The organism is Halorhodospira sp. M38 (assembly GCF_022227985.1).
GTDB lineage: Bacteria > Pseudomonadota > Gammaproteobacteria > Nitrococcales > Halorhodospiraceae > Halorhodospira > Halorhodospira halophila_A.
Window position 1 is genome coordinate 1 of sequence record NZ_JAJNQP010000017.1, and the last position, 52,924, is coordinate 52,924.

Sequence of the window (52,924 nt, forward strand, 5' to 3'; positions counted from 1 at the left end):
GGAATAGCGCTCACGTTCACGTACCGTTCAACGTTCTCTTTGGTAAAGGTATGCGACATGACCCCACAACCCACCGTCCTTAGAGGACACTCCCCCAATGACCTCATCCAACAGATTGCCGCGCTTCAGGAGGAAATGGGGCTCTCCGCAGATCGGCCGCCCCCAAACCGATGCAAACCGATGTTGGTCGGCGCCACCTCGATTTACTTCACGACGCCTCTGGAATCATTAACCACGTTCCTGCCCCAGAGGATCGTTTCGGCGTTAACCCTCAGAACCACGGATCAGTTCCAAGATCAATTGGCTTGCAGCGCTCGATGGATTCATGTCAAGAGTAACATCACCGCTTATTTCCCGGAACACGATTTGATCGCAAAGACACGCGGCCCCGGCTCGCCTGCCGACCTCGATGCACTTAAGCGTGAATATGATGTGTTGCAGGAGCTCCACGCGTACGATCCGGCCGTCGCTCCCACGCCCGTCGCCTTTAAGAAAACGCCCTACCCCACGGTCTGGATGCGCGCGATTAACGGCCGACGGTTTCGGTCGAACGAAAAAGATGAGGCCGCAACGACTCTTACCGAGAAACTCTTGGGCTTTTACGAGGACGCCGGTATTTCGTGGCAATCACTCAATACACTCCCGGAGTGGACCCCACCCTCCCGGCATGATCTGGAAACCTACGGCTGGAACGACGAAGAAGCGACGACCATTCTCTCAGCGCTTCACGAGATTGGATCATGGCGCGTTCCGGTCAGCACTATTCACGGTGACGCCATTGTTTCTAATACACTTCGCGAGCCGAGTGGTAACATGCGCATCATTGACTGGGAACACGCCCGCACCGGCCCGATCTTCTTTGACATCGCTTCGCTTGCATCGCGGTTTCAAGGCGCATACCACGTCTACGCGAAATGGAAACGCGATGTGGGTGACAACGCCCGGTCACCGGAAATGGACCAGCTGGCGCGCCGCGTCCTTAAGGGGCTCGACCTGCGCGATCATCAGCACCGCATCTACCATGTACGTTACCGGGCTTCGCCCGATCACCATGTTCGTATCCACCGGGACAAAACACTTAAGGCGGCACACCGACTATTGGAGAATGCTCCGAAATGAGCGACGGCCAACCGCCGAACTGGTCTTTCCCATCTTTCACTCTCGAAAGGGATACCACCAATGAAAAGCCCTTTTTTTGAGAGCTTTACTTACCGGCTCAAAAAACGCCGCGCCAAGCGCACAAAAAGAAATCTCGGCTTCTTGCTGGCACCAACCCCTACGTTTCCCCTGGATGTAGATTTCTCAGCCGCCGATCTCTCGGCAGACCGATTCAGGATTATTTCCTATGCGACCCGCGATGGATTTTACGACTGGCAACTCGACCGGTTGAAGCAGTCTTGCATCGATCAGGGTCTCTCCTGCGCAACCGAGACCATCCCGAACTGCAGCGCTCTGAATGCCCAGCTGTTCAAGCCCACGTTTATCAAGTTCAAGCTTTTGACACTACAAGCGACGGTTGTTTGGGTCGATGCGGACGCGATCGTCACCGCCCCGTTCTCGCTTCCTGCCGAGGCGTGGGACCTGGCCACGGTTTCGAACCAGAAAAACCCCGACAAGAACCCGATTTTGTCTCTCTGTATCGCATTCCGCCCGACGATCGGCGCCCTTCGTTTCCTCGAGGCCTGGGAGCATCTGTGCTCCGCTCAGTGGCTTGGACACGTCGGCGATCATGAACGCCTCACCAGTGTTCGACGACTGCACATCTCCCCGGCCAAGGCCTTTACGGAGATCGACATCAGCGACCGCATCTCCGGATGCATTCGCCGTGATATCGGCAAAAACAAAGAGGGCCTACTTTAAACCGATGCATCTGCGTACCACTGGACGACTGCGCCTGTACAACCTGTTCGCCGCTTGCATGTGCGGCCCAAGCACACGCCATTGGGTCAATGGGGTCGGAACGATCGGGGTTATCCTCGCTTCATCCGCATTCCTCCTCGAGCGCGACATCATGCGCCTGGGGGAGATGCTGATGCTGGTTGCTTTCCTGGCCGCACTCCCGACAGCCTGGCGCTTCCTTCGCACGAATCCGGCTTTCTGGCTTTTCGCAGCCTGGGTCGGCGCAATGATCTTGTCCAACAGCCTGGCCATTGCCCATACGGATATCCCGACCGACCACAATATCTGGAATGCGGCCCGACACTGGTCCCGGCTTGGCTGGATCCCGCTGATGGCTTGGCTTATCGCCGGCCGCTTGGGTGTCGTCCGTGCGGTGCTTTTGGGGTATACAGCGGCCTGGTTCGTGTTTACGCTGCCGGAGGTTTCACCCGATCTTCTTCGGGCGGGCCTGCAAGGGTCGCGACTCGATTTCGGTACCGGCAATCCGCACCGGGCTGCGCTTCCGTTCATGATCACCACCGTGATCCTTGCTTTTCTCGCCCGCGATTGCGTCGGCTCTCTTCAGCAGGGCGTCACTCTCTTTACGGCACGACTGGGGCTTTGGGCACTGGCGCTTGGCTTCAGCACTTTCGGCCTCTTCTCGGCGCAGGGCGTTGGGCCTCTCGGCGGCGCCGTTGCCGCGTGTCTGATCGGTCTGGTGGTGCTCTGGCAACACTTGACCCACGGCCAGGGCTGGTCGAGGAAACTTCGGGCATTCTCCATTGGAGCCGGTAGCCTCACGATCCTGATCGTATCTCTGGTGATTGTCTTCAAACCCGCGATGGAAAGTCGCGTTTCGTCCTGGTCCGGAGGGCTGACTGAGCTCTCCGAAGGAGCCATACAAACCCCCACCGGCAGCGTCGGGGCACGGTACTATCTCTGGACCTTTGCCGCTGAACACTGGGCCGACCGACCGGTACTCGGCTACGGGACGGAAACGGCGCGGTCCATGATCTCAGCGAGTGATCTTCCGACCCGTAGTTTCAGCCACCTGCACAATTCCTGGCTGGAGCTTCTGTTCTCTACCGGCATCGCTGGGACCACGATCATGGTTGCCTTGTTTGCGCACATCTCCTACAAGATCTTCCAATCGACCCGGACAAGAAGGGTGCCTAAGCGATATGGCACGCTTTACTTCGCGCTGTTGGCCGCTTTCATACTCGCCAACATCGGTGAGTCTTACATCGTCTTCAACCACTTCTGGCCCCACATGGCGCTCATCACAGCCGGCTTCTACTCCATCGCCCTGTTTGGCGAACCAAGACGTGATCAAAATGCACATCACTCATCTCATTCGGCGCACGATGCCGCCGCGGAATCTTGCTGACGCAGGTGGGATGCCGCAACTGGTTGAATGGCTCATCGCGGCACAAAAACGCGCCGGACATCACACTCACGTCATCGCGCCCACTGCGGCGAACAAGGCTGCCAACGGTTATACCGTCTCGTCCCCGACCAGTTGGGAGCGCAAGGCCGTGGAGAACGCACTGCCGCCGGAGACGGACGTGCTTCACATTCATGGAGAAGACCACCAGCTGTTCACCAGGGAGTCGCCACCGTCGGTGCCGGCCGTCACGACCGTGCACGGGAACTTGCGAAACGGTGGGGGAGAGCTTTTCAACCCGGTGTTTGTCTCTGCCAACCATTGTCATCGCCACCAAGGACACACCTTTGTCCATAACGGACTACCCGTGGATGAGTTCCCGGTGGCGAAGGCCCATCGAAGAGACTTGCTCTTCCTTGGAAAACTGCGACGCTCCAACAAGGGTGCGAAGACGGCGGTACGCGTTGCGCGGCGCGCTGGCAAGAGACTGATTCTCGCCGGCCAGCCCACATGGAAGGTCCCGGCGAGCCGTCTCCCGTGGTGGCCGGGTGTCCGCGCTGTCGGGGCTGTCTCCGGTTGGGCCAAGCTGGATCTGTTGCAATCCACCCGCGCACTGTTGGTGCCGGCACGGTGGGATGAGCCGTTTGGCCTGGTGCTCATCGAAGCAATGGCGTGCGGCACCCCAGTGATCGGTACAGACCGAGGCGCTCTGCCGGAGATTATTGAACATGGCCGAACTGGATTCATCTGTCGGACGGAAGAGGAGATGGTCGAAGCAATTGACGCCCTGGATCAGCTATCCCCGCAGGCATGCCGAGAGCACGTAGAACGGCACTTTGACATCCGGCGGGTCTGCGCTGATTACGAGACACTATACCGGCGAGCCATCGCCGGGGAGCGCTGGTAGGATAGCGGCGTCGCAAGCTCGCCGGAGCCGTAGTGTCATGCCTTACCCCCGATTGCCCCTGACTCGGTGGCGACTCTGGGCACCGCGGGGTGCCGTTCTTGTCAACGTCAACCCGCAGCAGATCGTCTACCGCAAACGCTGGCAGGAGTGGCCCGCCTACCTGAAACGCTGGCCGTTCTGGATCATTGGCGGCGACTGGGATGCCGGCGGGCGAGAGCTACCGCCATTTCGGGTGGAGCAGATGCGCGAGCTGCTGGCTGCCGAGGGCGCCTTCCGAGACACTCCGTACTACGCCGCAGCGTGCGCCGAGTTGGAGCAGAATGGGTTTATCGCGGAGCCGTACCTGACTAGCCGCGCCTCACTCGATGCCTATCTCGACCGACAGGTGAAGATCCTGCTGGACATCAGAGAGCATGGCTATGCACCGCAACGCGAGCTGGGCGGCAAACGCTCGCACGACCTCACGGTGCGGATCGACCGGCAGGGTCGACTCGTCAAGTGCCGTGAGGGCACGCACCGGCACGCCATGCTGCTTGCACTGGGCGTACAGGAGGCCCCCGTCACGGTGGATGTTGTACACACCGAGTGGGCACGGGCCTGCTACAGGCGCTTCGGGGGACCGCTCGCCACAGCGCTTCGCCAAGGCCTGGAAGCAGATTATGGCCCCGTTCTTGAGTGGCCCTGGTCGAGGTGACGTTGCTGGTTTTTTTCTCACATCATGACCGCGCGCGGACCGGCGCCCACTTCCGTTTTGATCGCCTGCTTCGCGGTGCGTCGCAACAGCATTTGGACGCCGTTTGGCTGACTCCTGAACGCGCAGATACCCCTGAGCGGGGCCAAATCGCTCATTGGCCGCTGGACTTCCCCGCGTGGCTGCCCGGTCGGGCGCTGCAGGCGCTGTGGGCGATTTGGCGACAGCGATCCGCCCTACGCGGTCTTCGGGACCGACCCGCCCGATTACTGATCTTCAGCGAGACGCTCTACCTCGCGGCGTTACTGGCGGCACGACTGAGTGGCGCCCAGCTGATCGTCGCATCGCGCTCGAACCTCATCCGCCGGCACCAGATCCGTCAATCACTGCGAACCAACCCTCTATCCCGCGTCTACCACGCTCTGGGACACACTGTGGCCAGACGCATATGGGCATACACCCTGCGCCGAGCCAACCGAATCATCGTCCAGAGCCCAGCCGCGCTTGAGCAGCTCCAAGAGGCCTACGGCTTACCCTCGGACCGTTTCAGGGTAGTGGAGAACGATGTGCCGCAGCTCTCGAAGCCGCCGCGATCAACACTACCCGAGCAACCTGCGCGGCTGCTCTATATTGGGAGCAGTTCACCGCTTAAAGGGCTGGATATCCTGCTTGACGCGTTGCCGAACTTGCCGGAGCGAGCACCCTCTGTGGAAGCGGTAACTGTCGTCGGCGTCCGAGAGCGCACTGTACACCGGTTGCAACGCAAAGCCGTAAACAACGGTCCGACGCTCACCGTTGTGCCGCGCAGCTCCGAAATCTACGACTTGATGCGCGCCCATGACCTGGTCGTCGCCCCCTCTCGCGAGGACCAATTCCCCAACGTCCTACTGGAGGCCCTGGCCTGCGGCACCCCGGCCATCGGCAGCCGCCGGGACGGGATCCCGCACATCCTTGGGGACGAACGCCTGCTCTTCGAGCCAACCCCGCACGCCCTGCTCGAGTGCCTGGCGTCCGTCTCTACGCCCGAAGGCTACGGCCACGCCGCAGCAAAGTGCCGCGACGCGCGGGAGCGCCTGCAGTTCCCGTGGGAGCAGTACTTTCTGGATGCGGTCGCCCAACATGACCCGGTTGCCCCTCCGCACCGATGACCCGGTCGAGCTCCATACAAAAAGGCACGGCTGAAGGCCGGGCCATGGCCGACGCCGTAGCAGCGGCCTGGGAACGCTCCGACGCCCCCGGGCTGACCTTGATCAAGGACTCCAAGGCGCGGGTCTACCGTTTTGTTGGGGAGGGGGCCACGTGCTACCTCAAGGTTTATATACCGCATACCCTCAGGGATCATGCCGCCCTATGGCTCCGCCCGCCGGCGCGACTCTTTCGCTCAGCGGAGCTGCTGCGGGCAAGGGGCGTCCCCGGCCCCATCCCGCTGGCTGCGATGACGCTAACGGTGGCCGGGCGAAAGCGCGGCGCGTTCTTGATGAGCGCCGTTGAAGGTATCCCACTGAAGGACCTGGCAGCTCAGAACTGTGTCCGCACGGCAGTTTCGCCGGGGACCGCTCTTGGGGTCATTAACGCCACCGCAACCCTTTGGGGCCAACTAATCCGCAACGGGTTCGTCCACATGGACCCCGTCAAAGGCAATTTCCTGGTCGACCTGTCGGGCCCCACCCCGACCGTCGCCGTAATCGACGTGGATAACATCCGACGCCCGCCCTGGCTTCCGCGGACAATCCGCCGACGCAGGCTGCTGAAGATGGCCCGGCGCCACCTCGGGGCTGCCTTGCGGCTGCTCGACCGCACGTGTCTCCCCAGCGCCGTTGCCCGGCAATTCGTGCGCGCCTACGCCCGCGCTGCCGGTCAGCCGCTGCACCTCGCCTGGCAGGATTGGCGGTGGGTCGGCCGCCGGCTGGCTCACGACAGCAGTCGAGCTGCACGGCAATTGGAGCGAGTCCCGTTAACAGGCGACTCCTCACCGTCCAGTTAGAACTCTTTCCGTTTGAATCCGGCCGCTCCGGTCACCTCTACAAGCCACCGGGTCAAGCTAATCGCCTGGTCCTCGTCACCCCCGCCTAAGCGAACGGCTTGAACCGGCACCGCCTGTTGCCGGCACACTTCGATAACCTTCCGCCAAGCACAATCCTGCCTTCGCACCTGCTCAACCCCCTCCGCCTCTTCACCGCTCAATGCCCGCCGATCGTGACGTGCGCCACGCGACCGCCGCCACCTGAGAACGACCTCCGGATCATCGATGGTAAGTACTACCACTGCATCCGGTAATGGCACCACGTCCCAGGGCGCCGCGTCCTCGCACAGCACAAGCTTGTGCCAGAACCCATCCTCTTCCAGTATCAGCGGTGCCCCGGGGTGCTCGCGGAGCCCTTGGTAGACCTGCAAGCGATGTACGACCTTTTGCAGGTCGTGAACCCTCTGGCCGCACCCGGTGAACAGCGCGGGATCGGCGGATGCGAAGGCGGCAAGCAGACGCGACTCCAGCCCAGGGAAGCGCGACAAGACCTGCCGTGGCCGCTTGGCCGCAGCGCGCAGCGCGTCGCGCTCGACGTGATCCAGCGACCAAGCGCCGTACCAAGGCGGCAGCCGGCCACCCTCCGGCCTGCGCAGCGCACGGGCGTATGCTGGCGATGCCATCGGGTACCGCCAGCCGCGCAGATGCTTTATTAGGGCCCGACACAATGTGCTCTTGCCGGTTCCTGGCGCGCCGGTGACCAGAACGAAGGGACGACCACCCTCAGTCGGATCGCCGTCACCGGTCCCGGCACCACTCACACCGCCTCCAACTCCTGCTGGTAACCGAACGCGCGAAAATCCTCAGCGTACAGTGACGCCACCAGCCGGCGACTCTCTTCCGTGTAGAACTCGGCTACGCGCTCCCGCGCCCGGGTCGGCTGCGGGCCGGCCTGGACAATCCCCTGCCACGGCAGACCGAGCTGCGCGAGCAGTCGCTCCAGATCTTCGCCCAAGGTTTCCATTCGCCCGATAAAGTCCAGTTCCCCCGGCGGGAAGGGGCAGAGGCCGCTCTGCGGATACCAGTGCGCATCTTTGCGCAGGCCGCCGTTCGCCAAATAGCGGCAGAAATGCTCGAACCCGGTCCGGGTTCCCATCAACGCTTCCGTCTGCCCAAACTTGCGCCCGCGATCTTTACCCGGGCGCCCCTTGTTCAAGTACGCGGAAAGAACCCGCGTGTACGGATTCCTTACGAAAATAAACTTGAAATAGCGCTCGCGCACCGCCCTCACCTGCTCCGCACTCAGGGCGCTGGGCCGGACGAAACGCTGCTTGTCGGAGTTCTTGCCGCCGGTTTGCCCCGTCACAGTATCGCCCGCCTCGGCCATGGCTGCCCAGAGGGTGGCGGCGATGGTCGAATTGGCCGCTTTGGGAATGCGCACCCAGACGTACTCCCGGGGCGGATAAACGGCCACCCGCCGATTGAGCGAGGGAACAAACGCCAGTGGGCACCGCGGCGGGTAGACCCGGTAGAACGGCCGCCAGCACTTCGCGATCCCCGAGGGAACGGCGGCGGCCTCTTGGAGCAGGGGGTGTACCATGCCGTTTCTCCTCTACCCGGCAGGGGCGTCTTCGATGTACCCGTGGGCGACCAGGCTCTCGGTGAGCTCAGGCACGGCCGCCGCCAGATCCCGGTTGCTAGCCCGATACGTCTCCCGGATTCGTTCGGCCCAGTCGGCGGTCAGCGTCACCTCCGTCCGTTCCGTATCCAACCCCAGGCGACGGCGCAACTTCGCCGGGCGGATCACCGCCCCCCGCCGGGGCCGCAAGGTCCAGGTATTCGGTCGTTTCCCGCCGCGCTGTCGCCCCCTTCGCCCTGTGTCCACTCGAGACACCAGGGCCTCCCCGTCCTCACCAAGAAACGCCCCCACCTCTCGGAGCACCTGCTCGGCGTCGCCTCGCAGCCGCTCAAAAGGCAGCACCTTAAGATCTGCCTCGGGCAGGGCCTGCTGCAGGGCACGCACGGTGCGGCCATAGTCGAGGAAGGCACCCCGCGTGGCGTATTCCTCCCCGAGAATCCGTTCGAGCTGGGCCTCGAAATCACTCTGCCCAGCCCGCGGGATGCGGTCGCTGCGTTCGGCATAGAACGAGGGCAGATAACTATCCTGACGGCGGATGAAGAAGAGCACTGCGACCCGCTCGACCCCCAGGGCGAGGGCCCGTTCCCGCAGCAAGGCGAGGCTTTCCGGCAAAGCATCTGGGTGGCGTATGGGCTTGCCGCGTTCCGCGAAAAACCGCCAGGGCGCACTCATACGCTCATGGGAGACCACACCCGGGCGACCGTCCTTGGCCGGCGCGACCAGCGCGCGGATGACATCATCGGCACGGTGCCGCCACTGCTCCGTAGGCAGGCCAAGCGCCTGATACGCGGGGCAGGCCCGCACCAGATCCCGACGCAGCCCCCGCACCGGGTCCTTGCCTCGACCGATATACTGCACCTGCTCAAGGTACGGGAAGACGTGATGCTGAAACCAAGTGCTGGCGGTCTTGTTGAAGCCGATATGCAGGATCAGCTCACGGGGCAACATGCTACTCATTCAGGCCCTTCCACTGAAGTTGGCGGTTAACCACCCCGCGGCGGGTGACGCTCGCCATTGTAAAGCAAGGGCCGCAGCCGGTGACGGTGGAACCGCAGCAACCGATGCCGCAATTGTCGTGCGGGCACATACCCCCCCCAAAGGAGCAGGCGCTCAACAAGGGACAAATCCTCGCCGCGCTCCGCGCAGTAGGCCGACCAGAAACTGGCCAGACTCGCTCGATCCAACCTGAGTTTCAGCGCCAACCGAGCCGCCTGGAACCGCGTCGGCTGCCCATCCGCCAGGGCCTCTAGATCCGGCAGGCAGAAGCCATCCACCCCGCCGGCGTTTGTCACCGTGCTATCGACCCGATGGAAGTTGCCCAGACGACAGTCCTGGAGGTAAACCCCGGTACGGTGCAGCCTGGCCTGGAAGCGGCCGAGCCGCTGCGCCAAATCGGGTGGCAGTGCAACCGGCTCACCCTCTGGCTCCAGGCCCTCCCCCGCCACAAACCGCGTGATCAAACAGGCGTGGACCACCTGGTCGCCTTCCAGCCAGTCCACCGCCCCAATCAGACCGGGCACCGCGCCGGGTAACGCCCGCTCCAGCCGCCGCCCGGTCAGCCACGCCGCCACCGCCGAGCGCCGCTTGGTCTTGCCCGGGTTGGTGTACTTGAGCACCAGCGGCCCGAAGGCCTCGGTGTCCAGGCGGTAGACGTCGTGGCGGCGGCGTGCGGCGAGCAGCTCACCGCGCTCGGGCAACGCGGCCTCCCACTGCGGCAGCCACGCCGCCAACTCCTCCGGGGTCAGTGCCTGGCGGTCGGTGACCCACAACGCGCCGTCCTCGCCCCGGGCGCGGGCGATGTCCGGGTCCTGCGCGGCCTCGGCCTGGATATGGGTTTCAAGGGGGGGCAAGGGCGTCGATCCTGGTTGCACCGTAAAGCGGCTCAATACCTTATCATGGCGGGCTTTGTGGATTGAGAGACTGCGCCCTGCAGCCGAGGTGGCCTTGAGCACGAAGAGCGACACCGCGACCGACCTGGACCTCGACCCGGTGGCCGATCCGGAGAAGCTGGAGAAGAAGCGCCGCAAGCAGCAGAAGAAGCGAGCCGAGGCCGGCGGGCCCGACGGGCCACGGCCCGACACGCCCTCCTGGCCGGTCTTCAAGCGGCTGTTTACGCAGTACGTCTTCCCGCACTGGAAGGTCGGTCTGATCGCGGTGGTGACGACCGCCCTGTTCTCCGCCAGCGAAGTGGCCCTGATCGCCACCTTGCAGCCGCTGCTCGACGACGGCCTGGTCGAGCAGGACACGGCGATGATCCGCCTTTTCGCCGTGGTCATCCTCGGGCTGCTGGTCTTCCAGGGAATCTCCTATTTCGTCTCCCATTACCTGATCACCTGGATCGGCCGACAACTGATCAAGAACCTGCGCCTGGATGTTCACGACGCCCTGCTGCGCATGCCCTTCAGCACCTACGAGCAGCTCTCCTCCGGGCGGCTGATCTCGCGGATGACCTACGAGGCGGAGCAGACCGCCAAGGCCTCAACCCAGGCGGTGCTCACGCTGTTCAAGGATGTGGTCAAGGTGGTGCTGATCTTCGGCTACCTGCTCTATCTCTCCATCTGGCTGGTGGCGCTGATCAGCGTGGTGCTGCCGCTGATCGCCGGGATCATCGGCCTGGTCAACAAGCGCTTTCGCAAGATCAGCCGCAAGATCCACGGCGCCGTGGGCGGTGTGGGCACCGTCGCCGAGGAGAGCGTCCACGCCCATCAGGAGATCAAGCTCTTCGGCCAGGCCGAGCGCGAGCGTCGGCGCTTTGAGCACAACAATGAGCGCAACCGCAAGGCCTCCATGCGCAAGGCCGCGCTCAAGTACGCCACCATCCCGCTGATTCGCCTGCTGGTGGGCATCGCCCTGGCGGTGGTGATCTCCGTGGCCACCATGGAGGCGGTGGTCGAGACGCTGACCGTGGGTACGGTGGTCTCGTTCATCGCCGCCATGACGCTGCTCCACGGCCCGCTCAAGCACATCGTCTCGCTCAGCGCCGAGCTGCAGAAGGGGCTGACGGCGGCGGCGAGCATCTTCGAGGTGGTCGATGCCGAGTCCGAACAGGACAGCGGCACCCGGGGCCTGGAGCGCGCCGAGGGGCGGGTGGAGCTGCGCGGGGTGCGCTTCGCCTACGACGGCCAGCACGAGGTGCTCAAGGGGATCGATATCACCGCCGAACCCGGCGATATGATCGCGCTCACCGGGCCCTCGGGCAGCGGCAAGAGCACGCTGGTCAGCCTGATCCCCCGTTTCTACAACGCCACCGCCGGCGAGATCCGCCTGGATGGGGTGCCCATCGAGGAGTACCGGCTCGCCGATCTGCGCCGCCAGATCGCGCCGGTGAACCAGGACATCGTGCTCTTCAACACCACCATCGCCGAGAACATCGCCTACGGCGCCGAGCGCGAGGTCAGCCGCGAGGAGATCGTCCGGGCGGCCGAGGTCGCCTACGCCCGCGATTTCATCGAGGCCCTGCCCCAGGGCTTCGACACCGAGGTGGGCGAAGACGGCACCCTGCTCTCCGGCGGTCAGCGCCAGCGCATCGCCATCGCCCGGGCGGTGCTCAAGGACGCGCCGATCCTCATACTCGATGAGGCGACGGCCTCGCTGGACACCGAGTCGGAGCGCTACATCCACGCCGCCTTCGAGCGGCTGATGCAGGGGCGCACCGCCTTCGTCATCGCCCACCGGCTGTCGACGGTGGAGAACGCCGACCAGATCCTCTTCCTGGAGAACGGGCAGGTGGCCGAGCGCGGCACCCACGAGGAGCTGCTGGCCCGCGGCGGCGCTTACGCCGGCCTATACTACATGCAGTTCGCCACCAACACTCAGGGCGACGCTGCCGCGGGCTAGCCGGTCGCCTCCGGCTAACCAGCGGTCAGTTGCCGGTAGACGCGGCCACAGACCCGGTCGATGCGCCGCTGCTCGGCGGCGGTCAGCTCGCGGCGCCACTTCTCGTCGAGGCGGATGACCGAGTCCCGCTGACTCTTCATACGGTTGCCGCCGAGGACGTGGATCGGGTTCTCGCCCCAGTGGCGCACAGCCTCGGGCTCGGGGGCCAGGCCAAGTGCGCGGGCAATACGCGCGGTCTCGGTCTCCGGATCCTGGCAGAAGGCCTCATAGCTGACCCGCAGCGCGGCCGGAAAGTGGCGGGCCACCTGGCGGGCATAGCGGTGCTTGCCCCAGTAGCGCAGAGCACTGGCGGTGATCTGGCGCGGCTGGTTGCGCTTCTCCCAGGAGTAGACCTGGGCGGGCGGGGCCTTGTAGAGGTGGATCGGCACCAGGTCGATGCCGGGCACCTGGCGCAGCCGGTCCAGGCGCGATGGCCGGCGCGAGGAGTCGATCACCACCTGCACACCGTGGGCGGCGGCGACCGCCTGGAAGAGGACCCGGTTGTCGGTGGCGAAGCGCCGGGCCCACCGGCTGTCCGGGTCAAGATCGAAGACGCTGCGGCCATCGAGGGCACGGACCTGCTCGTCGATGGCCTGCCAAAAGCTGCACTGCTCCAGCTTCGGCGCCCCGCAGGGGCACTTCTTGCCTTCGCACACGGCGGTCCGCAGGTTCTTGACGCTGCCCAAGTTCATGACCCGCGAGTGTGCGCCCAGCACGCGATGGAGCAGCGTCGTGCCGCTGTGGGTGCAGCCCAGGATGTAGGCAATCTTGACCGTCATGACTTCCCTCGCCCCTTTTGGTCATGGCTTGTTGGCCGACCAAGGATAACGTTTTGTTGCAATGCTTGTGTTGCAATCCGTATCCTACTCTCTTTGTTCAGGATCCCAATCCCCGTCCGTATGGTGACCCCCGAATCCATTGAGTTATCCGTTGTGGTGCCGGTCTACAACGAGGAGGCGTGCATCGCACCGCTCCTCGAGGAAATCGGGCAGGCGCTGCAGGGAGTCTGCTGTTTTGAGGTGCTGGTCGTCGATGACGGCAGCACCGACCGGACCACGGAGTGTGTGCTGGCGGCGGCGCCGTCGAGCCCGGCGCCGCTCCGCCTGATCCGGCATCACCACAACGCCGGGCAGAGCGCGGCCCTGGTCAGCGGCGTGCGTCATGCCCGAGGGATGTGGGTGGCCACGCTCGACGGCGACGGCCAGAACGACCCGGGTGACCTGCCCCGCCTGCTGGATATCGGCCGCGATCCGCAGCAGGGCGCCGACCTGGTGGCCGGCCTGCGCGCGCGGCGGGCCGACGACTGGGTCAAGCGCTTCTCTTCGCGGCTGGCCAACGGTGTTCGCCGGTGGCTGCTCGACGACCGGGTCTCGGACACCGGATGCGGCCTCAAGCTATTCCGGCGCGATCTGTTCCTGGAGTTCCCCCGATTCAACCACATGCACCGTTTCCTGCCGGCACTCGCGCGTCGGGCGGATGCCCGTGTGGCGACCGTACCGGTCAACCATCGGCCGCGCCACGGCGGGGCATCCAAGTACGGGGTCGGCAACCGCCTGTGGGTGGGCATCGTCGACCTGTGCGGGGTGATGTGGCTGCAGCGACGGCCCTGCAACCCTGAAGCCCGCGAGGAGCATCCATGATCAACATCGCCACCGTCTGGCTCATCATCGGGTTCATCGGCCAGGCCCTCTTCTCGATGCGCTTCCTGGTGCAGTGGTTCTACACCGAGCGGGCGCGGCGAAGCGTGATCCCCATCGCCTTCTGGTATTTCAGCATCGCCGGCGGCGCCACGCTCCTCGCCTACGCGATCTACCGCGAGGACCCGGTCTTCATCGTCGGCCAGGCGGCGGGGCTGTTGATCTACTTCCGCAACCTCTATTTTGTCTACCGGGAGCGACGGCACGAGGCCGCTGCCACCGATTGATTCGGCTTCCGCCCTTTCTCAGACTCGCAGGATGAATTCGGTATGACGGACGCCCGCGCCGCCCTACCCTGGATTGCGCTGGCCTGGACGGCCTCGATCCTGGCCATTCTCACCCTGAGCCCGGCCACCGCCTTCGACGAGACCCGTTACGCCGGGGTGGCGTGGGAGATGCTCCAGCGCGGGGACCTGCTCGTGCCCCACCTCAATGGCGAGCCGTACCACCACAAGCCGCCGCTGCTGTTCTGGTGGCTGCACGCCGGGTGGTGGCTGTTCGGGGTCAATGAGTGGTGGCCCCGCGTGGGTCTGGCGCTGTTCTCGCTCGGCACCGCGGCACTGACTGCCTGGCTGGCTCATCGCCTGTGGCCGCAGCGCCCGGAGACGCTCTGGGTGGCGCCGATCATCCTCACCGCCTGCCTGCTGTGGGTGATCTTCACCCCGGCGCTGATGTTCGATGTGCTGCTGGCCTTCTGCGTCCTGGTCGGCATCGCCGGCGTGGTGCTCGCGGCGCAGGGACAGGCCATGATCGGCTGGCTGCTGGTGGCCATCGGCATCGGCAGCGGCATCCTCGCCAAGGGTCCGGTGGCACTCCTGCACATCCTGCCGGTGGCTGTGCTGGCACCGCTGTGGCTGCGCGAGCCCGGCATCTGGCTGCGCTGGTACGCGGGCCTGATCGCCGCGCTGCTCGGCGGTGCCGCCATCGCCCTGGCGTGGGCGGTGCCGGCGGCCATCCATGGCGGCGAGGCCTACGCCGAGGCGATCTTCTGGGGTCAGACCTCCGGCCGGGTGGTGGAGTCCTTCTCCCACCAGCGGCCGTGGTGGTGGTATCTGCCGCTGCTGCCGATCATGCTCTTCCCCTGGCTGCTCTGGCCGACGGCACTGCGCGCCGCAGCCCGGGCGCTGCGGCGCCCGGACCGGGGCACGGCGATGCTGGCGGTATGGCTGCTGACGGTCTTCCTCGGATTCACCCTGATCAGCGGCAAGCAGCCGCACTACCTCCTGCCGCTGTTCCCCGGGGTCGCGCTGCTGCTTGCCCGCGGGCTGAGCGATTGGCAGCAGGGCGAGGCGCGCATCGGCGGGGTCCTGCCCGCTGCCCTGCTGATCGCGGCCGCGGCCTTCTACCTCGCGGCCCCCATGCAGCAGGAGGCGCAGGGCTGGCCGGCCTGGGCGGGCGACGTGCCGCTCTGGCTGCCGCTGATCACCCTGGCCCTGGCCCTGGCCTGCGTGTGGCCCAAGCGCCAGATCCGCACCCAACTCTACACCCTGGCCAGCGCCTCGGTGCTCTTCGTGGCAGTCACGTTCCAGGGCGTCCTTGGCCCCGCGGTGGCCTGGTACGACGTCGGTCCCCAGGCGAGGCTGGTCGGATCACTGCAGCGCGACGGACACGACATCGGCTACGTGGATCACTACCGCAACCGCTTCCACTTCCAGGGTCGGCTGGAGGAGCCGCTCGACGAGGTGAACGCCCGCGATATCGATGACTGGGTCGACGCCAACCCGGACGGGGTGCTGGTGGTGGAGTATGACGATCCACTGCCTGAGGAACTGGACCCGGAGCCGCTCTACTCGGGACCGCACCGCGGCGGCTGGATGGCCATCTGGCACGCCGACGACCTGAGCGAAGCACCGCGGCCGTGATGGCACGCCCGGCCTCCGATGGGGGCCGGGCGCCGTGGCTCAGAAGCGGGCGTCGAGGTGGAGGCCGGTCACCTCGCCGTCGGTGAGGGGCGTTACCGCGACGTCGCGCAGCGCGGGATGCGGTTCCACCAGCCAGTAGGTGGCAGCCACCGCGATCGCCGCCCCGGCGAAGACATCGCGCTCGTAGTGGTTGTCCGAGTCGACCCGTGAATAGCCCACGAACGAGGCCAGGGCGTAGGCCGGCGCGCCGAGTGCCCAGCCGTAGCGACGCTGGATGAAGGAGGCGCCGGAGAACGCCGCCGCCGTGTGGCCGCTGGGGAAGCTGTCCGTCCGGCTCGAACCGCCGGGGCGCTCCTCGTCGACGGTCAGCTTGAGGGCGTAGGTCGCGCCCATGGTCGCGGCAAACGCGCCCAGCGCCTGGCCGCGACCCTCGCGGTCGTCGTGGTAGTAGGTGAGACCGAGACCGGTCAGCGGCAGGGCGACCTGGAGGATGTCTCCGGCCAGTTCCACCCGATCGGCTTGCGCCGGCGTGACTACCAGGAACAGGGCCGCGACCACCGCGGCCCAGACCGTCCCCAAGCGGCCCTTGCGGTGATGCCCCATGGAGGGGACGGAGTGTTGCGTACAGACCATCTATTTCAGTCCCTTGGCTTGGCTTGGCTTGGCTCGAAGGTATAGCCCATCAGCTCGATCTCCCGGGCACACTCCCGGGCGACGATCTCGCGGCAGGCGTCGTCGTAGTACGCCCGATAATCGACCTTCCCGCCGCCGGATTTGGCGTGGATGCCCTGGATCAGCTCGGCGAGGTTCTCCGGGTAGCCGATGCGCTCGCTGGCCTCGGCCAGGTCCTCGGCCAGGTGCTCCATGCGCACAATGTAGTCGACCATCGGCCGCTCGCCGTCGGCGTAGAGCTTGAAGTTGCTCTTGCGCGCCATGATCCCGGAGTCGAGGAACTCCCGAAATGAGTCCGAGGCCTTGCCCTGTTTATGCCGGTAGCGGTAGCGCGAGACCGCCAGGGCCCAGGGGTTGCGCTCGACGGTGAAGGTGAAGTACCGCGCCCAACGCTGGGCGCCGAGCTGCTGACGGACGTGCCGGGCGCTCATGTGCTGGTGGTAGAAGCTGGGGGTGGCGTCGCGCAGCGCCTGGAGCCAGGTCCGCTCGCCGGCCAGCGGGTCGTCGGCGTAGCCCTGCAGCCCGCGGACGACCGCTCCCGGGCGGACGTTATCCAGAAACCGGTCGTTCTGCGGCCCCGGGAAGCCGAGCTCCTTGCGCTGACCCTCGGCCACCGGCGTGATGACATCGTCCGGCCCGGCATGCTTGGCCAAGGCCAGCTCCAGGGAGCTACCGGCGGTCTTGCGGGTCTTGATAAAGACGAACTGGTGGCGGTGCGAGATGACGGTCATGGGAGTACGGCGCTCACTGGGCGTCTGGCCGGCGGGATTGTAACAGAGTCCTCGCCGCTCTCTGGGTCAAACCGACCACCCACCAAAGCGCCGCCGCGCCGGGTGCGACTGCTTGCCCCACTCGGCGACTGCGCTTTTCCGCTGCGTTAAACCCTGATTAATCACCCGGGAGCAAACGGGTTGGTAACGTACCGACTTCCGCGAACGGAGCGCGCGGTGTCGTTCCCCCCAGGAGTCGTTCGGTTCCCGGCCTATGCATCCTCTATTGGGCAACGTTCTCGTGGTCTGTACGGGCAATATCTGCCGCAGCCCCATGGCCGAGTGCATGCTGCAAGCGGCATCCGCCCCGGACGGGGCGGACCGGGTCGAGTCCGCCGGCATTGGCGCCTTGGTCGGCGCCGGGGCGGACCCCCACGCCGTCGCCGTGATGGACGAGAGACGGCGGTCGAGCTCAAGGACGGCCGGCTGTCCCTGGCCGAGGCGGTGGCCGAAGCCGATGGGGTGGATCTGGCCTCGGCCAACACCGCGGAACTCTATGTGCTGCGAGGTCAGCCTGTGCGGGATGAGGACAGCGGCGAGGTGCTGGGCCTGCGCCCGCAGGTCTTCCGCCTGGACGCGCGGGAGGCGCCGGCCCTGCTCTTCGCCGACGGCTTCGAGCTCGAACCGCGGGATGTGGTCTTCGTGTCCGCCTCGCCGCTGGTCCGCTTCAACCGGGTGGTCGCGCAGTACACGCCGATCATTCAGGCCCTTTGGCAGACCGATCGCATCATCCGTGACTAGCCCGCGAGGTCGAAGGCAAGCATGAGCGAGACGCACAGCGCCCCCCCGAGCGGCGGCGAAGGCCAGGATGAGATCGACCTGAGCCAGCTCATCTGGGGCGGGGAGTCCATCGACGTCACCCGGCTGGAGATCGGACCTGGCCTGCGTCGAGACCTGGACGGTGACCCGCTGATCCTGCGCGCCGGGGAGGCTGGAGACTACACGCTGCACGTCGGTGAGGAGACGATCGCACAAGGTGAGGTCGATGAGCTACTGGCCCTGGAGTACGGCGGGCAAGCGGGCGTGACGCTGTTCGTCGCCGATCTGCAAGCGCGCCCCGGCACCGAGTTTGAGCTGGGCACGCGCAGCCGTCAGGCGGCAATCCGCAGCCTGCGCGGGCAGCTCTCGCTCAGTGAGCGTGGCAGCGATAGCGGGGTGCTGGAGGTGCGCATGGAGCACCCCGACCGGGCCTACATCGAGGACGCCCTAAGCAGCCTGACCGAGCACTACGTCCGCCAGCACGTCGAGCGCAACGAGCTCGAACTCCAGTACGGCCCGGAGCACCCGCGCATGGAGACCATGCGCCGGCGCGAGGCCTCGCTGCGTGGCGTTAAAGATGACGTGGAGCAAGAGATCGCCAACCTGCCGGAAAAGCAGCAGCAGGCGCTGCAGCTGCGGCGCGAGGTGGATGTGAGCACCTCGCTCTACACCAACCTGCTGAACACCTCCCAGGAGTTGCGCGTGGCCCGGGCCGGCGTCGTGGGCGATGTCTTCATCCTCGATGAGGCGGAGTCCGCCAGCACTCCGGTGGCCCCCCAGCGCAACCTGATCGCCGCGCTGAGCGTGGTCCTCGGGGGCAGGTATCGGGCCTGATCCTCAACGATTTCCAGGCCAAGCGCGCCGGCGGCGGCTACTACCAGTACTACTACTACGACTACACGTACCGACCACAGGGCACTTGAGCGTATGCGACCGCGCCGCGGCAACCGGCCCTGGGAGACCCAATGGTGTGTTAGCTTGGCAGCTTTCCCACTGACCCCTCGCGCTTGGCAACGGAGCGCCACGCTGTGACGCAGATCGCTGTCCAGATCTTCTTCGCTTTTGCATTGACCGCTTTCTTGCTGCTGGTCCTGCGCCGACCGGCCCTGCAGGCCGGGCTGGTGGACCGGCCGTGCGCGCGCAAGCGCCACGGGCGGGTGGTCCCGCTGATCGGTGGCATCTGCATCCTGCTCGGGTTCGTGGCGGCGTCGCTGCCGGCGGACTTCGGGCTGCGCGACTACCAAGGGCTGTTCGCCGGCATGGGCCTGCTGGCCATCGTGGGGGTCATCGATGACCTGATCGATATCGACGCGTGGGTGAAGTTTGCCGCTCAGGTGGTGGCCGCGCTGCTGATGACCGCCTGGTCGGGGCTGGTGGTGTCGGACCTGGGGCAGCTGCTCGGCCCGCAGGTGTCGCTGGAACTCGGTGCCCTCGCCCTGCCGTTCACCGTCTTCTGCGTGGTGGGGCTGATCAACGCCATCAACATGTTCGACGGCGTGGACGGGCTGGCCGCCGGCACCGTAGCCGCCGCGCTGGGCTGGCTGGTGCTCGCCGGCGCCTTCAACGGCGGCGCCAGCTGGCTGATCCTGGCGGGGCTGCTGCTGGCCTCGGTCTGCGCCTTTCTGATCTTCAACATGCGCAACCCGTGGCGGCGCAAGGCGGCCTGCTTCCTGGGCGACTCCGGCAGCATGATGCTCGGCTTCGCCCTGGCCTGGTTCGCCGTGGAGGCCGCCCAGGGCGAGCATGCGCTGCTGCCGCCGGTGGCCATCGCCTGGATCCTGGCTCTGCCAGTGCTCGACACCCTGACCCTGATGGGGCGGCGGATCCTCCGCGGTCGCCACCCGTTCCAGCCCGACCGCGAACACCTGCACCACATCTTCTACCGCGCCGGCTTCACCCCGGGCCAGACCGTAGCCGTGCTGGTGCTAGCCACGGTGCTGCTGGGCGGGGTCGGCGTCGTGGGCACTGGGCTGGGCGTGCCGGAGTGGGTGCTGGCGGTGCTCTTCGTGCCGGTGGCCCTGGCCCACGTCCTCGCCCAGGCCCGGGCCTGGCGCTTTGCCCGGCTGATGCGCCGCCAGCTGCGTTGGGTGCGCTCCAACCTGCGCCAGTGACCATCCAGGGAGTGGGCGGGCAGACCACCCCGCCGGGCAGCGCCCCACGCATTGAGAATTATTCGCAAATCGTGCATGCTGGGCTCAACATTGCCACGCTGCGCGGGAGCGCTCATGGTGGACCACACGGCATCCCCCCTGCTGGAGCTCAGCAACGTCCACTGCTGCTACGGCGGCACCACCGCGGTCTATCAGCTCAGCCTGCGCGTCATGCCCGGGCAGATCGCCTGCCTGCTCGGCCCCAGCGGCTGCGGCAAGACCACCACGCTGCGCGCCATCGCCGGCTTCGAGCCGCTGTGCAACGGTGAGATCCGCGTCCGCGGCGAGCCACTCTCACTCCCCGGCTACGTAATGCCGCCGGAGAAACGGCGCATGGGCATGGTCTTCCAGGACTACGCCCTCTTCCCGCACCTGAACATCTACGACAACATCACCTTCGGCCTGCGCCGGCTGAACCGCCGCGAGCGCCGCCGCCGCGCCGACGAGCTCCTGGAGCTGGTGGACCTGCAGGGCTATGGGGATCGTTTCCCCCACGAGCTCTCCGGCGGGCAGCAGCAGCGCGTCTCGCTGGCCCGGGCGGTGGCGCCGCAGCCGCAGCTGGTGCTGCTCGACGAACCCTTCTCCAACCTGGACGTGGAACTGCGCGAGCGGCTCAGCCGCGAGTTCCACGACATCTTCCGCGACCAACAGATGACCGCCATCCTGGTCACCCACGATCAGCACGAGGCCTTCGCCATGGCCGACGAGATCGGCCTGATGCGCGACGGGCGCATCGTGCAGTGGGACACGCCGTTCAATCTCTACCACGAGCCGGCGGACCGCTTCGCCGCGGAGTTCATCGGTCAGGGCAGCATGATCTCCGGCACCCTGATCGACGGGGAGCGCATCCAGACCAGCCTGGGCACCCTGCGCGGCAGCCACGGCTTCCCGTGGCCGGCGGGCACCCGGGTGGATGTGCTCCTGCGCCCGGACGACGTGCGCATGGGCGAGGCGCCCTCGGGTCTCTACGGCCGGGTAGTGAAAAAGGCCTTCAAGGGGGCGGAGACCCTCTATACCCTGCGCACGCCGGATGGGGTCGAACTCCTGGCCCTGGCCCCAAGCCACAGCGACTACGCCGTCGGCGACGACGTGGGCCTGACCCTGGATACCGAGCACCTGGTGGCCTTCCCCGCCGATGGCGAGGTGGCGGAGCAGGCCGAGCAGCCCACCGCCCAGCCGGTGCGCGCCGTCAACGTCGGCTGAGCCGGCGGGTCTGCCGCCAGGCGGGAGCCCCGGCGGCCCGCTCAAGGGCCGAGGCGACCATGAGCACCGAGACGGTGGACTCCGTGCCCCGGGCGTTCATGTTCAACGCCGGCGTCGGCGCGCGCTTCTAGCCGCCGGCGAGGATCCCGAGCAGCGCGATCCCCAGGACCAACAGCAGGAAGAGCACCCCGGCCATGGCCAGCGCCAGCAGGCGGCTTTCCACCGCCGCGCTCAGCCGCGTCAGCGCCACCAGCGACGGCGCCCGCGGGCGCGATGGCAGCCGCCGCCACGCCCGCCGGGTGGCGTAGCCCAGGCGCACGCCGGCGAGCATCGCCGGCTTGATCCAGTCGCCCTCGGGGATGCGCGGCAGCCGTGCGGCCCCGGCCAGACCGAAGAGCACCGCGGCCACGGCGCCGCCGGCGAGCGCCGGCAGCAGGGCGTCGAGCAGGGCCGAGGGCTGCGCCGTGTAGCCCACCAGCTGCGGGGCCACCACCGCCGCCGCCAGCCACGGCAGGGTCAGGGAGAGCAGCACCAGGGCGAGCACCGCCGCCCGCCGCGCCAGCGGATCCGCCCCGCCCTCGCCGCGCCAGGCCAGCAGCAGGAAGCGGATCATGAGCACGGCGGTCAGCGCCGAGGCGAGCAGCAGCAGCGGCTCCGCCGGGGCGCCGAGGGCCTCGGCGCCGAGCTGCTTGCCCGCCCCCTTGGCCAGGGCCCCGCTGGTGGCGGGCACGCCCACCAGGGCGAGCGCCGGCAGCAGCAGGTACGCCCCACGGTGGCGGCCGTGGAGCCCGCAGCCGAGGAACAGCGCCCCCTTGGCCAGGCCGTGGTGCAGGGCGAAGAGCGCCACGCCGGTGAGCGCCGCCCCGGCCAGCGCCGGCTCGAGCAGTGCGGTGCCGGTGAAGGCGGTCATCAGGCCCATCTGACTAACCGTGGAGTAGGCGAGCACCGTCTTGGCCCGGCGCTGGGTCACGCCCACCACGCTGGCGTAGAGGCTGCTGGCCAGCCCCGCCACCACCAGCACCCCGCCGGCCACCGGCAGGGCCAGATCGCCGATGGGCAGCAGGCGCCACCACGCCACCAGGGCGGCCTTGACCAGCAACGCCGAGAGCAGCGCACTGGCCGGCACCGGCGCCGCCGGGTGGGCCAGCGCCAGCCAGGCGTGCAGGGGCACCACGCCGGCCTTCACGGCAAACCCCACCAGGATGCCCCCCACCAGCACGCCGCGGTACGGGTGCTCGGCGACCAGCGCCGGCACCTCGGCCAGCGCGGCGTTGCCACCCTCGGCGGCGATCAGCAGCACGGCGGCGAGCACCGCGGCCTCGGCCAGCACCGCCATACCCAGGTAGACGCGCCCGGCGCGGAAGGCCGCCGGCGTGCGGAAGTGGACCACCAGCGGGTAAGCGGCCAGGGTCATGGCGGCGTAGGCGAAGTAGAAGGTGGCCAGATCGGCGGCCAGCACCACCCCCATCAGCGCCGCCAGGGTGGCACCCAGGCCGATGAGCAGCCCGGCGGGCGGGCCGCCGCGGCCGCCCTCCCCGGCCACGGCGAAGAGCAGCGCGGCGGCGGCCACCGGGGCGGCGAGCAGCAGCACCGCCTGGCCCATTGGATCGGCCGCCAGCCGGGCGTCGAGCAACAGCCACGGCAGATTGAGCGTCTGATCGGCTAAGGCGATAGCACCCAGGCCGGTCAGCGGGGCGAGGACCAGCAGCGCCGCCCCGCTCCGCCGCGCACCGGCGGCAAGCAGCGCCACCGCCAGCAGCGGGGTGAGCACCGGCAGGAGCAGTCCGGCGGCCGGGTCGATCATCACGGCGGGTACTCCTGTTCCACGATGCGCTGCGCCCAGCTCAGCGGCGAGAACTCCGCCGCCGCCAGCACGCCGGCGAGCAGGGCCGCCAGCGCCGTGAACAGCGCCGGGTAGAGCAGCCAGCGGTGGGTCTCGGCACGGCTAGTGCGCGGCGGCGCCCCCGACCAGACGGCGGGGGCCGGCAGCAGCCAGATCCGCCGCAGCACGGGCAGGAAGTAGGCGGCGTTGAGCAGCGTGCTGGCCACCAGCACGGCCAGGACCCAGTAGAGCTCCTGGGCCAGCGCACCCAGCCCCAGGTGCCACTTGCTGATGAACCCGGCGATGGGCGGGAAGCCGATCATCCCCAACGCACCGATGGTGAAGGCGACAGAGGTCAGCGGCATGCGCCGCCCCACACCGTTGAGCGACTCAATGCGGTGGATGTTCAGGGTCTCGGCGTAGTTGCCGGCGCAGAAGAACAGGGTGATCTTCATCAGCCCCTGGTGGACCAGGTGCACCAGCCCGCCGATCAGCGCCAGCGGCCCGCCCATGGCCACGCCCAGGGTGATGAACGAGACCTGGCTGACCGTGGAGAAGGCCAGGCGGCGCTTGATCTCCACCTGCGCCAGGGCGCGCAACGAGCCGTAGAGGATGGTCACCGCCGCCAGCACGGCGAGCGCCGGGGTCACGTTCAAATCCGCGGCCACGGCGTGGCCGTAGACGTCCTGGACGATGCGCACCACCCCGAAGGCGCCGGCCTTGACCACCGCCACGGCGTGGAGCAGCGCGCTGACCGGCGCCGGCGCCACCATGGCCACCGGCAACCACGCCTGCAGCGGGAAAAGCGCCGCCTTGACCGCCACGCCGCCGAGCAGCAGCGCGAGCACCACGGTGGCCGCCCCCGGTGCCGCGGCCGCCCACTCGGCCACCGCCGCCGAGCCGCCGGGACTGAACGGCTGCTCGCCCACCGCGGCGTAGAGCGCCACGGTGCCGGCGAGCAGCGCCATGCCCCCGCCCAGGGTATAGGCGAGATAGGTGCGCCCGGCGGCCAGCGCCGCCGGGTGCCCGCGGTGGACCACCAGCGGGTAGGTGGCCAGGGTCAGCGCCTCGTAGAAGAGCAGGAAGGTGAAGAGGTTGCCGGCCAGGGCGATGCCGAAGGTGGCGGCCACGCACAGCGAGAAGAAGCCGAAAAAGCGCGCGCGCTGGGCGGAGTTCTCCAGATAGGCGACGGCGTAGACGGTGGTGACCAGCCAGAGCACCGCCGAGAGCATGGCGAACAGCAGCGCCAGCGGATCCGCCGCCAAGTGAAAGGTGACGCCCGGGACGACCTCCCAGGCGACCTGGTAGCTGCGCCCCTGCAGGAAGCCGTAGACCAGCAGGGCCACCAGGACCAATTTGACGCTGGCACCGAAGAGGTTCCAGAAGGTGCGCTGACGGCGACGCTCATCGCGCAGGGCGAAGATGATCACCGCCGTCCCCAGCGAGGCGAGCAAGGCCCAGAGCGGCAGCAGGTCCTGGAGCGCGTCGATCATTGGAGCCCCTCCGGTGCGCCCTGCTCCAACAGCCCCAGCGCCGGCATGGCCGTGACCCCCATGGCGTAGACGATGAGCACCAGCAGCAGCGGCACCCACTCCATGATCCGCGGCACCCGTTGTGCGGGGCGCACCTCGGTGTAGCCAGCCGGCGGCGCGGCGTGGGCCACCGCCAGAACGCGGAAGGCGTAGGCGGCGGCGAGCACGCTGCCGAGGATGATCACCACCGCCCACGGCCACTGCCCGCCGCTGATGGCACCGCTGAGCAGCAGCCACTTGGCCAGGAAGCCACCGCTGGGCGGCAGGGCCATGAGACTGGCGAAGGCCAGCCCCAGGGTGAGCACGGTGATCGACAGGTACGGGGTGAGCCCGCGCAGGCCCTCGAGCCGATCGTGCCCGAGGCTGTAGAGCATATTGCCGGCGGCGAGGAAGGCGGCGGACTTGGCGAAGCCGTGGGCCAGGGCGTGGTAGGCCACGCCCTGCCAGGCGTGCACGGCGGCGGCCGGGATCACCACCATGGGCAGGAGCAGCAGCAGGTAGCCGAGCTGGGCGATGGTCGAGTAGGCGATGACTTGCTTGAGCCGCGGCTGGCGCAGCGCCTGCAGCGAGCCGTAGAGCACCGCCAGCGCCCCCAGGGCACCGATCAGCCAGCCCATGTAGGTGCTCAGCAGCACCGGGAAGACCCACAACCACAGGCGCAGCACCAGGTAGAGCCCGGCCTTGGCCACCAGCGCCGAGAGCGCCGCGCTGGCCGGGGCCGGGGCGTTGCTGTGCGCCGGCATCAGCCACATGTGCAGCGGGAAGACCGCCGCCTTGGCGAACAGCCCGGCGGTGATCAGCGCCGCCGCCACGGCGGTGTGGGCATCGGCACCAACCAGCTCGCCCACCTCGCGCAAGTGCAGGGTGCCGGTGCCGCCGTAGAGCAGCGCCACGCCGAGCAGGTAGGCCAGCGAACCGAGCAGCGCCAGCAGCAGATAGCGCATGGCCGCGCCCAGCGACGGCCGATCGCCGGCCATGGCCGCCAGCGGAGCCGCCGTGAGGGTGAGCAGCTCCAGCATGACGTAGAGGTTGAACAGGTCCGCCGAGAGGAAGGTGCCGTTGAGTGTGGCCCACTGCACCAGCCACAGCGGCCAGAAGAGCTCGGTGTTGTAGCCCTTGCCGCGCAGGTAGGGCCCGGCGTAGAGGGTGACCGCCAGGCCCACCAGCGCGGTCATGCCGAGCATCAGCGCCGAGAGCCCGTCGGCGTAGAGCTCCACGCCCAGCGGCGGCTGCCAGCCGCCCAGGTGATGGACCTGCGGGCCGTGCTCGGCCACCTGGCGGACCACATCGGCCACCGCCACCACCGTGGCCAGGGCGCCGAGCAGCGGCAGCCACGGCGCCCGGCGGGCGCGCACCAGGAAGACCGCCAGCGCGGTGAGCAGCGGCAGGAAGAAGGCCAGTGGCAGGGAGAGCGTCGCCACGGCCTACTCCTCGTCCTCGGGCAGGTGATTGAGCCCGGTCTCGGCGTAGTAGCGCCGCGCCAGGACCAGGGCGAAGGCGGTGGCGCTGACGGCGATGACGATGCCGGTGAGCACCATGGCGTGGGGCACCGGATCGACGTAGTCCGGGTGGCGCCGGGCCAGGGCCACCAGCAGCAGGAAGACCGAGTTGCCGAGGACGTTGACGGCGAGGATGCGGCGCAGCAGGTGACGCTGGGTGATCAGCCCGTAGATACCGATGCCCGCCAGCGCCCCGGCGATCAGCGAGTAGAAGGCGGCCTGGGTCACCGCGCCTCCCCGCGCAGGCCGCCGGAGCCGCTGAACAGCAGCACCAGCGGCAGCGCTATGGCCAGTGTCAGCGCCGTCTCGATGAGTAGGATCAGCTCATAGGCCCAGCCCGGCGGGTATTCGAGCACTGCCGAGGCCACCCCGGCACTGGCCAGGCCAATGGCGCTGAACAGCACCAAGCCGCCGACCAGGACCAGGCGCTCGGGAAGGCTGGTCTCCTCGGTGGGGCGCAGCCGCCCGGTCAGGCGCAGCAGCACCCCCAGGGCGGCGAGCACGGCGCCGGCCTGGAACGCGCCGCCAGGCTGGCTGGCGCCGGCCCAAAGCAGGTACCCGGCGGCGAGGACCGTCATGGGCGCGATGAAGGCGATCAGCGGCTGGACCAGCAGCGGCTCGCGGCGGCTGGCGCGCAGCCAGTCCCCGGGCCCGGCGTGGATCAGGTCCTGGGCCACCACCCGGGCGGCGAGGAAGGCGACGAAAAGGACCACCACCTCGGAGAGGGTGTCGATGCTGCGAAAGTTGAGCAGCACGGCGGTGACCGGGTTCTCCACCCCGCTCGCCTCGAGCTTGGCCAGGGCGAGGCGCCCGGCGGTCTGCTCCGGTGGCTCGAGGCCGACCACGGCCCAGCCGATGCCGGCGATCAGGACGCCGACGAGCACGGCCACGCCCACCGCCGCCCACGGTGGCACCGCCGGCGGGGGCGACCCGCCCTCACCGCCATCGTCGCGATCGGGCAGCAGCGCGCGGTAGGCGGAGAGCAGCAGCGCGCCGGTGATCCCGGCGCCGATGGCCGCCTCGGCCAGGGCCAGGTCGGGGGCGGCCAGGCGGGCCCAGGTCACGGCCATGAGCAGGCCGAAGACGATGAACAGCACCACGCTGCGAAAGAGGATGCGGCTGGCGACGATCTGCCAGGCGAGCCCCAGCAGGCCGGCGGCGAGCAGCAGATCGAAGGCCCAGTCGATCACGGCGGCGTCCTCCGCGGCCCACCGCCGGCGCGCAGCGAGAAGCGCGCGATCAGGTGCGCCGAGACGGCAGCGGCGATCAGTGCCAGCAGCCAGATCAGCACCAGCTTGGCCGCCACCCAGCCGCTCTCGGCCTGCAGGATCAGGGCGGCCACCACACAGCCCAGGCCCAAATTGTCGGCCTTGGTCAGCGCGTGCAGGCGGGCGAAGACGCCGGGGAAGCGCAGCAGCCCGACGGTGCCGGTGAGAAAGAACAGCCCGCCGAGGACGAGCAGCACGGCACTGATCCCATCGAGCAGGGTCATCCCTCCTCCCGCCTGTGCAGGCGCCGCGGCACGCGGGTGAAGGCGACGGCGATCACCGCGGCAAGCACGACAAAGAGCAGTGCCACGTCGCGCAGGGCCGGCAGGCCCATGGCCTCGGCGAGGAGCAGCAGCACGGCCACGGTGGTGGTGCCGAAAAGCAGCGCGGCGAGCATGCGATCGGCGGCGGTGGGACCGCGGTGGACGCGCCAGAGCCCGGCGAGGAGGTTGAGGAGCAGGAAGACGGCGAGTCCCAGATAGAGCATCTCCACGGCGCTGGCCTCATGCGGCGCCGCCGGTGGCGGCCTGATCCAGGCCGTAGAGCGCCGCCACGCGTCGCTCGAGCGCGGCCACCTCGCCCTCGGCCTGGGGGGTGATGGCGTGGACGACGAGGATATCGCCCCGCAGGTCAGCGGCCAAGGTACCGGGCAGCAGGCTGAGCGCGGCTACCAGCACCACCCGGGGCTCACCGGCGGGCAGGGCCACGGCGTAGCGCAGCCAGTGGCTGTGGATGGGCATGCGCGGGTGCATGGCGCGGTAGCCGACGTCTGCAGCGCCGATCAGCGAGCGCACTAGGAAAAAACCGGCAAAGCGCAGGCCTGGCAGGGGGTACCAGGGGTAGATGCGACGGCCGGCGAAGTAGACGCCAACCGCGGCGGCGGCAAGGATGGTGGCGGCGCCGAGCACGCCGCCAAGCCGCCCCTCGGCAAGGATCAGCCAGAGCAGCAGCATGAGCGCGGCCGCCCGCAGGGTGCGGCCGAGCCATACGGCGACACCGGGGCGGGATCCGCGCTCGGAGGCCGCCGGCGCGGGCATGGGGCTAGCTCGCGGCGCCCCGGGCCCGGGCGCGCTCGGCGGTCTCGGCGCGGGCGCGCTGCTCGGCCTGCGGGTCGCGGCCGCCGTCGACCTCGCGCCAGCCCTGGCCGTGCTGGAGGATCAGGGCGGCGAGTGCATCGAGGTGATCGGGGCGGTCATTGAGCGCCGGGATGTAGGAGAGGCGCTCGCCGCCGCTCTCCTCGAAGTACTCGCGGTTCTCGCCGGCGATCTCCTCGAGGGTTTCAAGGCAGTCGGCGGAGAAGCCGGGGCAGACGACATCCAGGTGCTTGACGCCGGACCGGGCGAGTTCGGTGACCGTCTCGTCGGTGTACGGCTTGAGCCACTCCTCGTTGCCGAAGCGCGACTGGAAGGTCACATCCCAGGTGCCCGGCTCCAGGCCCAGTTCCTCGGCCACCAGTCGCGAGGTCTTCAGGCACTGGCAGTGGTACGGGTCGCCGTCGAGCAGGTAGCGCTCCGGCACGCCGTGGTAGGAGAAGAGCAGCCGCTCGCCGCGCCCCTCGCGCTCCCAGTGCTCGCGGATCGAGCGGGCCAGGGCCTGGATGTAGACCGGCTCGTCGTGGTATTGACCGACCATGCGCAGTTCCGGCACCCACCGCCAGCCCATCAGCTCGCGCGCCACAGCGTCGAAGGTGGAGCCGGTGGTGGAGGCGGAGTACTGCGGGTAGAGCGGCAGTACCAGGATCCGCCGCGCCCCGGACTCGCGCAGCCGGCGCAGGGCCGCCGGGATGGACGGGTTGCCGTAGCGCATGCCCAGCTCCACGACGAAGGGGCCGCGATCGTTCATCGCCTGCAGGCGCTGGCGGATGCCGGCCGCCTGGCGCTGACCGATGCTCAGCAGCGGCGAGCCGTCCTCCTCCCACACCTCGCTGTAGGCGGCCGCGGACTTCTTGGGGCGGGTGCGCAGCACGATGCCGTAGAGGATCGGCCACCAGCGCCAGCGCGGGATCTCAATGACCCGCGGATCCGAGAGAAACTGGCGCAGATAGCGGCGCAGGGCCGGTTCCGTCGGCTCGTCCGGGGTGCCCAGGTTGGCGACCAGGACCCCCACGGCGTGCGCTTCATCGTGCTGGAACGTGCTCTTCGCGGAATAGAGTTTCATAGGGCCCGGAGCATATCAGGAGCGGGCTTACGTTGGGGAGTTCAGCGACGGCCGGATGGGGCGAAACTTCCTTACAGTCTGCATATCTGTCATCAATCAGCCGCCGATCCGAGGCTGACCCGGACACCGCCGGCCGGGTAGACTGCGCGTCACACGTAGGCAACCGTCTGGATCAAGGCAATGAGCAACAAGACCCGTGTACTCTTCCTGTCCAACAGCAACGCCTGCCGCTCGCAGATGGCCGAGGGCTTTGCCGAGAACCTCGCCGGCCATCTGATCGAGCCCTGCTCGGCGGGGATCGCGCCGGCGCAGGAGCTCGACCCGCGGGCGGCCAAGGTGATGAGCGAGGACTGGACGGACATCTCGTCCAAGGCGCCGAAGGCGCTGGACCCGGCGGTGCTCGAGCAGGTGGACATGGTGATCACCCTCTCCGAGGAGGCGCAGGAGGCCTGCCCGGAGCTGCCCAAGGGTGTGGAACACCGCCACTGGCCGACCAACGACCCGGCGCAGGCCGGCGCCGACGACGATACGCAGGCGATGAACGCCTACCGTGATGCGCAGGACGAGATCAAGGAGAACATCCTGTTCCTGCTTAACGAGGTGCGCGGCGGGATCGACGAGTTCGAGATCTAAGATCCCGCTGCCCTGCCCCGGCGGCCGGCTCAGCCGTCCTGTAGGCGGCTGAGGGCCTCTCGGGCGCGCTCGCCGTAGAAGCCTTCGGCGCTGGCCGCCTTCTCGTAGTTGGCGATGGCGGCGTCGCGGGCGCCGTCGGCCTCGGCCATCTCTCCAAGCGCCAAGTGGGCCGGTGCGGTGGGCAGCAGGCGGGCCGAGCGGACCAGATCCTCGCGGGCGCGCTCGTCGTCGCCGCGGGCCCGGTGCAGCAGGCCGCGGTCGAGGTGGTAGCTGAAGAAGCCGTCGTTGCGCTCGATGGCGGCGTCGAAGGCGGTGATGGCCTGATCCTTCTCACCGAGCCGGGCCAGGGCCTGACCGCGCACGGCGTGGAAGGCGGCCTCCTCGGTGAAGGCGTCGATGGCGGCGTCGGCCAGCTCCAGGGCCCGGCGGGGCTCTTTGGCACGCAGGGCCTGCTGCGCCTCGTCGTGCCGGGCGTAGGCCTCGCTGTTCTCCTCGAGCACGCGGATGTGCTGGGCGTAGCGCTCCCCACCCAGGGTCCAGTCCTCGCCGCCGAGCTCCTCGCGCAGGGCGCGGGCGGTCTCGCGGTTGGCCGTCACGCGCTCCCGGGACGGCGGATGGCTCGCAAAGAGCCCCTCAAGCCAGGAGGGCTCCCGGTCGCCGGCCAGGCGCACGAACTTCTCCTGCAGGGTGACGGCGGCCTCGGGGTCGTAGCCGGCCTTGGCCATGTAGCGGGTGCCGTAGTAATCCGCCTCGAGCTCGGCCTCGCGGGAGTAGCGCTGGCTGATCAGCCCCACGCCGACGCTGGCCCCGGCGACCAGCAGTCCGGAGAAATCGTGGTCCTGGGTGGCCAGGCCGACGGCGGCGACGCCGGCCTGCATGATCATGCCGCGCTCGACGCGCTGGGCACCGTGACGGGCGGCGGAATGGACGATCTCGTGGCCAAGCACGGCGGCCAGCTCGGCCTCATTCTCCATTTCGGTAAGCAGGCCGCGGTTGATGGCGATCTTGCCGCCGGGCAGGGCCCAGGCGTTGGGGGTACCGTCGTTGAGGACGACAAACTCATAGGGCAACCCGGGGCGGTGGCTCTCGGCGGCGACACGCTGGCCGACCTCGTCGACGTAGGCGACCAGCTCCGAGTCGGCGTTGTAGCGACCGCCCATGCTCTGGAGGGTGGGCTCGTAGTGCTGCTCGCCCATGGCGATCTCCTCGCTCTCGGAGATCAGCCGGAACTCCCGCTCACCGGTGACCGGGTTGACGCCGCAGCCGGACACGCCCAGCGCCAACAGCGCCACCGGAATCAGCCATCGCCAGACCTGTCTGCCCTGCATCTTTCCTCCCCTGCCGGGCTGCCGCCGCCCGGATCGTCGCTCCGGATCCGTGGTTCCGTTGTCGGACCTCCTCGACTATAGCGCACCCGCGTCCCGGGCCTCGCGCAACTGCGTGGCGTTGATCAGGAAGACACCGAAGCCGCCGCGCTCGAGCTCCACCCAGGTCAGCGGCAGGTGGCCGAAGGCCTCGGCAACGGCTTCCTCGGAGTCGCCCACCTCGATCACTAGCAGGCCGTCTTCGGTGAGCCGATCCGGGGCACCGCTGAGGATGCGGCGAACCACGTCGAGGCCGTCCTCGCCGGCGGCCAGGGCGTGGTGCGGCTCGTGGCGGTATTCGGCTGGCAGCGCGGCCATGGCCGGGGCATCCACGTAGGGGGGGTTGGTGACGATGAGCTGGTAACGCTGCTGCGGCAGGCCTTCGTAGACGTCGGACTGGATCAGGGCGACGCGCTCGTCCAGGTCGTGGCGGTGGACGTTGACCGCGGCCACCTCGAGGGCGTCGGCGTCGATGTCGGTGGCGTCGATGGCGGCGCCGGGGAAGGCGTAGGCGCAGGCGACGGCGATGCACCCGGAGCCGGTGCCGATCTCCAGCACGCGCTCGACGGCGTCCGGATCCAGCCAGGGCTGAAAGCCGCGCTCGACGAGTTCGGCAATCGGCGAGCGGGGCACCAGCACGCGCTGGTCGATGTAGAACGGCAATCCGGCAAAGAAGGTCTCGTGGGTGATGTAGGGCAGCGGCAGGCGCTCCTGGATGCGCCGACGCACCCGGGCCATGACCGCCTCGCGCTCGCCGCGGGTCAGGCGCGCGCCCCAGTAGAGGTCGGGCAGGTCCGCCGGGAGGTGCAGCGCGTGCAGGGCCAGCGCAGCGGCCTCGTCGATAGCGTTGTCGGTGCCGTGGCCGTAGACCAGCCCGGCCTCGTTGAAGCGGCTGGCGGCGTAGCGGACGATGTCGCGCAGGGTCTCGAGACCCTCCGGGGCGTGGTCGATGGGCTCCACGGTGTTCCTCCCTTGGCGTTTGCGCTTCGGTTATGATGGCCGGTTACGGTGCCACTGCCCAGCGATCGATGCACGCGCTGTCGCGCGCTGGAACGGCTTGCGATGTTGGATCCGGGAGCGCCCATGCCGGCAAACCGTCCGCAACGAACCACCCGGCCCCTGCTCGGGGCCCTGCTGGCCGTCCTCTCGGTGCTGGCGGCGGTGATCGGCGTCGGCCTCGCCGCCACCGCCCTGCGCCCGGATCCGGGGGTGCCGGACATCCAGGGCACCTACCTGGAGGATGGCCGGCCCATCGCCGATTTCGTGCTCGAAGACCAGGACGGGAAGCGCTTTTCGTCCACCGACCTCCACGGCAAGTGGACGGTGCTGACCTTCGGGCACACCGAATCCCCGACCACCTGGGAGAACCTGGCGCTGCTGCACAGCGCCCGCGAGCAGCTGGCGCACACGCGGATGAGCGCGCGGCTGCAGGTGGCGCTGGTCAGCGTCAATCCCGATGACGGCCCGGACGAGCTGGCCGACTACGTGGGCCGCTATCCGGCCGCGTTCCACGGCATCAGTGGACCGGTGGCGCGGGTCCGCGAGCTTGCCGGCAGCGTCGGGGTGCGCTACATGGCGCCCAACGGCGGCAACGTGGACGACGGCTTCCACATCCAGCCGGAGGGAGCGCTGCTGGTGATCAACCCCCGCGGCAAGCTGGTGGCGCTGCTGATGCCCCCGCACCACCCGGAGCTGATCGCTCGGGATCTGTTCCGGCTGATGGAGCGCGAACGCGGCGGTTTCCTGCGCAACCTGCTAGAGAGCGTCCGCGAGCGGGTCCGCGAATGAGCGCCGAGCCCGCCGCCCATCTTGCCGACCGGGTCCGCGCCTTCGGGCACCGGTTGCTGCCCACGCGGCTGCTCTCCCGGGTGACCTGGCATGTGGCGCGCTCCCCGCGCCCCTGGCTGAAGAACCGCCTGAATCGCTTCCTGGTCCAGCGCTACGGGCTGGATCTGAGCGAGGCCGAGCACGCCGACCCGTGTGCCTACCCCACCTTCAATGCCCTCTTCACCCGGGCGCTGCGCCCGGGGGCGCGGCCGCTGCCCGAGGATCCGCAGGCGCTGGTCAGCCCCTGCGACGGGACGGTGAGCGCGGTGGGGCATCTGCGCGGCGAGCAGCTGATCCAGGCCAAGGGGATCGAGTACCCCCTGAGTACGCTGCTTGGCGGGCTGGATGCCACGCCGCTGCGCGATGGGGCGTTCGTGACGATTTATCTGTCGCCGCGGGATTATCACCGCTTTCATGCGCCGCTGGCCGGGCGTCTGTGTGCCGAGCGGCATGTGCCGGGGCGCCTGCTGACGGTTGCCCCCTGTGCGGTGCGCGCCATCCGCGGGCTGTTCCTGCGCAATGAGCGGCATGTGACGCTCTGGGAGACGGCGGTGGGGCCGGTGGCGGTGGTCCCGGTGGGGGCGGTGAATGTGGGCAGTATTGAGACGGTCTGGGGGGGGGCGGTGGCGGATGCGTCGGGGTTGAGTCGGGATTACGCGCCGGGTGCCGGGGTGTTTTTGGATCGCGGTGAGGAGTTGGGGCGGTTCAATCTGGGTTCGACGGTGATTCTGGTGTTGCCGCGGGGGGCGGTGCGTTGGGCCGATGGTCTGGTGTCGGGGCAATCGGTGCGGATGGGGGAGGTTTTGGGGCGTCTTTAGGGTCGGGGCTCGATCGTGGGGTGGCTCGGTTGGCGGTTGGAGTCCGATCGTGGGGCGGCGCGTTAACCGGCGGGTGCCGTGGATCGGGTGGCGGGGGGCCGGGGACGGCCTGAGATCGCGCCCCGCTTGTCAGCGGGGTCCCCTGCGCGCCTCGATCCGGCGAGGCCGCTCGCAATGCGCGGCTGCGCCGCGCTGACGCTCGCTGAGCAGCGCGAACCGGGAAAGGTTCGCGCTGCCCCCTCGCCGGCTCTGCGGTGCTCGGCGCGCTCTAAAGGCCGTCTCCGGCCCCCCGCCACCCGATCCTTCCCCCGTGGTTGCCGCATTCGACTGATCAAAGACACTCCCGTGCAGCCAACTGCTTGAGCGTCGTCGCTTACGGCTCGACCCGCACCCACTCGGTCGCGCGGCCTTGGCCCTCCCGCTGAAGGCGGCCTTCTTCGCGGAGGCGGTGGAGGATGGTGCGCAATTGCTGCGGCTGGTGGTCCGGGAAGCGCTGGCGCAGCATGGCCATGGTGAAGCGCTCGGGCATTTCATGGAGGACTTCGCGGCGCACCGCCAGGGCCCAGCCGCCGCGCCCGCCGGCACCGCTTTGGTAGCGGCCGTAGGCTTCGGCGACCGCGGGCGGAGCCGGGTCCGCCAGGCGTGTGGCAACGGCTCGGAAGAGGCCGTGGCACCACTCGTTGGCCTGTTTGCGGTTGCCCGCGAAGACCACGGGCAGTTTCGGGTGCAGGGCCTGGATCTCGGCCACGACCCGGGCTGTATGGGCGGCTGACCAGGGGGCGACCCGCTGCGGGTCGAGGAAGTCGCCGTAGGTGGCTTCGACCACCAGTGCGGGATGGGGATAGGTCGCCAGTTCCGCCAGCTGCTGGTGAAGGATCTGGATCTGGCCGAAGTCGGTCAGGAGGTTGTCGAAGGTCTTGCGCTCGACCACGGCCTGGATCTGCCCGTCACTCTCCAGCGCGTAGTCGCCGGCCGGGAGGCTCTCGCGTCGCGTTTCGGCACCCGGAAAGCGCCACGGGTAACGCTCGGCGCGGTCGATCAGGGCGGTGATCGGATAATCGCCGAAGAGCTGGGTTCGGCCGCGGGTCTTGTGGGCCCGGACGGCGCCCTGGGTGCGGAAGAAGATCTGTTCGTAGTGCCCGGGCTTGTTCTTGTACGGCTTGGTCAGGAACAGGAAGTCGCAGCGCCGGCGCTTCTGCCGGTCGAGCACCAGCGCGAGCTTCTTGCCGAAGCGATTGAGCGAAACCACGGGGACGTGCTCGAGCTCCTCGGGGGTCTCCTCCGGCGGGTCCTGCTCACGCAGGCAGAAGACGTGCCCCTGCGGGCCCGGCCAGCGATCCTTGGCGCGCAGGGCGAGGATGATCCCGTCGTGATCGCTCTCCAGGGTGATCCGGTACGGGAATTTCTCGCTCTGCGTCTGCTGTACGCGCCAGTAAGTGGCCATGTTGCAAGCATAGCGCGAGCGGGTGCGCGTCGACCATGGCGCGTCGGGGCGTTTTTGGGGGCTGCTGAGGTCGGTTGGCCGGTCCCCCGGTGGCGGCCTTTAGAGCGCGCCGAGCACCGCAGAGCCGGCGAGGGGGCAGCGCGAACCTTTCCCGGTTCGCGCTGCTCAGCGAGCGTCAGCGCGGCGCAGCCGCGCATTGCGAGCGGCCTCGCCGGATCGAGGCGCGCAGGGGACCCCGCCGACAGGCGGGGCGCGATCTCCGGCCGCCACCGCGGACCGGCCTCCCGACCGGGACCTCCTGACCGGGTAGCGGCCGTAGCTCAACTGGCGGTCGCCAGCTCCTCCTCCGGCTCCTCCACCGGCGCCGACTCCGCCGACGAACCATTGCGGTAATGGACCAGCTTCCAGTACCCGAAGAAGTACGCCGGATGCACCCCGAGGCACTCAAAGCCCGGGCGCTGCGGCAGATCATCCAGCTCCATGTCCGTGCGGAACCCGAGCAGCTTCGACAACGGCCGAATCGTCTTCTCGAACCCACGAACCACCGGATGCTGCGAGGCGAAGTGATTGATGATGAAGATCTCGCCCCCGGGCCGGCAGACCCGACGGCACTCATCCACCAATCGATCCGGGTTCGGCACTACCGAGGCGACGTACATCGCCACCACCACATCGAACGAATCGTCCGGGAAATCCAGCGCCTCGGCATCCATCTCGTGGAGCGACTCCACGTGCTCCAGCCCCTGCTCTGCCACCCGGCGATGGGCGATATCGAGCATATCCGGGCTGACATCGACGCCGACGATGGAGACATCCCGCCGGTACTCCGGCAGCGAGATCCCCGTCCCGACCCCCACCTCGAGGATGCGCCGGTCCGGCTCGGCGTTGAGATACTGCATCGTGAACTTGCGCCCCGGCGCGAAGATGCGCCCGAAAAAGCCGTCGTAGTACCGCGCGTAGCGCCGGTACGCGTTGCGGATCGAAGAGAGATCCATGACTCCGCTCACCTCCAGGAAATCGGTTCGGGTATCGCCATCGCACCGGCTCAGGCCGTGGCGCGCAGCGCCTCCGCAAAGGTGTCCACCGCCCGGTCGACCTCCTCGCGGGTGACGATCAGCGGCGGCAGCCAGCGCACGATCTGCCCCTGCGGCCCGCAGCGGATCATCAGCACGTCACGCTCTTCCATGGCCTTGAGTACCCGCGCGGCGCGATCACCATCCGGGCGCCCCTGCTCGTCCACCAGCTCGGTGCCGTGCATCAGGCCCATGCCCTGGACGTGGGCGATGGCCGGCTCCTCGGCACACAGGGCGTCGAGCCGGCGGCGCAGATGCGCACCCTGCTCGCGGGCGTTCTCCACCAAGCCCTCTTCCTCGATGACCTCCAGCGTCGCCAGCGCTGCGGCGCAGGCGACCGCGTTGCCGCCGTAGGTGCCGCCCTGGGAGGCCGGCCAGCCGCGCTCCATGATCGCTTCCGGCGCGGCCACGGCCGAGAGCGGGAATCCACTGGCCAGCCCCTTGGCCGTGACCACCACGTCGGGCTCCACGTCGAAGTGGCTGTGGGCCCAGAAGGCCCCGCTGCGCCCGTAGCCGCTCTGCACCTCATCGGCGATGAGCAGCATACCGTGGCGATCGGCCCGCTCACGCAGCCCCTGCATGAAGGTCCGCCCGGCCGGGATGTAGCCGGCCTCGCCCTGGATGGGCTCGACGAAGAAGGCCGCCGACTCCGCCGGGCTCGACTGCGTGGCCAGGATGTGGTCGAGCTCACGCAGGCAGAACTCGGCGGTCTCCTCGTCGTCCCAGCCGTAGCGCCGGGCATTCGGGAACGGCGCGAACACCGTGCCGCCCATCATCGGCTGCACGCCGGCGCGCAGGCCCACGCTCGAGGAGGTCATCGAAAGCGAGCCCATGGTACGTCCATGGAAGCCGCCCTGGAAGACGATGATGTTGGGCCGGCCGGTGGCCTGGCGGGCCAGGCGCAGGGCGGTCTCGCACGCCTCGGTGCCAGCATTGGAGAAGGAGATACGGTCGATCGCGCCGGGCATGATCTCGCCCAGGCGCTCGGCAAGACGGACCATAGGCGGGTGGCGGACGATGGCGTACTGGCCGTGGACCAGGGTGGCGGCCTGGCGCTGGGCCGCTTCGACCACCTTGGGGTGGCAGTGTCCGGTGGCGGTCACACCGATGCCCGAGGTGAAGTCGAGGTAGCAGCGCCCGTCGGTGCCGATGATGTAGGCACCCTCGCCGCGCTCGGCGACGACCTGGCTGGACTGCTTGAGCAGCGGGGAGATGGCTCCGGTCTTGTGCGCGTCGCTCATGGTGCGTGTCCTCCGCTCGGCCGTTCCCGGCCGTTGACTGCAGGGCCGCCGCAGCGGCGGCCCCCTGTGGACCAAATTAGTACGCCGCGGGCGGTTCCGCGCTGCGCCCCGGCAGCTGAAGCAGGTCGATGTGCGCGCCCTCTTCGGGAGTCTCGACGCCAAAGTCGCGGCTGCGCAGGGCCTCGGCGAGGCTGTCCATGGCGCCGGACTCGCCGTGAACCAGGGCCACCCGCGGCCCATTGGCGAAGTGCTCGGCCCAGGCGATCAGCTCCGAGCGCCCGGCGTGGGCGGAAAGCCCGCCGACGGTGTGCACGGTGGCGCCGACGCGCACCGGTTCGCCCCACAGGGTCAGCTCACTGGCGCCGTCGACCAGCGCGCGCCCGGGCGTGCCCTGGGCCTGGAAGCCGACCATGATCACGTTGCAGTTGCGCCGCCACAGGTTGTGCTTGAAGTGGTGGCGGATGCGCCCGCCGTTGCACATCCCTGAGCCGGCGATGATCATCGCCCCGGACTGGACCCGGTTGATGGCCATGGAGTCCTCGGCCTGCGGGGTCAGGCGCAGGTTGGGCAGCTGGAAGCGGTGGTTGTCCGGCTCGGCGTAGAAGGCGGCGGTCTCGGCGTCGTAGAGCTCCGGGAAGCGGGCGTAGACCTTGGTGGCCTCGATGGCCATGGGGCTATCGAGGAAGACGCTCCAGTCGCCCAGTTCCCACTCCTCGTAGTGCCGGGCGAGGATGTAGAGCAGCTCCTGGGTGCGCCCGACGGCAAACGCCGGCACCAGGATGTTGCCGCGGGAGGCGCGGGCATTGCGGATGATCTCGCCGAGTTCGGCCCAGGTCTCCTCCCAGGAGCGGTGGTCGCGGTCGCCGTAGGTGCTCTCCATGACCAGCAGGTCGGCGTCGCCGACCTGTGCCGGGTCGCGGAGGATCGGCGCCCCGGCGTGGCCCAGATCCCCGGAGAAGACCACCTTGCGGCGCTCACCGCCGGCCTCGAGCCACATCTCGACGATGGCCGAACCGAGGATGTGCCCGGCATCGCGCAGGCGGACGGTGACGCCTGGGACCGGCTGCCACGGTTCGTCGTAGGCGTGGCCGACCAGGGCGTCGATGGCCTGCTCGGCATCGGCGACGGTGTAGGTAGGCTCCACCGGCTCGTCGTGGCGGCGGCGGCGTTTCTTGTTCTCGATGGCGGCGTCGCGCTCGGCGAGGAAGGCGGCGTCGCGCAGGAGGATGTCCACCAGCGCGGCCCCGGCGCTGTGGGTGTGGATCGGCCCCTGGTAGCCGGCGGCTCGTAGCAACGGCAGGCGACCGCTGTGATCCAGATGGGCGTGGGTGAGGATCACGGCGTCGAGGCTGCCCGGATCGAAGGGGAACGGCGCTCGGTTGCGGGCCTCCTGCTTGCCCCCGCCCTGGATCAGGCCGCAGTCGATGAGCACGCGGTACTCCCCGACCTCGAGCAGCATGCAGGAACCGGTCACCTCGCGGGTGGCCCCGTGGAAGTGCAGTCGCATGGGCTCAGCCTCCGTCTACGCGGACGGCGCTCCGGCCGTCCGGATGCGTTGCGCCACGGCGCGGCCGACGTCGGCGCAGCCGCGCCCGCTCATGCCGTGCTCGGCGATGTCGTCGGCCACGGCGCGGTGGAGCTGCACGGCGGCACGGGCAGCCTGCGGATCGACCTCGCCCATCCATTCCAGCATAGCGGCGGCGGTCAGCAGCATGGCCGCCGGGTGGGCGCGGTCGCCACCGGCGATGTCCGGGGCGCTGCCGTGGGTAGGCTCGAAGAGCGGCGGCACGCTGCGGTCGGCGGGGTTGAGGTTGGCCGACGGGGCGACCCCCATGCCGCCGGCGAGCACTGCGGCTAGGTCGGTGAGGATGTCGCCGTGGAGGTTGCTGGCCACCACCACGTCGAACTGCCACGGCTGGCTGACAAACTTCATGCAGCAGGCGTCGATGAGCTCGTGGTGGGTGGCGATCCCCGGGTAGTCGGCGGCGACCTCGGCGAAGACCTCGCTCCAGAGCTCGCCGGCGTATTGGACGGCGTTGCGTTTGGTGACCACGCAAACGGCGGCGTCCGCACCGCCGTCACCGGCCGCATAGCGCGGCGCGCGCAGCCCCTGACGGCGCTCCTCGGCCCGCCGGGTGGCCCGCTCGAAGGCGTGGCGGATGATGCGCTCGGTACCGGCGCGGGTGAAGACCTCGAGCTGGGTGGCGGTCTCGCGGGGGGTGCCGGCGGCCAGCCGGCCGCCCTGGTCGACGTATTCGCCTTCGCTGTTCTCGCGGATGACGAGCAGATCGGTGTGCAGGGCGCGCGGGTCGGACAGGGGCATGGGGGCGCCGGCCATGGGCACCGCCGGGCGCTCACAGGCCCAAAGATCGAGCCCCTTGCGCAGCTGCAGCAGCGGCGCCAGCGAGACGCCATCGGGCAGCAGGTAGCGCCCCGGATCGTCGGCAGGCCCGGGGTCCCCGAGGGCGCCGAGGAGCAATGCGTCGTAGCCGACCAGTTGCTCGCGCCAGTCGGCGGGCATCATCTCACCGTGAGCGCGGTGCCAGGCGTGGGCGGGCCAGCCTAGCTCGGTCAGCGCCAACCGGGGCCCGGGGAGGGCCTCCAGGGCGTGGCGGGTGGCGGCCATGACCTCCGGGCCAATCCCGTCGCCGGGCATCACGGCGACCTGCCAAGTCTCCTGGTTGCGTTCCATGGCGGCCCTCCCCGGGGGCGTTGCCGTCCGCTTCCGCTCAGGGCAGCAGATGCGCCACCGCGTCGCGCTCCTCGGCGAGCTCGGCGGCGGTCTCGTCCATGCGTGCGCGGCTGAACTCGTCCACGGACAGCCCCTGCACGATCTCGTAGTCCCCGCTCCGACAGGTCACCGGGAAGGAGTAGATGAGCCCGGGCTCGATGCCGTAACTGCCATCGGAGGGCACGGCCATGCTCGTCCACTCGCCCTCGGGCGTGCCCAGCGCCCACTCGCGCATGTGGTCGATGGCGGCACTGGCAGCGGAGGCGGCGCTGGAGGCCCCGCGAGCCTTGATGATCGCCGCGCCGCGCTGCTGCACGGTGGGGATGAACGTGTCCTTCACCCAGGCGTGATCAACCTGCTCGCCGGCCGGAGTCCCCTGGATGGTGCAGTGGCTGATATCCGGGTACTGCGTCGCCGAGTGGTTGCCCCACACGGCCAGGCCGTGGATCTCCGTGGAATGGCAGCCAACCTTGTTGGCGAGCTGCGCCAGCGCGCGGTTGTGGTCGAGGCGGGTCATGGCCGTGAAGTTGCGCGGGTCAAGATCCGGCGCGTTGCGCTGGGTGATCAGCGCGTTGGTGTTGGCCGGGTTGCCCACCGCGAGGACCTTCACGTCGCGCTTGGCCACGGCGTTCAGCGCCTGACCCTGGGCCGAGAAGATCGCCGCGTTGGCCTCGAGCAGATCCTTGCGCTCCATGCCGGGGCCGCGGGGCTTGGCGCCGACGAGCAGGACGTAGTCGGCCTCGCGAAAGGCCTCCTCGGCGCTGTCGGTGGCGACGATGCCGGCGACCAGCGGGAAGGCGCAGTCCTCGAGCTCCATCACGGTGCCCTGCAGCGCCTCTTGGGCCTGCGGGATCTCAAGCAGCTGGAGGATCACCGGCTGATCCTTGCCGAGCATCTCGCCGGCGGCGATGCGAAAGAGCAGGCTGTAGCCGATCTGGCCGGCCGCCCCGGTCACCGCGACTCGCACGGGTGTCTTCATGGCTCTCTCCTCGATCCGTTGTAATGCCCGCCGGGCCCTGCCTGCCGACCCGGGCCGGGGGGCCGATTGTAGCAGAGGCTAGCCGCGCGCCCGCCAGTCCAGCACCGCCCCGGGCCCCTGGGCCAGGCGCTGCGCCGCGGAGCCGCTGTTCACCGCCACTTCGACCAGGCCCAGCGCGTTGACGTACCAGAAGGCCGTGCCTGCGGGGACGTCAGCGAACTTCGCCGCCCGCGCCAGGCGCTCGCCGCCGACAACGAGCTCCGCCTGGTCCGGCGCGGTCTCGCCACGCCGGCCACTGATCAGATTACCGAAGCCGTCGGTGTAGATCAGGGCGTCCCAGTCCCGCGGCCACCTGTGGCCGACCCAGGTCTCCACCGCCTCCGACCCACGCGGCGGCCGGTCCGTAACCGCCACCTCGGCGGCGGCATCGGCGAAAACGTCGCGGCCGTGGAACGTCGCCGGGGTGCCCGGCGGTGGCGGCGGCAGGCAGTACGCTTGGACATCCGCGAAGTCGCGCGCCGCGACAGCGAACAGCCCGTTGTCCGGACCGATCAGCCAGCGTCCGTCGGCGCGCAGGGCCAGCCCGCCGCGCTCCGTGCCGACACCGGGGTCGACCACGGCTAGCACCACCGCGTCCGGTGGCAGGTACTTGAGGTTGGCGGCAAGCAGGTAGGCGGCACAGTCCGGGCGGAAAGCCGGAGCGTCGTGCATCAGGTCAACGACCTCGGGGGCCGAGTCGAAGGCCTGGCGCAGCCGTGCATGGAGGTGGCCCACATAGGGCCCGAGGTGGGTGTAATCCGTGAACAGGAAGACGGCACCGGGGCGAGCACGCTGGTTCACCCCGGTGCGCAAGGCGTTACGCCTCGGCCGTTTCCTCGGCGTCCTCTTCCGACTCACGCCGGGCGGCGATCGCCTCTTCCCGGTCGACGAGTTGGACGAGGGCCATCGGCGCGCCGTCGCCCTTGCGGAAGCCACAGCGCAGGATGCGCATGTAGCCGCCCGGGCGCTCCTTGAAGTGCGGCCCCAGCTCCTCGAAGAGCTTGGTGACCATCTCCTTGTCGCGCAGCCGTGCAAAGGCCAGACGGCGGTTCGCCGTGGTGTCTTCCTTGGCCAGGGTGATCAGCGGCTCGGCGACACGCCGCAGCTCCTTCGCCTTGGGCACGGTGGTGCGGATCTCTTCCTCGCGGAAGAGCGCGGCGGCGAGGTTTTTGAACATCGCCTTGCGGTGCGAGTTGTCACGGTTGAGGTGACGTCCGGCTTTACGATGGCGCATGACGTTGATCCTTTGACAGTTTAGCCGGCGATACGGGCGCGGTCCCCGAGGGACGGCGGCGGCCAGTTATCGAGTTGCATGCCCAGCGACAGCCCGTGCTCGGCCAGGGTGTCCTTGATCTCGTTGAGCGACTTCTTGCCGAGGTTCGGCGTCTTGAGCAGCTCAACCTCGGTGCGCTGGACCAGGTCGCCGACGTAGTGGATGCTCTCCGCCTTGAGGCAGTTGGCCGAGCGGACGGTGAGCTCCAGGTCGTCGATCGGGCGCAGCAGGACGGGATCGATCTCCGGCTCCTCCTGCTCTTCGCCGGCCTCCAGCAGCCCGCCTTCGAGGTCGATGAAGACCGAAAGCTGATCACGCAGCAGGCTGGCGGCGAACTTGACCGCCTCCTCGGGCGTGACCACGCCGTTGGTCTCGACATCGAGGACCAGCTTGTCGAGGTCGGTACGCTGCTCGACACGCGCACTCTCGACCGCGTACGAGACGCGGCGCACCGGGCTGAAGCTCGCATCCAGGGCCAGGTGGCCGATGGTGCGGGTGTCCTCTTCTTCGCGCGCGGTGACCGGCAGGTAGCCACGCCCCCGCTCGATCTTCAGCGACGCCTTGAACGGCTGCTCGTGCGTGATCGTAGCGATGTGAAGATCCGGGTTCTTGATCTCCACGTCGTGGTCGGTGGCGATGTCCGCCGCCGTCACGGCGCCTGGCCCCTGCTTCTCGACGCTGAGCGTCACCGAGTCGCGCTCGTTGAGCCGCACGGCGAGATCCTTGAGGTTGAGCAGGATATCCACGGTGTCTTCGTGGATGCCCTCGACCGCCGTGTACTCGTGCTGGACGCCCTCGATCTCCACCTCGGTGACCGCGGTCCCGGGCATCGACGAGAGCAGCAGCCGCCGCAGGGCGTTGCCCAGCGTGTGGCCAAAGCCCCGCTCCAGCGGCTCCAGGACGACCTTGGCACGGTTGTCCGAGAGCGGCTCGATCTCGACCGAGCGCGGCTTGAGAAAGTCCTTCAGGTACCCCTTCATGGACGACACCTTGCAGTTGCGGCTGTTACTTCGAGTACAGCTCGACGATCAGCGATTCGTTGATTTCCTGAGACAGATCGGCGCGGTCCGGGGCCTGCTTGAAGACGCCTTCCATCTTGGTGGCGTCGACGTCGACCCAGGGCGCCCAGCCGTTCTGCTGCGCCAGCTCGAGGGCGGCCTGAATGCGCAGCTGGCTCTTGGCCTTCTCCTTGACGGAGACGGTGTCGCCCGGCTTGACCTGGTACGACGGGATGTTAACCACCCGGCCGTTGACCAGGATGCCGCGGTGATTGACCAGCTGCCGCGCCTCCGCGCGGGTGCTGCCAAAACCCATCCGGTAGCAGACGTTGTCCAGGCGGCTCTCGAGCAGCTGCAGCAGCGCGGTGCCGGTGGCGTCCTTACGGCGGGCGGCTTCCTTGTAGTAGTTGCGGAACTGCCGCTCCATGATGCCGTACATGCGACGGACCTTCTGCTTCTCACGCAGCTGAAGGCCGTAGTCGGACATGCGGCCGCCGCGGCGCTGCCCGTGCTGCCCCGGTGGCTGCTCGAGCTTGCACTTGGTGTCGATGGACCGGACGCCGCTCTTCAGGAACAGGTCGGTTTTCTCGCGGCGCGCCAGTTTGCACTTGGGACCAATATACTTCGCCATGGCGAGCGCTTCCTCCTCAGACCCGCCGCTTCTTGGGCGGCCGGCAACCGTTGTGCGGGATGGGCGAGACGTCGGAAATGTTGGTGATCCGGTACCCGACCGCGTTGAGCGCACGCACGGCGGACTCGCGCCCGGGGCCAGGCCCCTTGACGCGAACCTCCAGGTTCTTGAGACCGTAATCCTGCGCGGCACGCGCGGCGGTCTCCGACGCCACCTGGGCAGCGAAGGGCGTGCTCTTGCGCGACCCCTTGAAGCCGCTGCCGCCGGCGCTCGCCCAGGACAACGCGTTGCCCTGCCGGTCGGTGATGGTGATCAGCGTGTTGTTGAAGGTCGCGTTGATGTGCGCGACACCATCACTGACTGTGCGCTTGACTTTCTTCTTGCCGCCACCGCGGCTGGATGCCTTCGCCATAGGTCTCTGTTCCCGTGTTCGCTCCGAACGCGGTGCCGATCCGGCCCACGCGTTGAATGTTGCCTACCCGATCAGCGGCTGGCGGGGCCCCGACGCGGACCCTTGCGCGTACGCGCGTTGGTCTGCGTCTGCTGCCCACGCACCGGCAGGCCGCGGCGGTGCCGCATGCCCCGGTAACAGCCGAGGTCCATCAGGCGCTTGATGTCCATCGCCACCGAGCGGCGCAGATCGCCCTCGATAACGTAGTTGCCGACTTCCTGCCGCAGCGCCTCGACCTCGGCGTCATTGAGATCGCGGACGCGCCGGTCATGCGGCACGCCGGCCGCCTCACAGATGCTCAGGGCACGCGTGCGGCCGATCCCGTAGATCGAGGTCAGCGCGACCCACGCGTGCTTGTGTGTCGGTATGTTGATTCCTGCAATTCGGGCCATGGGGCCAACTCTCCCGTGATTCGCGCTTGTTGGGTGCCGGGTCGATCCGCCGGTGCTCGCCGGTCCGGATTCAGCCCTGGCGTTGCTTGTGCCGCGCCTCCGTGCAGATGACCCGCACGGTCCCGCGCCGCTTCACGATCTTGCAGTTGCGGCAAATCCGCTTGACCGATGCCCTGACTTTCATGGTCGTCTCTCCAATACTCCGAGCGCGGCCGCTCACGGGCGACCCAAAGGCGCGAAAGGATACCAGTCCGCGCGCCCGGATGCCACCCCGCAGCCAGTTTTATCGATTCAGCGCAGCATCCCGCCGCCAGGCCGGGTGTGCCCCTTGAGGTTGGCCTTCTTCATCAGCGGCTCGTACTGGTGCGAGACCAGGTGCGACTGCAGCTGCGCCATGAAGTCCATGACCACGATGACGCTGATCAGCAGCGAGGTGCCGCCGAAGTAGAACGGCACGTTCCAGTACAGGATCAGGAACTCCGGCATCAGGCAGACGGCGGTGATGTAGAGCGCACCGACGAAAGTGAGCCGGCTCTGCACCTGATCGATGTACCGGGAGGTCTGCTCGCCGGGACGGATCCCGGGGATGAACGCCCCCGACTTCTTCAGGTTGTCGGCGGTGTCCCGCGAGTTGAACACCAGCGCCGTGTAGAAGAAGCAGAAGAAGATGATCGCCGCGGCGTAAAGCGCCACATAGATCGGCTGCCCCGGCGAGAGCGTCGCGGCGATGTCGCCGATAAAGCCCAGCCCCTCGGCATCGCCGAACCACTGCCCGACCGTGGCCGGGAAGAGAATGATGCTCGAGGCGAAGATCGGCGGGATCACGCCCGCCATGTTCAGCTTCAGCGGCAGGTGGCTCTGCTGCGCGGCGTACATCTTGCGCCCTTGCTGGCGCTTGGCGTACTGCACGGTGATCCGCCGCTGCCCCCGCTCGATGAAGACAATGAACGCGGTCACCGCCGCGGCCATGATCAGCAGCAGCAGGATCGTCGCGGTACCCAGCTCGCCGGTACGCTGCAGTTCGAGCGTGCCACCCAGCGCGCCGGGCAGGCCGGCGACGATGCCGGCGAAGATGATGATCGAGATACCGTTGCCGATGCCCCGCTCGGTGATCTGCTCACCAAGCCACATCAAGAAGATCACGCCGGTGGCCAGGGTCACCGTGGAGATAAATACAAACGCCGGCCCGGGCATGGCGGCCACACCCTGCCCCTGCAGCGCGATACTGATGCCGATGCCCTGGAAGGTGGCCAGCCCGAGCGTGCCGTAGCGCGTGTACTGCGTGATCTTGCGCCGGCCGGCCTCCCCCTCCTTCTTCAGCCGCTCGAGCGACGGCACCACCGCCGTGAGCAGCTGCATGATGATCGCCGCCGAGATATAGGGCATGACGCCGAGGGCGAAGATGGAGAGTCGCTCCAACGCCCCGCCGGCGAACATGTTGAACATCTCCAGGATGGTGCCGCGCTGCTGCTCGACCATCTGCTCGAGCGCCGCCGGATCGATACCCGGGATCGTGATGTGGGTACCGATGCGGTAGATGATCAGCGCGAGCAGTACGAAAAGCAGACGCTGACGAACCTCGGTGAGACGTCCCATCCCACCGAGGGCCCCTGCGGCACCACCTGGACGTCCCAACTTAACCCTCCTCGACGACTTGGCCGCCGGCCGCCTCGATCGCCTTGCGGGCGCCCTGGGTCACCTTGACGCCACGCACGGTCACTGCGCGGTCGATGGTGCCCGAGGCGATAACCTTGACGTAGCGCATGTTCTTGCGCACGACGCCGGCCTTGTGCAGCGCCGAAAGGTCCACCGTATCACCGTCGACGCGGGCGATCTCGTGGAGGCGAACCTCCGCGGTACGCAGGCTTTTCTGCGAGGAGAAGCCGTACTTCGGCACCCGGCGCTGCAGCGGCATCTGGCCGCCTTCGAAGCCGACCTTGTGGAAGCCGCCACTGCGGCTGTGCTGACCCTTGTGACCGCGACCGGCCGTCTTGCCCAGGCCGCTGCCCGCACCGCGTCCGGCGCGCTTGGCCTCCGGCCGGCTGCCCGGGCTCGGCAACAGTTGATTGAGCCGCATTTACGCCTCCTGAACTTCCAGCATATAGGACACCTTCCGGATCATTCCGCGATTCTCCGGGGTGTCGTCGACCAGGACGGTCTGGTGCATCCGGCGCAGGCCGAGGCCGCGCACGCACTGGCGGTGCTTCTGCAGCCGGCCGTGGACGCTGCGCCGCAGCGTTACCTGGAGCTTCTTCTGGTTAGCCATGATCAGCCCGTAATCTCTTCGACACTCTTGCCCCGCCGGGCAGCGACTGCCTCGGGGGAGTCCATCGAGGCCAGCCCGTCGACCGTGGCGCGCACCACGTTGATCGGGTTGCGCGAGCCGACCGACTTGGCCAGCACGTCCTGCACGCCGAGCACCTCGAAGACCGCGCGCATGGCGCCGCCGGCGATAATGCCGGTACCCGGCGAGGCCGGCTTCATGAAGACCTTGCTCGACCCGTGGAAGTGGGTCACCGGGTAGCGCAGGGTCGGGCCATCCAGCGGCACGGTGCGCATCCCGCCGCGCGCCCGCTCCATTGCCTTCTGGATCGCTGCGGGGACCTCGCGGGCCTTGCCGTAACCGAACCCGACTCGCCCCTCGCCGTCACCGACCACGGTCAGCGCCGTGAAGCCGAACTGGCGGCCGCCCTGGACCACCTTCGCCACGCGGTTGATCGTGATCAGCTTTTCGCGGAGCCCGTCCGCGCCGGTTTGTTCACCGTTCGCCATAGCTTCTTAGCCCCTAGCCTAAAACTTCAGTCCGGCTTCACGCGCGGCCTCGGCCAGCGCCTGCACGCGGCCGTGGTACTGGTAGCCGGCACGATCGAATGCCACCTGCTCGACGCCGGCCGCCTTGGCGCGCTCGGCGATCAGCCGACCCACCTCTTGGGCGGCGCTCACGTTGCCGGTCCCCTCGCTGCGCTGACGCAGGGAGGGCTCCACCGTGGAAGCAGCCGCCAGGGTCTTCGCGCCGTCCGGCTGCTGCACCTGTGCGTAGATATGGCGCGGCGTGCGGTGGACCGAGAGCCGGTAGGCACCGGCGTCGCGGATGCGCCCGCGGCTCTTGCGCGCGCGCCGCATGCGTGCTGTGTTCTTGTCCATCTTCGTCCCCACCGCCTACTTCTTCTTGGCTTCTTTGAGGACCACCCGCTCGTCGGCGTAGCGTACACCCTTGCCCTTGTAGGGCTCCGGCGGGCGATAGCCTCGGATCTGGGCGGCCACCTGGCCAACCTGCTGCTTGTCGGCGCCCTTGACCACGACCTCCGTCTGCGAGGGGCACTCGATCGTTACGCCCTCGGGGATCTCGTGGTACACCGGGTGCGAGAACCCGAGCGTGAGGTGCAGGGTGCTGCCCTGGACCTGCGCCCGGTACCCGACGCCCTTGAGTTCGAGGCGACGCTCGAATCCCTCGCTGACGCCGATCACCATGTTGCTCACCAGGGCCCGCGTCGTACCGGTCAGCGCCACCGCGCGGGTGCTCTGCTGCCGGGGCTCGAAGGTGAGCGTGCCGTCCTCCTGATTCAGAGAAACCAGGCGGTGGCAGCGCCACGCCATCTGGCCCTTGGGGCCCTTGACCTGAATGTCGTTACCCTGGAGCGTCACCTCCACGCCGGAGGGGACCTCCACGGGTGCCTTTGCGACTCTCGACATGATTGCCCGTCCTGTCTAGAAGACCCAGCAGAGTACCTCGCCGCCGTGCCCCTGCGCGCGGGCCTGACCATCGCTCATCACGCCCTTGGACGTGGAGATAATGGCGGTGCCCAGCCCGTTGCGCACGCGCGGCAGCTCGTCACGACCGCGGTAGACCCGCAGACCCGGCCGGCTGTAACGCTGGATTTCGCGGATTGCCGGCTGACCCTCGTGGTACCGGAGCGTGACCTCCAGGACCGGCTTTTTCTCTTCCCCGACCTCGCGGTAACCCTCGATGTAGCCCTCCTCTTGGAGGACGGCGGCAATCGCCCGCTTGAGCTTCGAGGACGGCATACGCACGTCCGCCTTCTCGGCGTGGTGCGCGTTCCGTACCCGGGTCAGCATGTCGGCAATGGGATCGGTCATGCTCATCGTCTATCCCCTTACCAGCTCGAGAGGGTCAGGCCCGGGATCTCGCCGTTCATGGCCGCCCGACGCAGCTCATTGCGGGCCAGCCCGAACTTGCGGTAATACCCCCGCGGCCGGCCCGACTTGGCGCAGCGGTTACGCTGGCGCACGGGGCTGGCGTTGCGCGGGATCTGCTGTAGCTTGAGCTGCGCTTCGAAGCGCTCCTCGACGCTCGACTCAGGGCTGTCGATAATCGCCTTGAGCCGCTCGCGCTTGGCAGCGTACTTCTGTGCCAGCTTGCGGCGCTTTCGGTCGCGCTCAACCATGGAGTTCTTGGCCATCTGCGCTGCTCCTCTGGACGTTAGGTCCGGAAGGGGAAGCCGAACCCTTCGAGCAGGGCCTTCCCTTCCGCGTCGGTGCGAGCGGTGGTGGACACCGTGATGTCCATGCCGCGCACCCGATCGATTTCGTCGTAGTCGATCTCCGGGAAGATCAGCTGCTCCCGGATACCGAGGTTGTAGTTACCGCGCCCGTCAAACGACCGCGGCGAGAACCCACGGAAGTCGCGGACCCGCGGGGCCGCCACGTGGATGAAGCGCTCGAGGAACTCGTACATCCGCTCGCGGCGCAGCGTGACCTTGCAGCCGATCGGCCAGCCCTCACGGATCTTGAAGCCCGCCACGGACTTGCGCGCCCGCGTGACGATCGGCTTCTGCCCGCTGATCTTGGCCAGGTCCTCCTGCGCGGCCTCCAGGATCTTCTTATCCTTGGTGGCCTCACCCAGCCCCATGTTGATCACGATCTTCTGCAGCTGGGGCACCTGCATCACGTTCTGGTACCCGAATCGCTCCTGCAGGGCCGGAGTGACCTCTTCCTGATAAAGCTTTCGCAACGTCGCCATTCCAGCCCCCTCAGGCGTCAATCAGCTGCTGGTTGGACTTGAAATAACGCACCTTGCGATCCCCCTCCCAGCGGACGCCGACGCGATCGGCCTGCTCCGTCTCGGGGTTGTAGATCGCCACATTCGAGATGTGGATCGGTGCCTCTTTCTCGATAATCCCGCCGGTGGTGCCCTGCATCGGGTTCCCGCGCGTGTGCCGCTTGACCATGTTGACGTTCTCGACGACAACGCGGTCCTTGTCGGGGATCACCCGGGACACCCGGCCACGACGCCCCTTGTCTTTTCCGGCGATGACGATGACCTCGTCGCCCGTACGAATCTTGCGCATGATGACCTCGCCTACAGTACTTCGGGCGCCAGGGAAATGATCCGCATGAAGCGCTCGTTGCGCAGCTCACGGGTCACCGGGCCAAAGACACGCGTGCCGATCGGCTGCAGATTGTTGTTCAGCAGCACCGCCGCGTTGCCGTCAAAACGGATCTTCGACCCGTCGGCCCGGCGCACGCCTCGCTTGCTGCGGACGACTACAGCGTTGTAGACCTCGCCCTTTTTGACGCGCCCCCGCGGGATCGCGTCCTTGACGCTGACCTTGACGATATCACCAATCCCCGCATAGCGGCGCTTGGAGCCGCCCAGCACCTTGATGCACTGCACCTGCCGGGCGCCGCTGTTGTCCGCCGCTTTGAGGAGGCTTTCCATCTGGATCATGACGCTTCACCCGCTCTTGTTCTTGCTCGCCCCCTTGCGGGGCACTTCCGCGCGCTTAGCTCGCGGCCCGCTCCAGCACCTTCACCAGCCGCCAGGTCTTGTTCTTCGACAGCGGACGGCACTCCTGGATGGAGACCCAGTCGCCTTCGCGCCCCTCGTTTTGCTCATCGTGGGCGTGGAGCTTGGTCGACCGCCGGATGAACTTGCCGTACAGCGGGTGCTTCACGCGGCGCTCGACCAGCACGGTGAGGGTCTTGTCCATCTTGTTGCTGACCACGCGCCCGTTCACGGTGCGGGTGTTTTTCTCTTCACTCATGCCTGCCGCTCCGCACGCTTACGCTCGTTGAGCACGGTCTTGATGCGCGCGACGTCGCGGCGCACCTTGCCGAGCTGATCGGTCCGGGCCAGCTGACCGCTGGCCTTCTGCATCCGCAGATTGAACTGTTCCTTGCGGCGCTCGAGCAGCTCGTTCTCGAGTTCCTCGGTTTTCTTTTCGCGCAGCTCGCTCGCCTTCATCACATCACCGTCCGGTTCACGAAGGTGGTCTTCACCGGCAGCTTCGCCGCCGCGCGCCGGAAGGCCTCGCGGGCGACTTCCTCGGACACGCCCTCGATCTCATAGAGGACGCGACCGGGCGCGATCGGCTCGCACCAGTGATCCACGTTGCCCTTGCCCTTGCCCATCCGGACCTCGAGCGGCTTTTCAGTGACCGGCTTATCCGGGAAGACCCGGATCCAGATCTTGCCGCCGCGGCGGATGTAGCGGTTGATCGCACGCCGCGCGGCCTCGATCTGCCGCGAGGTGATGGGTCCGCGAGTGGTTGCCTTGAGGCCGAACTCGCCGAAGCTCACGCGATCACCGCGGGTCGCGAGGCCCGAGCAGCGGCCCTTTTGCTTCTTGCGGTACTTGGTCCGTTTCGGCTGTAACATCGCTTACGCGCTCCCGTCCGCTCAGCCCTGGGCAGCCGCGGCGCGCTTGACGCGCTCGGCAGGGGCCCCTTCGTTGTCGGTGTCGATGATCTCGCCCTTGAAGATCCAGACCTTCACACCGATGACGCCGTACGTCGTCATCGCCTCGGCAAAGCCGTAGTCGATGTCGGCACGGAGGGTGTGCAGCGGCACGCGGCCCTCGCGATACCACTCGGTCCGGGCGATCTCGGAGCCGTTCAGCCGCCCCGAAACCTGCACCTTGATCCCCTGGGCGCCGACGCGCTGGGCGTTGCCGACAGCCCGCTTGAGGGCCCGCCGGAACATGACGCGGCGCTCCAGCTGCCCGGCGATGCCCTCGGCCACCAGGTTGGCGTCGGCCTCCGGCTTGCGGATCTCCTCGATATTGATGTGCACCGGCACGCCCATCCGGGCCGCCACCTCACCGCGAAGCCGATCGATGTCCTCACCCTTCTTGCCGATCACGATGCCCGGGCGGGCGGTATGGATCGTAACCAGGGCGTTCTTCGCCGGGCGCTCGATCTGGATGCGACTCACGGAGGCGTTCTTCAGGCGCTCACGAATGAACTCCCGCACCTCCAGGTCGGTGTTGAGGTACTTGCCGAAGTTCGCGCTATCGGCGTACCACATGGAACGCCAGTCTTCGGTGACGCCCAGCCTAAACC

Annotated in this window: 64 protein-coding genes and 1 pseudogene (1 of these 65 cut by a window edge); 19 read left to right on the forward strand and 46 right to left on the reverse strand. The window is 68.2% G+C overall.

Annotated elements, in window-relative coordinates:
* The 7 genes from LRA98_RS09910 to LRA98_RS09940 form a co-directional block, all read left to right on the forward strand.
* The coding region (locus LRA98_RS09910) for a phosphotransferase family protein (protein WP_238633958.1) at positions 1-1,119 on the forward strand (1,119 nt) is incomplete at its 5' end.
* 60 nt (positions 1,120-1,179) lie between these two features.
* Positions 1,180-1,860 carry a hypothetical protein gene (locus LRA98_RS09915; protein ID WP_238633959.1) on the forward strand — a complete coding sequence of 227 codons (681 nt, stop codon included), beginning with the start codon at positions 1,180-1,182 and terminating at the stop codon, positions 1,858-1,860.
* Entirely contained in the window at positions 1,826-3,265 is a 1,440-nt protein-coding gene (locus tag LRA98_RS13170) for an O-antigen ligase family protein (RefSeq protein WP_238633960.1), read from the forward strand. Before LRA98_RS09915 ends, LRA98_RS13170 begins: the two co-directional genes overlap by 35 nt.
* 10 nt (positions 3,266-3,275) lie before the next feature.
* Positions 3,276-4,169 (forward strand): glycosyltransferase, encoded by an 894-nt coding sequence (locus LRA98_RS09925; protein WP_238633961.1) that lies wholly within the window; start codon positions 3,276-3,278, stop codon positions 4,167-4,169.
* A gap of 37 nt (positions 4,170-4,206) precedes the next feature.
* Entirely contained in the window at positions 4,207-4,863 is a 657-nt protein-coding gene (locus LRA98_RS09930) for a hypothetical protein (protein ID WP_238633962.1), read from the forward strand.
* Positions 4,860-6,008, forward strand: coding sequence for a glycosyltransferase family 4 protein (locus tag LRA98_RS13220; RefSeq protein ID WP_443134949.1), 1,149 nt, complete (start codon positions 4,860-4,862; stop codon positions 6,006-6,008). The genes LRA98_RS09930 and LRA98_RS13220 overlap by 4 nt, the downstream gene beginning before the upstream one ends.
* Before the next feature lie 44 nt (positions 6,009-6,052).
* Positions 6,053-6,844, forward strand: coding sequence for a lipopolysaccharide kinase InaA family protein (locus LRA98_RS09940; RefSeq protein ID WP_238633963.1), 792 nt, complete (start codon positions 6,053-6,055; stop codon positions 6,842-6,844).
* Here the strand turns inward: LRA98_RS09940 and LRA98_RS09945 are convergent.
* From LRA98_RS09945 to LRA98_RS09960, 4 genes are read right to left on the reverse strand one after another with little or no spacing between them, the layout of a single operon-like run.
* Complete coding sequence (locus tag LRA98_RS09945) at positions 6,841-7,644, reverse strand: ATP-binding protein (RefSeq protein WP_238633964.1); 804 nt, start codon at positions 7,642-7,644, stop codon at positions 6,841-6,843. The two genes, LRA98_RS09940 and LRA98_RS09945, sit on opposite strands and share 4 nt — an antisense overlap.
* Complete coding sequence (locus LRA98_RS09950) at positions 7,641-8,423, reverse strand: sulfotransferase family protein (protein WP_238633965.1); 783 nt, start codon at positions 8,421-8,423, stop codon at positions 7,641-7,643. Before LRA98_RS09950 ends, LRA98_RS09945 begins: the two co-directional genes overlap by 4 nt.
* A 12-nt stretch (positions 8,424-8,435) precedes the next feature.
* Entirely contained in the window at positions 8,436-9,419 is a 984-nt protein-coding gene (locus tag LRA98_RS09955) for a hypothetical protein (protein ID WP_238633966.1), read from the reverse strand.
* Between the two features lie 26 nt (positions 9,420-9,445).
* Positions 9,446-10,312: a phosphotransferase gene (locus LRA98_RS09960; protein ID WP_238633967.1), complete on the reverse strand. Its 867-nt coding sequence runs from the start codon at positions 10,310-10,312 to the stop codon at positions 9,446-9,448.
* A 94-nt stretch (positions 10,313-10,406) separates the two neighbouring features.
* Between LRA98_RS09960 and msbA the strand changes: the two genes are divergently transcribed.
* Positions 10,407-12,299 (forward strand): lipid A export permease/ATP-binding protein MsbA, encoded by a 1,893-nt coding sequence (msbA, locus tag LRA98_RS09965; protein ID WP_238633968.1) that lies wholly within the window; start codon positions 10,407-10,409, stop codon positions 12,297-12,299.
* Between the two features lie 14 nt (positions 12,300-12,313).
* Here msbA and LRA98_RS09970 read toward each other — a convergent pair whose 3' ends face one another.
* Positions 12,314-13,117: a hypothetical protein gene (locus LRA98_RS09970; protein WP_238633969.1), complete on the reverse strand. Its 804-nt coding sequence runs from the start codon at positions 13,115-13,117 to the stop codon at positions 12,314-12,316.
* 120 nt (positions 13,118-13,237) lie between these two features.
* Between LRA98_RS09970 and LRA98_RS09975 the strand changes: the two genes are divergently transcribed.
* Genes LRA98_RS09975 through LRA98_RS09985 form a run of 3 tightly spaced genes read left to right on the forward strand, consistent with a single transcriptional unit; the run spans position 13,238 to position 15,897 of the window.
* On the forward strand, positions 13,238-13,978 hold the full coding sequence (locus LRA98_RS09975; RefSeq protein WP_238633970.1) for a glycosyltransferase family 2 protein: 741 nt from the start codon (positions 13,238-13,240) through the stop codon (positions 13,976-13,978).
* Positions 13,975-14,262, forward strand: coding sequence for a lipid-A-disaccharide synthase N-terminal domain-containing protein (locus LRA98_RS09980; protein WP_238633971.1), 288 nt, complete (start codon positions 13,975-13,977; stop codon positions 14,260-14,262). Before LRA98_RS09975 ends, LRA98_RS09980 begins: the two co-directional genes overlap by 4 nt.
* A 42-nt stretch (positions 14,263-14,304) precedes the next feature.
* Positions 14,305-15,897, forward strand: a complete 1,593-nt coding sequence (locus LRA98_RS09985) for an ArnT family glycosyltransferase (RefSeq protein WP_238633972.1) — start codon at positions 14,305-14,307, stop codon at positions 15,895-15,897.
* Positions 15,898-15,936: 39 nt separating this feature from the next.
* Here LRA98_RS09985 and LRA98_RS09990 read toward each other — a convergent pair whose 3' ends face one another.
* On the reverse strand, positions 15,937-16,530 hold the full coding sequence (locus LRA98_RS09990; protein WP_238633973.1) for a phosphatase PAP2 family protein: 594 nt from the start codon (positions 16,528-16,530) through the stop codon (positions 15,937-15,939).
* Between the two features lie 5 nt (positions 16,531-16,535).
* Entirely contained in the window at positions 16,536-17,300 is a 765-nt protein-coding gene (locus LRA98_RS09995) for a sulfotransferase family 2 domain-containing protein (protein ID WP_238633974.1), read from the reverse strand.
* 253 nt (positions 17,301-17,553) lie between these two features.
* Between LRA98_RS09995 and LRA98_RS13225 the strand changes: the two are divergent.
* The 5 genes and pseudogenes from LRA98_RS13225 to LRA98_RS10015 form a co-directional block, all read left to right on the forward strand.
* A pseudogene (locus tag LRA98_RS13225) lies at positions 17,554-17,682 on the forward strand (arsenate reductase/protein-tyrosine-phosphatase family protein); the annotation flags it as partial.
* Complete coding sequence (locus LRA98_RS13065; RefSeq protein ID WP_443134948.1) at positions 17,622-18,080, forward strand: hypothetical protein; 459 nt, start codon at positions 17,622-17,624, stop codon at positions 18,078-18,080. The pseudogene LRA98_RS13225 and the gene LRA98_RS13065, both read left to right, overlap by 61 nt.
* Positions 18,081-18,101: 21 nt before the next feature.
* On the forward strand, positions 18,102-18,932 hold the full coding sequence (locus LRA98_RS10005; RefSeq protein WP_238633975.1) for a GNVR domain-containing protein: 831 nt from the start codon (positions 18,102-18,104) through the stop codon (positions 18,930-18,932).
* 194 nt (positions 18,933-19,126) lie between these two features.
* Entirely contained in the window at positions 19,127-20,209 is a 1,083-nt protein-coding gene (locus LRA98_RS10010; RefSeq protein WP_238633976.1) for an MraY family glycosyltransferase, read from the forward strand.
* Positions 20,210-20,323: 114 nt separating this feature from the next.
* Entirely contained in the window at positions 20,324-21,451 is a 1,128-nt protein-coding gene (locus tag LRA98_RS10015) for an ABC transporter ATP-binding protein (RefSeq protein ID WP_238633977.1), read from the forward strand.
* 127 nt (positions 21,452-21,578) lie between these two features.
* Here LRA98_RS10015 and LRA98_RS10020 read toward each other — a convergent pair whose 3' ends face one another.
* The 9 genes from LRA98_RS10020 to hemH are packed head-to-tail and all read right to left on the reverse strand — an operon-like array spanning position 21,579 to position 29,729.
* Positions 21,579-23,255: a proton-conducting transporter transmembrane domain-containing protein gene (locus LRA98_RS10020; RefSeq protein ID WP_238633997.1), complete on the reverse strand. Its 1,677-nt coding sequence runs from the start codon at positions 23,253-23,255 to the stop codon at positions 21,579-21,581.
* Positions 23,255-24,766 carry a complex I subunit 5 family protein gene (locus LRA98_RS10025; RefSeq protein ID WP_238633978.1) on the reverse strand — a complete coding sequence of 504 codons (1,512 nt, stop codon included), beginning with the start codon at positions 24,764-24,766 and terminating at the stop codon, positions 23,255-23,257. Before LRA98_RS10025 ends, LRA98_RS10020 begins: the two co-directional genes overlap by 1 nt.
* Entirely contained in the window at positions 24,763-26,226 is a 1,464-nt protein-coding gene (locus LRA98_RS10030; protein ID WP_238633979.1) for a complex I subunit 5 family protein, read from the reverse strand. Before LRA98_RS10030 ends, LRA98_RS10025 begins: the two co-directional genes overlap by 4 nt.
* A gap of 3 nt (positions 26,227-26,229) precedes the next feature.
* Positions 26,230-26,532, reverse strand: a complete 303-nt coding sequence (locus LRA98_RS10035; RefSeq protein ID WP_238633980.1) for a sodium:proton antiporter — start codon at positions 26,530-26,532, stop codon at positions 26,230-26,232.
* Entirely contained in the window at positions 26,529-27,494 is a 966-nt protein-coding gene (locus tag LRA98_RS10040; RefSeq protein ID WP_238633981.1) for a hydrogenase subunit MbhD domain-containing protein, read from the reverse strand. The genes LRA98_RS10035 and LRA98_RS10040 overlap by 4 nt, the downstream gene beginning before the upstream one ends.
* Positions 27,491-27,796 (reverse strand): monovalent cation/H(+) antiporter subunit G, encoded by a 306-nt coding sequence (gene mnhG / locus LRA98_RS10045; protein ID WP_238633982.1) that lies wholly within the window; start codon positions 27,794-27,796, stop codon positions 27,491-27,493. The genes LRA98_RS10040 and mnhG overlap by 4 nt, the downstream gene beginning before the upstream one ends.
* Complete coding sequence (locus LRA98_RS10050) at positions 27,793-28,059, reverse strand: monovalent cation/H+ antiporter complex subunit F (protein WP_274519941.1); 267 nt, start codon at positions 28,057-28,059, stop codon at positions 27,793-27,795. Before LRA98_RS10050 ends, mnhG begins: the two co-directional genes overlap by 4 nt.
* 16 nt (positions 28,060-28,075) lie before the next feature.
* On the reverse strand, positions 28,076-28,609 hold the full coding sequence (locus LRA98_RS10055) for a Na+/H+ antiporter subunit E (protein ID WP_238633984.1): 534 nt from the start codon (positions 28,607-28,609) through the stop codon (positions 28,076-28,078).
* A gap of 4 nt (positions 28,610-28,613) precedes the next feature.
* On the reverse strand, positions 28,614-29,729 hold the full coding sequence (gene hemH / locus LRA98_RS10060; RefSeq protein WP_238633985.1) for a ferrochelatase: 1,116 nt from the start codon (positions 29,727-29,729) through the stop codon (positions 28,614-28,616).
* A gap of 180 nt (positions 29,730-29,909) precedes the next feature.
* Between hemH and LRA98_RS10065 the strand changes: the two genes are divergently transcribed.
* On the forward strand, positions 29,910-30,362 hold the full coding sequence (locus LRA98_RS10065) for an arsenate reductase ArsC (protein WP_201241521.1): 453 nt from the start codon (positions 29,910-29,912) through the stop codon (positions 30,360-30,362).
* A 29-nt stretch (positions 30,363-30,391) separates the two neighbouring features.
* On the opposite strand, the gene LRA98_RS10070 is transcribed toward LRA98_RS10065, so the two are convergent.
* Positions 30,392-31,690, reverse strand: coding sequence for a M48 family metalloprotease (locus LRA98_RS10070; RefSeq protein ID WP_238633986.1), 1,299 nt, complete (start codon positions 31,688-31,690; stop codon positions 30,392-30,394).
* A gap of 75 nt (positions 31,691-31,765) precedes the next feature.
* Positions 31,766-32,686: a 50S ribosomal protein L3 N(5)-glutamine methyltransferase gene (gene prmB / locus LRA98_RS10075; RefSeq protein WP_238633987.1), complete on the reverse strand. Its 921-nt coding sequence runs from the start codon at positions 32,684-32,686 to the stop codon at positions 31,766-31,768.
* A gap of 123 nt (positions 32,687-32,809) precedes the next feature.
* Between prmB and LRA98_RS10080 the strand changes: the two genes are divergently transcribed.
* Together LRA98_RS10080 and asd are read left to right on the forward strand one after the other, a co-directional pair.
* Positions 32,810-33,514 carry an SCO family protein gene (locus tag LRA98_RS10080; RefSeq protein ID WP_201169146.1) on the forward strand — a complete coding sequence of 235 codons (705 nt, stop codon included), beginning with the start codon at positions 32,810-32,812 and terminating at the stop codon, positions 33,512-33,514.
* Complete coding sequence (gene asd / locus LRA98_RS10085) at positions 33,511-34,371, forward strand: archaetidylserine decarboxylase (protein WP_238633988.1); 861 nt, start codon at positions 33,511-33,513, stop codon at positions 34,369-34,371. The genes LRA98_RS10080 and asd overlap by 4 nt, the downstream gene beginning before the upstream one ends.
* 373 nt (positions 34,372-34,744) lie before the next feature.
* On the opposite strand, the gene LRA98_RS10090 is transcribed toward asd, so the two are convergent.
* The 28 genes from LRA98_RS10090 to rpsC form a co-directional block, all read right to left on the reverse strand.
* Entirely contained in the window at positions 34,745-35,815 is a 1,071-nt protein-coding gene (locus LRA98_RS10090) for an ERCC4 domain-containing protein (RefSeq protein WP_238633989.1), read from the reverse strand.
* Between the two features lie 320 nt (positions 35,816-36,135).
* Positions 36,136-36,810, reverse strand: coding sequence for a class I SAM-dependent methyltransferase (locus tag LRA98_RS10095; RefSeq protein WP_201169159.1), 675 nt, complete (start codon positions 36,808-36,810; stop codon positions 36,136-36,138).
* 50 nt (positions 36,811-36,860) lie between these two features.
* A complete protein-coding gene (locus LRA98_RS10100) occupies positions 36,861-38,129 on the reverse strand; it encodes an aspartate aminotransferase family protein (RefSeq protein WP_238633990.1) in 1,269 nt (422 codons plus the stop codon).
* Between the two features lie 76 nt (positions 38,130-38,205).
* Entirely contained in the window at positions 38,206-39,636 is a 1,431-nt protein-coding gene (locus tag LRA98_RS10105; protein WP_238633991.1) for an MBL fold metallo-hydrolase RNA specificity domain-containing protein, read from the reverse strand.
* A gap of 15 nt (positions 39,637-39,651) precedes the next feature.
* Positions 39,652-40,821, reverse strand: a complete 1,170-nt coding sequence (locus LRA98_RS10110) for an isocitrate/isopropylmalate dehydrogenase family protein (protein WP_238633992.1) — start codon at positions 40,819-40,821, stop codon at positions 39,652-39,654.
* A gap of 37 nt (positions 40,822-40,858) precedes the next feature.
* Positions 40,859-41,839, reverse strand: coding sequence for a malate dehydrogenase (locus LRA98_RS10115; RefSeq protein ID WP_238633993.1), 981 nt, complete (start codon positions 41,837-41,839; stop codon positions 40,859-40,861).
* A 78-nt stretch (positions 41,840-41,917) separates the two neighbouring features.
* A complete protein-coding gene (locus tag LRA98_RS10120) occupies positions 41,918-42,691 on the reverse strand; it encodes an SAM hydrolase/SAM-dependent halogenase family protein (RefSeq protein WP_207190297.1) in 774 nt (257 codons plus the stop codon).
* Positions 42,692-42,695: 4 nt separating this feature from the next.
* Positions 42,696-43,112, reverse strand: coding sequence for a 50S ribosomal protein L17 (gene rplQ, locus LRA98_RS10125; RefSeq protein ID WP_201169174.1), 417 nt, complete (start codon positions 43,110-43,112; stop codon positions 42,696-42,698).
* 20 nt (positions 43,113-43,132) lie between these two features.
* On the reverse strand, positions 43,133-44,131 hold the full coding sequence (locus tag LRA98_RS10130; RefSeq protein ID WP_201169176.1) for a DNA-directed RNA polymerase subunit alpha: 999 nt from the start codon (positions 44,129-44,131) through the stop codon (positions 43,133-43,135).
* 25 nt (positions 44,132-44,156) lie between these two features.
* Positions 44,157-44,780 (reverse strand): 30S ribosomal protein S4, encoded by a 624-nt coding sequence (gene rpsD / locus LRA98_RS10135; RefSeq protein ID WP_201169178.1) that lies wholly within the window; start codon positions 44,778-44,780, stop codon positions 44,157-44,159.
* 16 nt (positions 44,781-44,796) lie between these two features.
* On the reverse strand, positions 44,797-45,192 hold the full coding sequence (rpsK, locus tag LRA98_RS10140; protein WP_201169181.1) for a 30S ribosomal protein S11: 396 nt from the start codon (positions 45,190-45,192) through the stop codon (positions 44,797-44,799).
* Between the two features lie 71 nt (positions 45,193-45,263).
* Entirely contained in the window at positions 45,264-45,623 is a 360-nt protein-coding gene (gene rpsM, locus LRA98_RS10145; RefSeq protein WP_201169184.1) for a 30S ribosomal protein S13, read from the reverse strand.
* 70 nt (positions 45,624-45,693) lie between these two features.
* A complete protein-coding gene (rpmJ, locus tag LRA98_RS10150) occupies positions 45,694-45,807 on the reverse strand; it encodes a 50S ribosomal protein L36 (protein ID WP_201169187.1) in 114 nt (37 codons plus the stop codon).
* Between the two features lie 107 nt (positions 45,808-45,914).
* The gene (secY, locus tag LRA98_RS10155; protein ID WP_201169190.1) at positions 45,915-47,219 is read right to left on the reverse strand and encodes a preprotein translocase subunit SecY; all 1,305 of its coding nucleotides are present in this window, start codon (positions 47,217-47,219) and stop codon (positions 45,915-45,917) included.
* A gap of 40 nt (positions 47,220-47,259) precedes the next feature.
* Positions 47,260-47,700 (reverse strand): 50S ribosomal protein L15, encoded by a 441-nt coding sequence (gene rplO / locus LRA98_RS10160; protein ID WP_238633994.1) that lies wholly within the window; start codon positions 47,698-47,700, stop codon positions 47,260-47,262.
* On the reverse strand, positions 47,701-47,889 hold the full coding sequence (rpmD, locus tag LRA98_RS10165; protein ID WP_011813639.1) for a 50S ribosomal protein L30: 189 nt from the start codon (positions 47,887-47,889) through the stop codon (positions 47,701-47,703).
* Between the two features lie 2 nt (positions 47,890-47,891).
* The gene (rpsE, locus tag LRA98_RS10170) at positions 47,892-48,395 is read right to left on the reverse strand and encodes a 30S ribosomal protein S5 (protein WP_011813640.1); all 504 of its coding nucleotides are present in this window, start codon (positions 48,393-48,395) and stop codon (positions 47,892-47,894) included.
* Between the two features lie 18 nt (positions 48,396-48,413).
* Positions 48,414-48,767 (reverse strand): 50S ribosomal protein L18, encoded by a 354-nt coding sequence (rplR, locus tag LRA98_RS10175; protein ID WP_201169196.1) that lies wholly within the window; start codon positions 48,765-48,767, stop codon positions 48,414-48,416.
* A 15-nt stretch (positions 48,768-48,782) separates the two neighbouring features.
* A complete protein-coding gene (gene rplF / locus LRA98_RS10180) occupies positions 48,783-49,316 on the reverse strand; it encodes a 50S ribosomal protein L6 (RefSeq protein WP_238633995.1) in 534 nt (177 codons plus the stop codon).
* A 15-nt stretch (positions 49,317-49,331) separates the two neighbouring features.
* Complete coding sequence (gene rpsH / locus LRA98_RS10185; protein ID WP_011813643.1) at positions 49,332-49,727, reverse strand: 30S ribosomal protein S8; 396 nt, start codon at positions 49,725-49,727, stop codon at positions 49,332-49,334.
* Positions 49,728-49,738: 11 nt separating this feature from the next.
* Entirely contained in the window at positions 49,739-50,044 is a 306-nt protein-coding gene (gene rpsN / locus LRA98_RS10190) for a 30S ribosomal protein S14 (RefSeq protein ID WP_201169201.1), read from the reverse strand.
* A 20-nt stretch (positions 50,045-50,064) separates the two neighbouring features.
* Positions 50,065-50,604 (reverse strand): 50S ribosomal protein L5, encoded by a 540-nt coding sequence (rplE, locus tag LRA98_RS10195; protein ID WP_201169204.1) that lies wholly within the window; start codon positions 50,602-50,604, stop codon positions 50,065-50,067.
* A gap of 10 nt (positions 50,605-50,614) precedes the next feature.
* Complete coding sequence (rplX, locus tag LRA98_RS10200; protein WP_201169206.1) at positions 50,615-50,932, reverse strand: 50S ribosomal protein L24; 318 nt, start codon at positions 50,930-50,932, stop codon at positions 50,615-50,617.
* An 11-nt stretch (positions 50,933-50,943) separates the two neighbouring features.
* Positions 50,944-51,312, reverse strand: a complete 369-nt coding sequence (rplN, locus tag LRA98_RS10205) for a 50S ribosomal protein L14 (protein WP_201169208.1) — start codon at positions 51,310-51,312, stop codon at positions 50,944-50,946.
* 55 nt (positions 51,313-51,367) lie between these two features.
* Positions 51,368-51,628, reverse strand: a complete 261-nt coding sequence (gene rpsQ, locus LRA98_RS10210) for a 30S ribosomal protein S17 (protein ID WP_201169211.1) — start codon at positions 51,626-51,628, stop codon at positions 51,368-51,370.
* On the reverse strand, positions 51,625-51,828 hold the full coding sequence (gene rpmC / locus LRA98_RS10215; RefSeq protein ID WP_011813649.1) for a 50S ribosomal protein L29: 204 nt from the start codon (positions 51,826-51,828) through the stop codon (positions 51,625-51,627). The genes rpsQ and rpmC overlap by 4 nt, the downstream gene beginning before the upstream one ends.
* On the reverse strand, positions 51,828-52,241 hold the full coding sequence (gene rplP / locus LRA98_RS10220) for a 50S ribosomal protein L16 (RefSeq protein ID WP_201169213.1): 414 nt from the start codon (positions 52,239-52,241) through the stop codon (positions 51,828-51,830). Before rplP ends, rpmC begins: the two co-directional genes overlap by 1 nt.
* A 21-nt stretch (positions 52,242-52,262) precedes the next feature.
* Positions 52,263-52,924, reverse strand: the 3' portion of a protein-coding gene (gene rpsC / locus LRA98_RS10225; RefSeq protein WP_201169217.1) for a 30S ribosomal protein S3. It continues 25 nt past the right edge of the window; the window shows 662 of its 687 coding nt (coding positions 26-687); its start codon lies beyond the right edge, outside the window — the gene reads right to left on this strand; the stop codon is at positions 52,263-52,265.

Bases quoted from the DNA above. Each gene is read 5' to 3' on its own strand.
- LRA98_RS09915 (WP_238633959.1), top strand. From the start codon at position 1,180: ATGAAAAGCCCTTTTTTTGAGAGCTTTACTTACCGGCTCAAAAAACGC.
- LRA98_RS09925 (WP_238633961.1), top strand. From the start codon at position 3,276: ATGCCGCAACTGGTTGAATGGCTCATCGCGGCACAAAAACGCGCCGGA.
- LRA98_RS09930 (WP_238633962.1), top strand. From the start codon at position 4,207: ATGCCTTACCCCCGATTGCCCCTGACTCGGTGGCGACTCTGGGCACCG.
- LRA98_RS09940 (WP_238633963.1), top strand. From the start codon at position 6,053: ATGGCCGACGCCGTAGCAGCGGCCTGGGAACGCTCCGACGCCCCCGGG.
- LRA98_RS09950 (WP_238633965.1), bottom strand. From the start codon at position 8,423: ATGGTACACCCCCTGCTCCAAGAGGCCGCCGCCGTTCCCTCGGGGATC.
- LRA98_RS09955 (WP_238633966.1), bottom strand. From the start codon at position 9,419: ATGAGTAGCATGTTGCCCCGTGAGCTGATCCTGCATATCGGCTTCAAC.
- LRA98_RS09970 (WP_238633969.1), bottom strand. From the start codon at position 13,117: ATGACGGTCAAGATTGCCTACATCCTGGGCTGCACCCACAGCGGCACG.
- LRA98_RS09975 (WP_238633970.1), top strand. From the start codon at position 13,238: ATGGTGACCCCCGAATCCATTGAGTTATCCGTTGTGGTGCCGGTCTAC.
- LRA98_RS09980 (WP_238633971.1), top strand. From the start codon at position 13,975: ATGATCAACATCGCCACCGTCTGGCTCATCATCGGGTTCATCGGCCAG.
- LRA98_RS09985 (WP_238633972.1), top strand. From the start codon at position 14,305: ATGACGGACGCCCGCGCCGCCCTACCCTGGATTGCGCTGGCCTGGACG.
- LRA98_RS09990 (WP_238633973.1), bottom strand. From the start codon at position 16,530: ATGGTCTGTACGCAACACTCCGTCCCCTCCATGGGGCATCACCGCAAG.
- LRA98_RS09995 (WP_238633974.1), bottom strand. From the start codon at position 17,300: ATGACCGTCATCTCGCACCGCCACCAGTTCGTCTTTATCAAGACCCGC.
- LRA98_RS10005 (WP_238633975.1), top strand. From the start codon at position 18,102: ATGAGCGAGACGCACAGCGCCCCCCCGAGCGGCGGCGAAGGCCAGGAT.
- LRA98_RS10015 (WP_238633977.1), top strand. From the start codon at position 20,324: ATGGTGGACCACACGGCATCCCCCCTGCTGGAGCTCAGCAACGTCCAC.
- LRA98_RS10020 (WP_238633997.1), bottom strand. From the start codon at position 23,255: ATGATCGACCCGGCCGCCGGACTGCTCCTGCCGGTGCTCACCCCGCTG.
- LRA98_RS10025 (WP_238633978.1), bottom strand. From the start codon at position 24,766: ATGATCGACGCGCTCCAGGACCTGCTGCCGCTCTGGGCCTTGCTCGCC.
- mnhG (WP_238633982.1), bottom strand. From the start codon at position 27,796: ATGACCCTGCTCGATGGGATCAGTGCCGTGCTGCTCGTCCTCGGCGGG.
- LRA98_RS10050 (WP_274519941.1), bottom strand. From the start codon at position 28,059: ATGCTCTATCTGGGACTCGCCGTCTTCCTGCTCCTCAACCTCCTCGCC.
- LRA98_RS10055 (WP_238633984.1), bottom strand. From the start codon at position 28,609: ATGCCCGCGCCGGCGGCCTCCGAGCGCGGATCCCGCCCCGGTGTCGCC.
- hemH (WP_238633985.1), bottom strand. From the start codon at position 29,729: ATGAAACTCTATTCCGCGAAGAGCACGTTCCAGCACGATGAAGCGCAC.
- LRA98_RS10065 (WP_201241521.1), top strand. From the start codon at position 29,910: ATGAGCAACAAGACCCGTGTACTCTTCCTGTCCAACAGCAACGCCTGC.
- LRA98_RS10070 (WP_238633986.1), bottom strand. From the start codon at position 31,690: ATGCAGGGCAGACAGGTCTGGCGATGGCTGATTCCGGTGGCGCTGTTG.
- LRA98_RS10080 (WP_201169146.1), top strand. From the start codon at position 32,810: ATGCCGGCAAACCGTCCGCAACGAACCACCCGGCCCCTGCTCGGGGCC.
- asd (WP_238633988.1), top strand. From the start codon at position 33,511: ATGAGCGCCGAGCCCGCCGCCCATCTTGCCGACCGGGTCCGCGCCTTC.
- LRA98_RS10090 (WP_238633989.1), bottom strand. From the start codon at position 35,815: ATGGCCACTTACTGGCGCGTACAGCAGACGCAGAGCGAGAAATTCCCG.
- LRA98_RS10095 (WP_201169159.1), bottom strand. From the start codon at position 36,810: ATGGATCTCTCTTCGATCCGCAACGCGTACCGGCGCTACGCGCGGTAC.
- LRA98_RS10100 (WP_238633990.1), bottom strand. From the start codon at position 38,129: ATGAGCGACGCGCACAAGACCGGAGCCATCTCCCCGCTGCTCAAGCAG.
- LRA98_RS10105 (WP_238633991.1), bottom strand. From the start codon at position 39,636: ATGCGACTGCACTTCCACGGGGCCACCCGCGAGGTGACCGGTTCCTGC.
- LRA98_RS10110 (WP_238633992.1), bottom strand. From the start codon at position 40,821: ATGGAACGCAACCAGGAGACTTGGCAGGTCGCCGTGATGCCCGGCGAC.
- LRA98_RS10115 (WP_238633993.1), bottom strand. From the start codon at position 41,839: ATGAAGACACCCGTGCGAGTCGCGGTGACCGGGGCGGCCGGCCAGATC.
- rplQ (WP_201169174.1), bottom strand. From the start codon at position 43,112: ATGCGCCATCGTAAAGCCGGACGTCACCTCAACCGTGACAACTCGCAC.
- LRA98_RS10130 (WP_201169176.1), bottom strand. From the start codon at position 44,131: ATGAAGGGGTACCTGAAGGACTTTCTCAAGCCGCGCTCGGTCGAGATC.
- rpsD (WP_201169178.1), bottom strand. From the start codon at position 44,780: ATGGCGAAGTATATTGGTCCCAAGTGCAAACTGGCGCGCCGCGAGAAA.
- rpsK (WP_201169181.1), bottom strand. From the start codon at position 45,192: ATGGCGAAGGCATCCAGCCGCGGTGGCGGCAAGAAGAAAGTCAAGCGC.
- rpsM (WP_201169184.1), bottom strand. From the start codon at position 45,623: ATGGCCCGAATTGCAGGAATCAACATACCGACACACAAGCACGCGTGG.
- rpmJ (WP_201169187.1), bottom strand. From the start codon at position 45,807: ATGAAAGTCAGGGCATCGGTCAAGCGGATTTGCCGCAACTGCAAGATC.
- secY (WP_201169190.1), bottom strand. From the start codon at position 47,219: ATGGGACGTCTCACCGAGGTTCGTCAGCGTCTGCTTTTCGTACTGCTC.
- rplO (WP_238633994.1), bottom strand. From the start codon at position 47,700: ATGCGGCTCAATCAACTGTTGCCGAGCCCGGGCAGCCGGCCGGAGGCC.
- rpmD (WP_011813639.1), bottom strand. From the start codon at position 47,889: ATGGCTAACCAGAAGAAGCTCCAGGTAACGCTGCGGCGCAGCGTCCAC.
- rpsE (WP_011813640.1), bottom strand. From the start codon at position 48,395: ATGGCGAACGGTGAACAAACCGGCGCGGACGGGCTCCGCGAAAAGCTG.
- rplR (WP_201169196.1), bottom strand. From the start codon at position 48,767: ATGGACAAGAACACAGCACGCATGCGGCGCGCGCGCAAGAGCCGCGGG.
- rplF (WP_238633995.1), bottom strand. From the start codon at position 49,316: ATGTCGAGAGTCGCAAAGGCACCCGTGGAGGTCCCCTCCGGCGTGGAG.
- rpsH (WP_011813643.1), bottom strand. From the start codon at position 49,727: ATGAGCATGACCGATCCCATTGCCGACATGCTGACCCGGGTACGGAAC.
- rpsN (WP_201169201.1), bottom strand. From the start codon at position 50,044: ATGGCCAAGAACTCCATGGTTGAGCGCGACCGAAAGCGCCGCAAGCTG.
- rplE (WP_201169204.1), bottom strand. From the start codon at position 50,604: ATGGCGACGTTGCGAAAGCTTTATCAGGAAGAGGTCACTCCGGCCCTG.
- rplX (WP_201169206.1), bottom strand. From the start codon at position 50,932: ATGCGCAAGATTCGTACGGGCGACGAGGTCATCGTCATCGCCGGAAAA.
- rplN (WP_201169208.1), bottom strand. From the start codon at position 51,312: ATGATCCAGATGGAAAGCCTCCTCAAAGCGGCGGACAACAGCGGCGCC.
- rpsQ (WP_201169211.1), bottom strand. From the start codon at position 51,628: ATGAGTGAAGAGAAAAACACCCGCACCGTGAACGGGCGCGTGGTCAGC.
- rpmC (WP_011813649.1), bottom strand. From the start codon at position 51,828: ATGAAGGCGAGCGAGCTGCGCGAAAAGAAAACCGAGGAACTCGAGAAC.
- rplP (WP_201169213.1), bottom strand. From the start codon at position 52,241: ATGTTACAGCCGAAACGGACCAAGTACCGCAAGAAGCAAAAGGGCCGC.